At 71.6% G+C, this 56710-nt stretch carries 53 protein-coding genes and 1 riboswitch (1 of these 54 cut by a window edge); of the genes, 34 read left to right on the forward strand and 19 right to left on the reverse strand.

Features of this window, described 5'->3' with window-relative positions:
- From ACWDEX_RS14710 to ACWDEX_RS14720, 3 genes are all read left to right on the forward strand, one after another.
- Positions 1-993: S8 family peptidase (locus tag ACWDEX_RS14710; RefSeq protein WP_450463681.1), on the forward strand; the 993-nt coding region annotated here is incomplete at its 5' end.
- An 81-nt stretch (positions 994-1074) separates the two neighbouring features.
- On the forward strand, positions 1075-2457 hold the full coding sequence (locus ACWDEX_RS14715; protein ID WP_450463682.1) for a CoA transferase: 1383 nt from the start codon (positions 1075-1077) through the stop codon (positions 2455-2457).
- A gap of 126 nt (positions 2458-2583) precedes the next feature.
- Positions 2584-3627, forward strand: a complete 1044-nt coding sequence (locus ACWDEX_RS14720; RefSeq protein WP_450463683.1) for a CopD family protein — start codon at positions 2584-2586, stop codon at positions 3625-3627.
- A 62-nt stretch (positions 3628-3689) separates the two neighbouring features.
- On the opposite strand, the gene ACWDEX_RS14725 is transcribed toward ACWDEX_RS14720, so the two are convergent.
- The 3 genes from ACWDEX_RS14725 to ACWDEX_RS14735 all read right to left on the reverse strand — a co-directional run bounded on the left by ACWDEX_RS14725 (position 3690) and on the right by ACWDEX_RS14735 (position 6113).
- Complete coding sequence (locus ACWDEX_RS14725) at positions 3690-4406, reverse strand: lysoplasmalogenase (protein WP_450463684.1); 717 nt, start codon at positions 4404-4406, stop codon at positions 3690-3692.
- Complete coding sequence (locus tag ACWDEX_RS14730) at positions 4403-5278, reverse strand: sterol desaturase family protein (RefSeq protein WP_450463685.1); 876 nt, start codon at positions 5276-5278, stop codon at positions 4403-4405. The genes ACWDEX_RS14725 and ACWDEX_RS14730 overlap by 4 nt, the downstream gene beginning before the upstream one ends.
- A 124-nt stretch (positions 5279-5402) precedes the next feature.
- A complete protein-coding gene (locus ACWDEX_RS14735; protein ID WP_450463686.1) occupies positions 5403-6113 on the reverse strand; it encodes a VIT1/CCC1 transporter family protein in 711 nt (236 codons plus the stop codon).
- A gap of 206 nt (positions 6114-6319) precedes the next feature.
- Here ACWDEX_RS14735 and ACWDEX_RS14740 point away from each other — a divergent pair, with 206 nt between their 5' ends.
- The 5 genes from ACWDEX_RS14740 to ACWDEX_RS14760 all read left to right on the forward strand — a co-directional run bounded on the left by ACWDEX_RS14740 (position 6320) and on the right by ACWDEX_RS14760 (position 11159).
- Positions 6320-7297 carry a DEDDh family exonuclease gene (locus tag ACWDEX_RS14740; protein WP_450463687.1) on the forward strand — a complete coding sequence of 326 codons (978 nt, stop codon included), beginning with the start codon at positions 6320-6322 and terminating at the stop codon, positions 7295-7297.
- Positions 7298-7377: 80 nt separating this feature from the next.
- A complete protein-coding gene (locus tag ACWDEX_RS14745; RefSeq protein ID WP_450463688.1) occupies positions 7378-7611 on the forward strand; it encodes a hypothetical protein in 234 nt (77 codons plus the stop codon).
- Between the two features lie 91 nt (positions 7612-7702).
- Positions 7703-8506 (forward strand): SURF1 family cytochrome oxidase biogenesis protein, encoded by an 804-nt coding sequence (locus ACWDEX_RS14750; RefSeq protein WP_450463689.1) that lies wholly within the window; start codon positions 7703-7705, stop codon positions 8504-8506.
- 98 nt (positions 8507-8604) lie between these two features.
- Entirely contained in the window at positions 8605-10398 is a 1794-nt protein-coding gene (locus tag ACWDEX_RS14755) for a glycoside hydrolase family 15 protein (protein WP_450463690.1), read from the forward strand.
- A 5-nt stretch (positions 10399-10403) separates the two neighbouring features.
- Positions 10404-11159, forward strand: coding sequence for an SDR family oxidoreductase (locus ACWDEX_RS14760; protein ID WP_450463691.1), 756 nt, complete (start codon positions 10404-10406; stop codon positions 11157-11159).
- A 39-nt stretch (positions 11160-11198) separates the two neighbouring features.
- Here the strand turns inward: ACWDEX_RS14760 and ACWDEX_RS14765 are convergent, their stop codons facing one another.
- From ACWDEX_RS14765 to abc-f, 3 genes are all read right to left on the reverse strand, one after another.
- Positions 11199-11990 (reverse strand): enoyl-CoA hydratase/isomerase family protein, encoded by a 792-nt coding sequence (locus tag ACWDEX_RS14765; protein ID WP_450463692.1) that lies wholly within the window; start codon positions 11988-11990, stop codon positions 11199-11201.
- Positions 11991-12160: 170 nt separating this feature from the next.
- A complete protein-coding gene (locus ACWDEX_RS14770; RefSeq protein ID WP_450463693.1) occupies positions 12161-12382 on the reverse strand; it encodes a helix-turn-helix domain-containing protein in 222 nt (73 codons plus the stop codon).
- A gap of 366 nt (positions 12383-12748) precedes the next feature.
- Positions 12749-14347 (reverse strand): ribosomal protection-like ABC-F family protein, encoded by a 1599-nt coding sequence (gene abc-f, locus ACWDEX_RS14775; RefSeq protein WP_450463694.1) that lies wholly within the window; start codon positions 14345-14347, stop codon positions 12749-12751.
- Between the two features lie 267 nt (positions 14348-14614).
- Between abc-f and ACWDEX_RS14780 the strand changes: the two genes are divergently transcribed.
- Entirely contained in the window at positions 14615-15031 is a 417-nt protein-coding gene (locus ACWDEX_RS14780; RefSeq protein WP_450463696.1) for a VOC family protein, read from the forward strand.
- Positions 15032-15038: 7 nt separating this feature from the next.
- Here ACWDEX_RS14780 and ACWDEX_RS14785 read toward each other — a convergent pair whose 3' ends face one another.
- The 3 genes from ACWDEX_RS14785 to ACWDEX_RS14795 form a co-directional block, all read right to left on the reverse strand.
- Positions 15039-16499: a hypothetical protein gene (locus ACWDEX_RS14785; protein WP_450463697.1), complete on the reverse strand. Its 1461-nt coding sequence runs from the start codon at positions 16497-16499 to the stop codon at positions 15039-15041.
- Between the two features lie 218 nt (positions 16500-16717).
- Positions 16718-17845, reverse strand: coding sequence for an alpha/beta hydrolase (locus ACWDEX_RS14790; protein ID WP_450463698.1), 1128 nt, complete (start codon positions 17843-17845; stop codon positions 16718-16720).
- A 76-nt stretch (positions 17846-17921) separates the two neighbouring features.
- The gene (locus tag ACWDEX_RS14795; protein WP_450463699.1) at positions 17922-18641 is read right to left on the reverse strand and encodes a class II aldolase/adducin family protein; all 720 of its coding nucleotides are present in this window, start codon (positions 18639-18641) and stop codon (positions 17922-17924) included.
- A 314-nt stretch (positions 18642-18955) separates the two neighbouring features.
- Here ACWDEX_RS14795 and ACWDEX_RS14800 point away from each other — a divergent pair, with 314 nt between their 5' ends.
- The 4 genes from ACWDEX_RS14800 (at position 18956) to ACWDEX_RS14815 (ending at position 22151) form a co-directional block, all read left to right on the forward strand.
- Positions 18956-20212 carry an anion permease gene (locus tag ACWDEX_RS14800; protein WP_450463701.1) on the forward strand — a complete coding sequence of 419 codons (1257 nt, stop codon included), beginning with the start codon at positions 18956-18958 and terminating at the stop codon, positions 20210-20212.
- A gap of 12 nt (positions 20213-20224) precedes the next feature.
- Positions 20225-20440 (forward strand): hypothetical protein, encoded by a 216-nt coding sequence (locus tag ACWDEX_RS14805; protein WP_450463702.1) that lies wholly within the window; start codon positions 20225-20227, stop codon positions 20438-20440.
- Positions 20441-20743: 303 nt separating this feature from the next.
- On the forward strand, positions 20744-21601 hold the full coding sequence (locus ACWDEX_RS14810; protein ID WP_450463704.1) for a helix-turn-helix domain-containing protein: 858 nt from the start codon (positions 20744-20746) through the stop codon (positions 21599-21601).
- Between the two features lie 37 nt (positions 21602-21638).
- Entirely contained in the window at positions 21639-22151 is a 513-nt protein-coding gene (locus ACWDEX_RS14815; RefSeq protein ID WP_450463705.1) for a hypothetical protein, read from the forward strand.
- A 268-nt stretch (positions 22152-22419) separates the two neighbouring features.
- On the opposite strand, the gene ACWDEX_RS14820 is transcribed toward ACWDEX_RS14815, so the two are convergent.
- A complete protein-coding gene (locus ACWDEX_RS14820) occupies positions 22420-22629 on the reverse strand; it encodes a DUF397 domain-containing protein (protein ID WP_450463706.1) in 210 nt (69 codons plus the stop codon).
- 297 nt (positions 22630-22926) lie between these two features.
- A riboswitch (cobalamin riboswitch) is annotated at positions 22927-23071 on the forward strand.
- A gap of 98 nt (positions 23072-23169) precedes the next feature.
- Here ACWDEX_RS14820 and ACWDEX_RS14825 point away from each other — a divergent pair.
- The 13 genes from ACWDEX_RS14825 to cobC all read left to right on the forward strand — a co-directional run bounded on the left by ACWDEX_RS14825 (position 23170) and on the right by cobC (position 40429).
- Positions 23170-24126 carry a cobalamin biosynthesis protein gene (locus ACWDEX_RS14825; RefSeq protein WP_450463707.1) on the forward strand — a complete coding sequence of 319 codons (957 nt, stop codon included), beginning with the start codon at positions 23170-23172 and terminating at the stop codon, positions 24124-24126.
- Positions 24123-25655: a cobyric acid synthase gene (locus tag ACWDEX_RS14830; protein ID WP_450463708.1), complete on the forward strand. Its 1533-nt coding sequence runs from the start codon at positions 24123-24125 to the stop codon at positions 25653-25655. Before ACWDEX_RS14825 ends, ACWDEX_RS14830 begins: the two co-directional genes overlap by 4 nt.
- On the forward strand, positions 25652-29299 hold the full coding sequence (gene cobN, locus ACWDEX_RS14835; RefSeq protein WP_450463709.1) for a cobaltochelatase subunit CobN: 3648 nt from the start codon (positions 25652-25654) through the stop codon (positions 29297-29299). Before ACWDEX_RS14830 ends, cobN begins: the two co-directional genes overlap by 4 nt.
- The gene (locus ACWDEX_RS14840; RefSeq protein ID WP_450463710.1) at positions 29296-31287 is read left to right on the forward strand and encodes a putative cobaltochelatase; all 1992 of its coding nucleotides are present in this window, start codon (positions 29296-29298) and stop codon (positions 31285-31287) included. The genes cobN and ACWDEX_RS14840 overlap by 4 nt, the downstream gene beginning before the upstream one ends.
- Positions 31287-31886, forward strand: coding sequence for a cob(I)yrinic acid a,c-diamide adenosyltransferase (cobO, locus tag ACWDEX_RS14845; protein WP_450463711.1), 600 nt, complete (start codon positions 31287-31289; stop codon positions 31884-31886). Before ACWDEX_RS14840 ends, cobO begins: the two co-directional genes overlap by 1 nt.
- A complete protein-coding gene (locus tag ACWDEX_RS14850) occupies positions 31880-33229 on the forward strand; it encodes a cobyrinate a,c-diamide synthase (RefSeq protein ID WP_450463712.1) in 1350 nt (449 codons plus the stop codon). The genes cobO and ACWDEX_RS14850 overlap by 7 nt, the downstream gene beginning before the upstream one ends.
- Positions 33226-33975: a precorrin-2 C(20)-methyltransferase gene (cobI, locus tag ACWDEX_RS14855; protein ID WP_450463713.1), complete on the forward strand. Its 750-nt coding sequence runs from the start codon at positions 33226-33228 to the stop codon at positions 33973-33975. The genes ACWDEX_RS14850 and cobI overlap by 4 nt, the downstream gene beginning before the upstream one ends.
- A 103-nt stretch (positions 33976-34078) precedes the next feature.
- Positions 34079-34897, forward strand: coding sequence for a precorrin-4 C(11)-methyltransferase (gene cobM / locus ACWDEX_RS14860; protein WP_450463714.1), 819 nt, complete (start codon positions 34079-34081; stop codon positions 34895-34897).
- On the forward strand, positions 34894-36135 hold the full coding sequence (gene cbiE / locus ACWDEX_RS14865; RefSeq protein WP_450463715.1) for a precorrin-6y C5,15-methyltransferase (decarboxylating) subunit CbiE: 1242 nt from the start codon (positions 34894-34896) through the stop codon (positions 36133-36135). The genes cobM and cbiE overlap by 4 nt, the downstream gene beginning before the upstream one ends.
- Complete coding sequence (gene cobJ, locus ACWDEX_RS14870) at positions 36132-37802, forward strand: precorrin-3B C(17)-methyltransferase (RefSeq protein ID WP_450463716.1); 1671 nt, start codon at positions 36132-36134, stop codon at positions 37800-37802. Before cbiE ends, cobJ begins: the two co-directional genes overlap by 4 nt.
- The gene (locus ACWDEX_RS14875; protein ID WP_450463717.1) at positions 37799-38383 is read left to right on the forward strand and encodes a precorrin-8X methylmutase; all 585 of its coding nucleotides are present in this window, start codon (positions 37799-37801) and stop codon (positions 38381-38383) included. The genes cobJ and ACWDEX_RS14875 overlap by 4 nt, the downstream gene beginning before the upstream one ends.
- Positions 38380-39306, forward strand: a complete 927-nt coding sequence (locus ACWDEX_RS14880) for a sirohydrochlorin chelatase (protein WP_450463718.1) — start codon at positions 38380-38382, stop codon at positions 39304-39306. The genes ACWDEX_RS14875 and ACWDEX_RS14880 overlap by 4 nt, the downstream gene beginning before the upstream one ends.
- A complete protein-coding gene (cobC, locus tag ACWDEX_RS14885) occupies positions 39296-40429 on the forward strand; it encodes an Rv2231c family pyridoxal phosphate-dependent protein CobC (RefSeq protein ID WP_450463719.1) in 1134 nt (377 codons plus the stop codon). The genes ACWDEX_RS14880 and cobC overlap by 11 nt, the downstream gene beginning before the upstream one ends.
- Positions 40430-40500: 71 nt before the next feature.
- Here the strand turns inward: cobC and ACWDEX_RS14890 are convergent, their stop codons facing one another.
- Genes ACWDEX_RS14890 through ACWDEX_RS14905 form a run of 4 tightly spaced genes read right to left on the reverse strand, consistent with a single transcriptional unit; the run spans position 40501 to position 44342 of the window.
- Positions 40501-41271, reverse strand: coding sequence for a DJ-1/PfpI family protein (locus tag ACWDEX_RS14890; RefSeq protein ID WP_450463720.1), 771 nt, complete (start codon positions 41269-41271; stop codon positions 40501-40503).
- A complete protein-coding gene (locus ACWDEX_RS14895) occupies positions 41249-42271 on the reverse strand; it encodes a GlxA family transcriptional regulator (RefSeq protein ID WP_450463721.1) in 1023 nt (340 codons plus the stop codon). Before ACWDEX_RS14895 ends, ACWDEX_RS14890 begins: the two co-directional genes overlap by 23 nt.
- A 23-nt stretch (positions 42272-42294) precedes the next feature.
- A complete protein-coding gene (locus ACWDEX_RS14900; protein WP_450463723.1) occupies positions 42295-44151 on the reverse strand; it encodes a DUF4132 domain-containing protein in 1857 nt (618 codons plus the stop codon).
- Positions 44151-44342 carry a hypothetical protein gene (locus tag ACWDEX_RS14905; protein ID WP_450463724.1) on the reverse strand — a complete coding sequence of 64 codons (192 nt, stop codon included), beginning with the start codon at positions 44340-44342 and terminating at the stop codon, positions 44151-44153. The genes ACWDEX_RS14900 and ACWDEX_RS14905 overlap by 1 nt, the downstream gene beginning before the upstream one ends.
- A gap of 148 nt (positions 44343-44490) precedes the next feature.
- Here ACWDEX_RS14905 and ACWDEX_RS14910 point away from each other — a divergent pair, with 148 nt between their 5' ends.
- A complete protein-coding gene (locus ACWDEX_RS14910) occupies positions 44491-44949 on the forward strand; it encodes an SRPBCC family protein (protein WP_450463725.1) in 459 nt (152 codons plus the stop codon).
- Positions 44950-45156: 207 nt separating this feature from the next.
- On the opposite strand, the gene ACWDEX_RS14915 is transcribed toward ACWDEX_RS14910, so the two are convergent.
- Both ACWDEX_RS14915 and ACWDEX_RS14920 read right to left on the reverse strand, forming a co-directional pair.
- A complete protein-coding gene (locus ACWDEX_RS14915; RefSeq protein WP_450463726.1) occupies positions 45157-45840 on the reverse strand; it encodes an ABC transporter ATP-binding protein in 684 nt (227 codons plus the stop codon).
- Complete coding sequence (locus tag ACWDEX_RS14920) at positions 45837-46925, reverse strand: ABC transporter permease (protein WP_450463727.1); 1089 nt, start codon at positions 46923-46925, stop codon at positions 45837-45839. The genes ACWDEX_RS14915 and ACWDEX_RS14920 overlap by 4 nt, the downstream gene beginning before the upstream one ends.
- A 171-nt stretch (positions 46926-47096) precedes the next feature.
- On the opposite strand from ACWDEX_RS14920, the gene ACWDEX_RS14925 reads away from it, so the two are divergent.
- Both ACWDEX_RS14925 and ACWDEX_RS14930 read left to right on the forward strand, forming a co-directional pair.
- Positions 47097-48317, forward strand: a complete 1221-nt coding sequence (locus ACWDEX_RS14925) for a sensor histidine kinase (protein WP_450463728.1) — start codon at positions 47097-47099, stop codon at positions 48315-48317.
- The gene (locus tag ACWDEX_RS14930) at positions 48314-48949 is read left to right on the forward strand and encodes a response regulator (protein ID WP_450463729.1); all 636 of its coding nucleotides are present in this window, start codon (positions 48314-48316) and stop codon (positions 48947-48949) included. The genes ACWDEX_RS14925 and ACWDEX_RS14930 overlap by 4 nt, the downstream gene beginning before the upstream one ends.
- 110 nt (positions 48950-49059) lie before the next feature.
- Here the strand turns inward: ACWDEX_RS14930 and ACWDEX_RS14935 are convergent, their stop codons facing one another.
- Together ACWDEX_RS14935 and ACWDEX_RS14940 are read right to left on the reverse strand one after the other, a co-directional pair.
- Positions 49060-50019, reverse strand: a complete 960-nt coding sequence (locus tag ACWDEX_RS14935; protein WP_450463731.1) for an SCO1860 family LAETG-anchored protein — start codon at positions 50017-50019, stop codon at positions 49060-49062.
- Between the two features lie 224 nt (positions 50020-50243).
- Positions 50244-51335, reverse strand: a complete 1092-nt coding sequence (locus ACWDEX_RS14940; protein WP_450463733.1) for an amidohydrolase family protein — start codon at positions 51333-51335, stop codon at positions 50244-50246.
- Between the two features lie 194 nt (positions 51336-51529).
- Here ACWDEX_RS14940 and ACWDEX_RS14945 point away from each other — a divergent pair, with 194 nt between their 5' ends.
- The 5 genes from ACWDEX_RS14945 to thpD all read left to right on the forward strand — a co-directional run bounded on the left by ACWDEX_RS14945 (position 51530) and on the right by thpD (position 56273).
- On the forward strand, positions 51530-52630 hold the full coding sequence (locus ACWDEX_RS14945) for a pyridoxal-phosphate-dependent aminotransferase family protein (protein ID WP_450463858.1): 1101 nt from the start codon (positions 51530-51532) through the stop codon (positions 52628-52630).
- A gap of 401 nt (positions 52631-53031) precedes the next feature.
- Complete coding sequence (gene ectA / locus ACWDEX_RS14950; RefSeq protein WP_450463735.1) at positions 53032-53571, forward strand: diaminobutyrate acetyltransferase; 540 nt, start codon at positions 53032-53034, stop codon at positions 53569-53571.
- An 82-nt stretch (positions 53572-53653) separates the two neighbouring features.
- Positions 53654-54925 carry a diaminobutyrate--2-oxoglutarate transaminase gene (gene ectB, locus ACWDEX_RS14955; RefSeq protein WP_450463736.1) on the forward strand — a complete coding sequence of 424 codons (1272 nt, stop codon included), beginning with the start codon at positions 53654-53656 and terminating at the stop codon, positions 54923-54925.
- A 51-nt stretch (positions 54926-54976) separates the two neighbouring features.
- Positions 54977-55375, forward strand: a complete 399-nt coding sequence (locus ACWDEX_RS14960) for an ectoine synthase (RefSeq protein ID WP_450463737.1) — start codon at positions 54977-54979, stop codon at positions 55373-55375.
- A 7-nt stretch (positions 55376-55382) separates the two neighbouring features.
- Positions 55383-56273 carry an ectoine hydroxylase gene (gene thpD / locus ACWDEX_RS14965; protein ID WP_450463739.1) on the forward strand — a complete coding sequence of 297 codons (891 nt, stop codon included), beginning with the start codon at positions 55383-55385 and terminating at the stop codon, positions 56271-56273.
- Positions 56274-56342: 69 nt separating this feature from the next.
- Here thpD and ACWDEX_RS14970 read toward each other — a convergent pair whose 3' ends face one another.
- Positions 56343-56710 carry the end of an aminotransferase class V-fold PLP-dependent enzyme gene (locus tag ACWDEX_RS14970; RefSeq protein ID WP_450463740.1) on the reverse strand. It continues 718 nt past the right edge of the window, so the window shows 368 of its 1086 coding nt (coding positions 719-1086); its start codon lies beyond the right edge, outside the window — the gene reads right to left on this strand; its stop codon occupies positions 56343-56345.

Here is a 56710-nt window from a genome sequence, read left to right on the forward strand (position 1 = left end):
ATCGACACCGGCGTCGACGACACCCACCCCGACCTCGCCCCGAACTTCAACCGCAACGCGTCCGTCAACTGCGTGTCCGGCAAGCCGAACACCGCAGACGGGGCCTGGCGGCCGAGCGCGTCGGAGAGCCCGCACGGTACGCATGTCGCGGGTGAGATCGCGGCCGCCAAGAACGGCGTCGGCATGACCGGCGTCGCACCCGGCGTGCAGGTCGCCGGTATCAAGGTGTCCAACCCGGACGGCTACTTCTACACCGAGGCCGTGGTCTGCGGCTTCGTCTGGGCGGCCGAGCACAACGTGGACATCACCAACAACAGCTATTACACCGACCCGTGGAACTTCAACTGCCTCGACGACGCCGACCAGAAGGCGCTCGTCGAGGCCGTCGGCCGGGCCACCAAGTACGCGGAGCGCAAGGGCACGGTCAACGTCGCGGCCGCGGGCAACGAGAACTACGACCTGGACGCGCGCTCGATCACCGACCCCGTCTCCCCGAACGACGGCGCGGCAGGTGACCGGGTGATCGACCCGCACAAGTGCTTCGACATACCGACCCAGCTGCCCGGTGTGGTGACCGTGGCCGCGACCGGTGCCAAGGGCATCAAGTCGTCGTTCTCCAACTACGGCCTGAACGTCATCGACGTCGCCGCGCCCGGTGGCGACTCCACCGCCTACCAGCGCCCTGAGGCGCCGGCCACCAGCGGTCTGATCCTCGGCACGCTGCCCGGCGGCAAGTGGGGCTACATGGCGGGCACGTCGATGGCCTCCCCGCACGTCTCGGGGGTGGCCGCCCTCATCAAGTCGACGCACCCGCACGCCACCCCCGGCCAGCTCAAGGCCCTGCTGTCCGCCCAGGCCGACGCCACGCCGTGCACGGACCCGTACGACATCAACTCCGACGGCAAGATCGACGCCGTGTGCTTGGGGTCCAAGAACCACAACGGGTTCTACGGAGCGGGAATCGTCAACGCGTTGAACGCCGTGACGAAGTAAGCACCTTCCGCGCGCAAGGGGCCGGGCCATCGCCCGGCCCCTTCCGTCATGTTGATCCATTACACCCCGCAGAGTGAACTCATGAGCGATACGAGCACCGTATGGGCGGCACTGGGCGGGGACCCCGCACTGATGTCACGGATTTCGACCGTCGTACGGCAGGGTGCGCTGCCCGCGCGTCTGCCCGTGCGGGAAGTGGCGCGGGCCTGTGTCGGCGCGTGTGCGCTGGCCGCCGCCGAGTGGGGCGCCCGGCGGGCCGGGCTGCCGGTCGTGCCCGAGGTCCGGGTCGACGACGGGGCCGTGGCCACCGCCTTCCACAGCGAGCGGCAACTGCTGGTCGACGGCCGTGAACCGGTCAACTTCGCGCCGCTGTCCCGCTTCTGGCCCACGGCGGACGGCTGGGTGCGCACGCACGCCAACTATCCGCATCACCGAACGCGCCTGCTGAACGCACTGGGACTGCCGGCGGAGGCGGACGTGGCCGCCGTGGCCGCCGCGCTCGCCGAGCGGTCGGCCGCCGAAGTGGAGGAGGACGTGTACGCGGCCGGAGGGCTCGCGGTCGCCTTGCGCACGCCCGAGCAGTGGGCGGCGCACGAGCAGGGGCGCATGATCGCCGCACATCCCCTGGTGGGCCGCGAGCGGCTGGGCACGGCACCTGTACGACCGCTGCGGCCGCTCACCGGGAGTCCCCTGCTGCCCGCTGCGGGCCTGCGCGTCCTGGACCTCACCCGGGTCATCGCGGGCCCGGTGGCCACCCGCACGCTGGCCCTGCTGGGCGCGGACGTCCTGCGCGTCGACAGCCCTCACCTTCCCGAACATCCCGACGCGCACGCCGACATGGACATCGGGAAACGGTCCACCGTCCTCGATCTGGCGGCGTCCACGGACCGCAGGACGTTCGAGGAGTTGCTGGCGGAGGCGGACGTGGTCGTCACGGGCTACCGGCCCGGCGCGCTCGACCGGTTCGCACTCGCCCCCGAGCAGCTTGCGGAGCGACGGCCCGGGCTGGTGGTGGCGCAGTTGTCGGCGTGGGGCGCGTACGGGCCCTGGGGCGGGCGGCGCGGCTTCGACAGCCTGGTACAGGTCGCCACCGGTATCGCCGTGACCGAGGGGTCGGTGGGGCGGCCGGGCGCGTTGCCCGCGCAGGCCCTCGACCACGGGACCGGGTATCTGCTGGCCGCCGCGGTCCTGCGCTCCCTCACCGACCAGACCGAGGAGGGCGGGAGCCGGGTCGTACGGCTGGCGCTCGCACGGACGGCGGCCTGGCTGCTGGACGGGGCCGCCCGGGACGACGCCGAGCACGCACCGGCGGCGTACGACGGCCCGGACGCCTGGCTGACCGAGGCCGGCAGTGTGCTGGGACGGCTCAGGTACGCCCTGCCCCCGGTCCGCTTCGCCGACGGCCCGGACGACTGGGCACGACCGCCGGGGGCATGGGGCGCGGATCCGGCGCGCTGGGAGTGAGCGCGGGTGCCCGGTGTCCGGATCCGGGCGGGATACGACCGAAAGCTTTCGTAGGGCCGGAATGCGGTTGCCCCGGTTGATTTACCGAGGTTGCCCGGATCCGTGACGACTCGCGAGTATCCGTGGATGAGTTCCTTACGATCGACAGCGGATCCCGGCGACCGTGACACGGAAGCGTCTTCCGGGTCCGTCGCCGACCCCGCGCCCCGGACCTCCGCGCGTCGAGCCGTCCTGGTGCTCGCACTCGTCACGACCGCCGCCCTGATACCGCTGCTCGTCCCCTCGGCCGCGCTGCACGGCACGGGCGAGGCGGCCGCACCCGGAGTGGGCGGCATAGGTCTGCTGCGCACCGTGCTGTTCGTGGCGTTGGGCATACCCGCGGGCGAACTCTTCGTCGCCCGGCTGGCCCGCCGGGTGCCGGGCGCACCTCTGACGGTCGCGCCGCGCAGTTGGGCGCCCTACGCGGCCTGCGCGGGTCTCCTCGCCGCGCTGGGGCTCGCGTCGGTCGTGGCCACCGGCAATCTGGTCCCGCACGCACTCGGTCAGATCGATGTCGGCGGGCTGTACCGGACTCGGGACGGCGCGCTCGCGCTCGTGGAGGTCAACGCCTTCCTCGTGGCCGGGCTGTGCGCCCCCTCGCGCCGAAAGTCGCTGATGGTGTGGCCGCTGGCCGCGGTGGCCGCCGCCGAGGCACTGCGGGCCCATCCCACGACAGAGCACAGTCCGCTGGTGGGCTCCTGCCTGACGCTCATTCACCTCACCTGCGCATCCCTGTGGGTGGGCGGCCTGCTGCACGTCCTGCGGACACTGTGGCACTGGCGCGACGCCCCAGGTGCGGGCGCAGCCTTGTTGGGCCGCTACGCGCGCGTGGCGGCCGCCCTGCTCGCCGCGCTCACCGCGACGGGCGTGTGGAGTTCGCTGCGCCGTATGCCACGCGAGACGATCCTCGACCAACTGACGCAGACCGCGTACGGCCGCGCGCTGCTCGCCAAGGTGCTGCTCGTGGCCGTCGTCGCCGTGCTGGCCCTGGTCGCGCGCCTGCGGCTGCGGCACGCCGCCGACCCGCTCGGCGCCTGCACTCCCGCGCGCGCGGAAGTGGTGGCGCTGAGCCTGGTCGTCGCGGTGTCAGGGCTGCTGACTGCACTGCCGCTACCGATCCGCTGGCCGTGATCAGCCGCCGATAACCCGCTCCTGCGTACGCTCCCCGGAAAGCGGTGACCCTCGTGCCGGCCTCAGCCGGTGGCCGAGGGCACTTCACGGTACGTCGTCACCGCAGGTGCCTGGTGCCGTTCGAGGACGCCCCAGGCCAGCAGGAACTGCGCGACCACGTAGGTGAACATGACCCACACGTCCGGCCCCGGGAGTGGCGGCCAGTCGGCGATCCCGGCCGCGATGAGCGTGTCGGACAGCAGGAACAGCGCGCCGCCGACGCCCGCGAGGGGCCCGAGCCGGGTGGAGCCGTACGCCATCGCGGTGAGCAGCAGGCTGTAGCCCGCGACGGGGATGCGCAGACCGGCCGGGAGGCCGGGCCACAGCAGGACGACGAGGGCGACGAGGGCGACACCGTAGGCACCGGCGGTCCATGCTCCCCGCGCGCGGGAAGTGCCGTGCCTCCGGAAGAGGAGGAGATAGCAGACGTGTCCCGCCGCGAAGGAGCCCATCCCGGCGAGGAAGGCGACATCGGCGTCGAGCAGCAGCAGGACGTCGCCGCCCCATCCGAAGAGCAGGGCCGTGACCAGGAGGCGCGGCGCGCCCCGCACCCACACGTGGAGCGCGAGCAGCAGCATCAGAAGGGGCTTGGCGAGGGTATGGCCGAGGCTCTGTCCTGCGGCGAGGCAGACGAGGTCGGCGGCGACGGCGCACCAGAAGAGAAGGAGGAGCACACGCGCGAGGTGCTCGGGCTGCCGCGGCTCGCGTGCTTCGGCGAGCCGCTCTCCGCGGGGCCTCATGCGACGGGCTCGTCGACGACGGCGGACGGGGCCGTGGTCCGGCTCGCGGGCTGCCAGCCGGGGCCACGGAAGACGCGTCCGGCGCGCTCGCCCCAGGCGGTCGCGGCCTTCACGTCCCGGGCGATGGCGACGTACTCGTGCGTGGCGACCTTCACCGGGTTGTACGTCTCGATGTTCTTGGTCAGCCCGTACACGGGCCGTTCGGTCTCGGGGACGAAGGACCCGAACAAGCGGTCCCAGACGATGAGGATCCCGCCGAAGTTGCGGTCCAGGTAGCCGCCCTGGGACGCGTGGTGCACCCGGTGGTGCGAGGGGGTGTTGAAGACGAACTCGAACCAGCGGGGCATCCGGTCGATGCGCTCGGTGTGGATCCAGAACTGGTAGACGAGGCTCACGGAGTTGCAGAACGCCACCGCGGCCGGGTGCACGCCGACGGCGACCATGGGGAGGTAGAAGGGCCAGGTGGTGAGCGACGTCCAGGGCTGGCGCAACGCGGTGGAGAGGTTGAACTTCCGGCTGGAGTGGTGGACGACGTGGCAGGCCCACAGGATCCGGATGACGTGGTGACCGCGGTGGGACCAGTAGTAGAAGAAGTCCTGCGCGAGCAGCATGAGCAGCACGGTCCACCACAGCACGGGCACGCGCAGCGGTGTGAGTGCGTAGACAGCCGAGTAGATCGCGACGATCGGGAACTTCCACAGGAAGTCGAAGAAGAGGCTGCCGAGCCCCATACCGATACTGGTCGCCGCGTCCTTCGCCGCGTACCCGGCGTCGTCCTCGTCCGGATGGAGCCGGACGCTGACGATCTCGATGATCGTGAGCAGCACGAAGGCTGGTATCGACCAGACCACGACGTTGGGGAGGTTCGGCATGGTTGAACCGTAAAGCCCCTGGTCGGCTGGGACCAGAGTCTGTTACCCACAAGTATTACCGGCGGTATCCGCTTGTCTGTTGGTGACCTCCTCCAATCGACGGGTCCTGGTGCGGCGGTAGGCACTAGACCCCGGTCGCACTCAGCAGCGCCCCGGCCGCATAGGTGACGCCCATGGCCAACGCCCCGCCCATCACATTCCGCACGAGCGCCCGTCCAGGCCTGGCGGCGCCCAGCCGCGCGCCGGCCCATCCGGTGACGACGAGCGCGGCCAGGACGGACCCGACCGTCACCGGGAGCCGCAGCCCCCGGGGCGGCAGCACGATCGCCAGCAGCGGCAGCAGCGCGCCCACCATGAACGCAAGGAAGCTCGCCCACGCCGCGTGCCACGGGTTCGTCAACTCGTCGGGGTTGATGCCGAGTTCCACGCTCGCGTGGGCGCGCAACGCGTCCCGTTCCGTCAGTTGCAGCGCCGCCTCCCGGGCCACCTTCCGTGACAGGCCACGCCGCTCGAGCAGTTCCGTCAGTTCCTGCAGTTCCTCTTGCGGCTGCTCCCTCAGCTCCCGCTTCTCCAGGGCCAGCGCCGCCCGCTCCGAGTCCCGCTGGGTCGACACCGACACGTATTCACCCACCGCCATCGACATGGACCCGGCCAGCAGCCCGGCGAGACCCGCGGTCAGCAGAGCCGCGCGGTCACTGGTCGCGCCGGCGACGCCGACCACGAGGCCCGCGGTGGAGACGATGCCGTCGTTCGCGCCGAGGACCGCCGCCCGCAGCCAGTTCAGCCGCGAGCCGAGCGCACCGCCGTGGGCCTCCTCATGCATGGGTTCCGTCACACCGGGAGGATGGCACCCCGGCCGCCCCAGGCGCCGCACCGACTCGGCCGGCCCACCCGCCCGTCACCGGACGCCGCCGGTCCCGCATGTCGGGAGCATCGGCGCGCCGAAGTGCCGCCCCCATCGTCCTGACGGCCCGTCAGCGCACATCTCGGACGCACGCCCCCGGGCGGAGGTGTCAGTGGCGGCCCGTATCCTCAGTGACCATGCTCGAAGACCGTACGACCGCAGCGTCCCCGGCCCCCTGGCCGGCCGCGTACCCGGAGGGGTACGCGGTCGTCGACGTGGAGACCACCGGCCTGAGCCGGGACGACCGGATAATTTCGGCCGCCGTCTACCGGCTGGACGGGCGTGGCGAGGTCGAGGACCACTGGTACACACTGGTCAACCCGCAACGCGATCCGGGCCCGGTGTGGATCCACGGACTGACGAGCTCGATGCTCCACGATGCGCCGCTCTTCCAGGACGTCGCCGAGGAGTTCGCCACCCGGCTCGACGGCCGGGTGCTCGTCGCGCACAACGCGGTCTTCGACTGGTCGATGATCGCCCGGGAGTACGCGCGCGCGGAACGTGAGGCGCCGGTCCGTCAGCGGCTGTGCACGATCGCACTCTCCAAGGAACTGGGCCTGCCGCTGCCCAACCACAAGCTGGAGACGCTGGCCGCGCACTTCGGCGTGGTCCAGCAGCGGGCGCACCACGCGCTGGACGACGCGCGCGTGCTGGCCGAGGCGTTCCGGCCGAGCCTGCATGCCGCCGCCCGGGACGGCGTACGGCTGCCACTGCTGGAGTGCCGCCCGCTGACCGAGTTGGCCGCCTCCCCGACGATCGGACGGCAGTCACCCGGCGGCTACCGTCCGGCCAGTTGGCGCCCCTCGCGCAAGCGCCCCGCCTGCCCCTACCCCAACCCGGGACGCTACGAAGAGGGCAAACGCCTCAAAAAGGGCATGAGGGTGGCGTTCTCCGGGGACACGTCGACCGAGCGTGAACTGCTCGAGGACCGGGCCGTGGAGGCGGGACTGCATGTCGCGACGAGCCTGTCCCGGCTCACCAGCCTCCTGGTCACCAACGACCCGGACTCGGGCACGTCGAAGACGGTCAAGGCACGGCAGTACGGCACACCGGTGATCGACGAGGCGGCCTTCGGGCAGTTGCTCAGGGACGTGGAGCCGGAGTCGGGAGAGTGACCCGTGCGGACGGGTGATTGCCGTGCGACTCGCCCGGCACCCGCTCGACCGCACCACGGCGACGACTCACCCTGTGGCGCATGGCACGTTGCGAGGTCTGCGGAAACGACTACGGCATGACGTTCGAGGTGCACGCGCAGGGCGCCGTGCACGTCTTCGACTGTTTCGCCTGCGCGATCCACCGGATGGCACCCATCTGCGAGCACTGTCGCGTCCAGATCATCGGCCAGGGCGTCGAGGCGGGGGGCCACTGGTACTGCGGCGCCCACTGCGCTCGCGCCGATGGGAAGGCAGGCATCGTGGACAAGGTGTGAGCCGATGGCGCGTGACCGCGGGACCGGGTCGTCGCTACCGCTACGGGGACCCTCCCGTAGCGGGCTGACGCGTGCGAGGTACGGTCAGTGGGTGTACCGCTTCCTGTTGTCCCGGCAGTGGGTGATCCTCACCCTCGTGATGCTGGCGCTCATCCCGACGATGATCGAGCTGGGCTTCTGGCAGCTGCACCGCCACGAGCACAAGGTAGCGCTCAACAAGGTGATCGGCGACTCGCTGGCCGCGAAGCCGGTGCCCGCCGAGACGCTCACCTCACCCGGTGCCACCGTCAAGCACGTCGACCTGTACCGGCGGGTGACCGCCAAGGGCCACTTCGACACGGCCCACGAGGTCGTGGTGCGCCGCCGGACGAACACGAACGGCGACATCGGCTACCACGTCCTGACCCCGCTGGTGCTCGAAGACGGCAAGGTGCTCCTGGTCAACCGGGGCTGGATCCCGGCGGACCTCGCGCAGACCGAGTTCCCGAAGATCCCGGCGCCCGAGAGCGGTGAGATCACGGTCACCGGGCGGCTCATGCCGGACCAGACGACCGCCGAGAGCGGCATCAAGAACGTCAAGGGGCTGCCGGACCGCCAGATCATGCTGATCAGCAGCGGGCAGCAGGCCAAGTACCTGGGCAAGCAGGTCCTCGCCGGCTATGTCGAACTGGTCTCCCCCGCCCCCAAGGGCAACACCCCGGAGCTGATCGCGGCCCCCAACCACAGTGACATCGGCCCCCACATGGCGTACGCGATCCAGTGGTGGCTGTTCGCCGCGGGAGTCCCGGTCGGCTGGGTGGTCCTGGCCCGCCGCGAGGCACGCGACCGTGCGCGGGCCGCGGCCGAGGAGAGCACCCCGGAAACGGAAGCGGAGACGCAACCGGCTCCGGCGTAGCCGTCCCGACCCGCCGAGCGAGACACGGCCCCGGGGACACGTCACCCACCCGGCCGTACTCCAGATTGCCCTCTCGCCGCACCGGGAACCCGGAACCCGTGCAGCGTTCCACCCGGACCATCGAGGACTATGCCCTCATCGGCGACCAGCAGACCGCCGCCCTGGTCAGCCGAACCGGCTCGGTCGACTGGCTCTGCCTCCCCCGCTTCGACTCGGCGGCCTGCTTCGCCGCCCTGCTCGGCACCGAGAACCACGGCCACTGGCACATCGCCCCCCGGCACGGCGGCCCCTGCACCCGCCGCTCCTACCGTGCCGACACCCTCGTCCTCGACTCCGAGTGGGACACCCCGGACGGCTCTGTCCGCCTCACCGACCTCATGCCCCAGCGCGACCGCGCCCCCGACCTCGTACGCATCATCGAAGGCCTCGACGGCAAGGTCACCGTGCGCAGCACGCTCCGGCTGCGCTTCGACTACGGCTCGATCGTGCCGTGGATGCGCCGGACCAACAGCCATCGCGTGGCCGTCGCGGGACCCGACTCGGTGTGGCTGCGCAGCCAACCCCCGGTGCACACCTGGGGCAAGGACTTCGCCACCCACTCCGAGTTCACGGTCGAGAAAGGAGAGAGGGTCGCCTTCGTCCTCACCTGGCACCCCTCGCACAAGCCGCGTCCTCGCCTCATCGACCCTTTCGACGCCCTGGAGTCCAGCGTCGCGGACTGGCGTGCCTGGGCGGCGCAGTGCCGTTACCGCGGGCCGCACCGGGAGGCGGTGGTCCGCTCCCTGATCACCCTCAAGGCCCTCACCTACGCGCCGACCGGCGGCATCGTCGCCGCCCCCACGACGTCGCTGCCGGAGACACCGGGCGGCGTCCGCAACTGGGACTACCGCTACAGCTGGCTGCGCGACTCCACGCTCACCCTGCAGGCACTGCTGTCCGCCGGCTACCACGAGGAGGCCGAGGCATGGCGCGACTGGCTGCTGCGCGCTGTCGCGGGTGACCCGGCGGACCTGCAGATCATGTACGGCCTGTCGGGCGAACGACGGCTGCCCGAGTACGAGGTGCACTGGCTGCCCGGCTTCCAGGGCTCGGTACCGGTCCGGATCGGCAACGACGCGGTGAAGCAGCTCCAACTGGACGTGTACGGCGAGGTCATCGACTCGCTGACGGTGGCGCGGGGCGCGGGCCTGCCGATCAGACCGCACATGTGGCGGGTGCAGTGCGCGCTGATGGAGTTCCTGCGGACGGTCTGGGGTCAGCCGGACGAGGGGCTGTGGGAGATGCGCGGCGGACGCCGCCACTTCGTGTACTCGAAGGTGATGGCGTGGGTGGCCGCCGACCGCGCCACCCGCACCCTGGAGGACCGCCCCGAGCTCGAAGGCGATCTCGAGGGCTGGCGGGCGATGCGCGACAAGGTGCACCGGGAGGTGTGCGAGCGGGGCTACGACCCCGAGCGGAACACGTTCACGCAGTACTACGGCTCGCGCGCGCTCGACGCCTCGCTGCTGCTGATCCCCCGCGTCGGATTCCTGCCGCCCGACGACCCCCGAGTCATCGGCACCGTCGACGCGGTGCGCGCGGAGCTCGCCCCTGACGGTTTCATGCGCCGGTACAACACGGAGAGCACCGACGCCGACCCGCTGCCCGGCAAGGAGGGCACCTTCGTGGTCTGTTCGTTCTGGCTCGCGGACGCCCTGCACCTCATCGGCCGCAGCGACGAGGCCCGCGAGCTGTTCGAACGTCTGGTGGGGCTCTGCAATGACGTCGGGCTGCTCGCCGAGGAGTACGACCCGGCCACCGGCCACCTGCTCGGCAACTTCCCGCAGGCCTTCAGCCATCTCGGCCTGGTGGGGACCGCCCTCGCTTTGTTCGAGGGCGGGAGGGCAGGATAGGGGCCATGGATCTTGGGTTGAAGGACCGTGTGTATGTCGTCACCGGCGCCACCCGCGGGCTGGGTAACGCGGCCGCACGAGAACTCGTGGCCGATGGAGCGAAGGTGGTCGTCACGGGCCGCGACGAGAAGCGGGCCGCCGAGGCAGCGGCCGAGCTGGGCACCAACGCGGTCGGGGTGGCGGTCGACAACGCCGACCCCGAGGCGCCGTCCCGGCTGATCGCCGCCGCGCGCGAAAGCTTCGGCGGCTTCGACGGCATCCTCGTCAGCGTCGGCGGCCCGCCGCCCGGCCTTGTCGCCGACACCACGGACGAGCAGTGGACGACCGCGTTCGAGTCGGTGTTCCTGGGTGCGGTGCGGCTGGCCCGCGCGGCCGCCGCGGAGCTGACGGAAGGCGGCGTCATCGGGTTCGTCCTGTCGGCTTCCGTGCATGAGCCGATCCCGGGCCTGACCATCTCCAACGGGCTGCGCCCCGGACTCGCGGGCTTCGCCAAGTCCCTCGCGGACGAGTTGGGCCCGCGCGGCATCCGCGTGGTCGGTCTGCTTCCGAGCCGCATCGACACGGACCGGGTGCGCGAGCTGGACGGGCTCTCCGCCGACCCCAAGGCGACGCGCTTGGCCCACGAGTCCCACATTCCGCTGCGCCGCTACGGCACCCCGGAGGAGTTCGGCCGCACCGCCGCGTTCCTGCTCTCGCCCGCCGCGTCGTATCTGACGGGCGTCATGCTGCCGGTGGACGGCGGCGCCCGGCACGGCTTCTAGGGCAGCCCTGGAACCGCCGTGCCGTAGCCGCCGTCCGTGTCAGTCGCCGACCCCGGCCAGGTCGCGCAGGCGCCTTGCCTGCGCGGCCCGTTCCGAGGCGCGCTGCTCTTCGTACGACCGCTCCTGCGCTCCACGCAGCAGTGCCTTGGTCTCGATCACGGCGTCGCGGGGCGCCGAGAGCAGTGCGGACGCCAGGTCCCGTACGGTCTCGTCGAGTTGCTCGCGCGGTACGGCGATGTTCGCGAGCCCCGTGCTGACGGCCTCGTCGGACTGGACGAAGCGGCCCGTGGCGCAGATCTCGAGCGCGCGGGCGTATCCGACGACGCTCACCAGCGGATGCGTGCCGGTGAGGTCCGGTACGAGGCCCAGACTGGTCTCGCGCATGGCGAACTGCACGTCGTTGGCGACGACGCGCAGATCGCAGGCGAGCGCGAGCTGGAAACCCGCACCGATCGCGTGCCCCTGCACGGCGGCGATGGACACGATGTCGTTGCGCCGCCACCAGGTGAACGCCTCCTGGTACTCGGCGATGGTCGCGTCCAGTTCGGCGTCGCTGCTGCGCGCGATGTCGATGAACGTCGGCTCGCCTGCGATTCCCTCCGCCGTGAACATCTGCCGGTCGAGTCCGGCCGAGAACGACTTGCCCTCGGCGCGCAGCACGACCGCACGGACGGAACCGGGCAGCGCACGTCCGGCCTCCGCCAGCGCCCGCCACATGGCAGGGCTCTGGATGTTGCGCTTGGCCGGATTGGTCAGCGTCACCGTGGCGATCGCCTCGTCAACGGTGAGCCGTACGCCGTCCTTGTCGAGTACCGGGTCGAACGAAGCCATGGGACGCCTCCGATGGGTGCGGTCAGGAGAGGATGCCGTACGACGACATCCACAAGTGACTGCACAGTAACCACCCGGCCGGATGGGGGCGCCCCCAGGTCCCTTTAGGCACTGGGGGACCGACCGACCGGGCGGCTACCACCGAAGCCGATCCGATGGGCCGCTCGGCGTCAGGGCTGCGCGGCCTTCTTGCCTCGCGTCGCCCCGCCACGTCCTCGCAGCGTGACACCCGACTCGCTGAGCATCCGGTGAACGAAGCCATACGAGCGGCCGGTTTCCTCGGCCAGCGCCCGGATGCTCGCACCGGAGTCGTACTTCTTCTTCAGGTCTGCCGCGAGCTTGTCGCGCGCGGCGCCGGTCACCCGGCTGCCCTTCTTCAGAGTCTCGGCCACCCGTGCCTCCTCATGGGAAGTGCGCTCTGGTCCCCTCATGATCACCCCTCGGGGGCCTGATGGCCACCCATTCGGCAAGGTCCGTGGGACATGGTTGTGACGACAGGAGCGCGTCTCCATGAGCGGAATCCGAGATTCCGTCCGATGTCGCCCGTACGTCCGAACGGGTTCATCCGGGAAGCAGCAGGTCAGCGGCGCGCGCCGGCCGAGCCCCGGAACAGAGGGCATCAGCCGGCATTTCCGTGTACGACACACCCGGTACGAGGAGATCTCACACAGATGACGGATCCCGGGTCGGCCGAATGATCCATACGCAGTGGATCAACCGTTCGGTCAAGCGGCCCTGACCGACCCGGTCCGGTGTGCTCAGGCGAGGGCCACGAGGTCCGCGTAGTCGGCGCCCCACAGGTCCTCGACGCCGTCCGGCAGCAGGATGATCCGCTCCGGCTGGAGCGCCTCCACCGCGCCCTCGTCGTGGGTGACGAGGACGACCGCGCCCTTGTAGGTGCGCAGCGCGCCGAGGATCTCCTCGCGGCTGGCCGGGTCGAGGTTGTTGGTCGGTTCGTCCAGGAGCAGCACGTTCGCGGACGAGACCACGAGAGTGGCGAGGGCGAGGCGGGTCTTCTCGCCGCCGGAGAGGACACCGGCCGGCTTGTCGACGTCGTCGCCGGAGAACAGGAACGAGCCGAGCACCTTGCGGACCTCGACCAGGTCCATGTCCGGGGCCGCGGAGCGCATGTTCTCCAGGACCGTGCGCTCCGGGTCGAGGGTCTCGTGCTCCTGCGCGTAGTAGCCGAGCTTCAGGCCGTGGCCCGGGACGACCGCACCCGTGTCCGGCTGCTCGACGCCTCCGAGCAGCCGCAGCAGGGTGGTCTTTCCGGCGCCGTTGAGGCCGAGGATGACGACCCTGGACCCCTTGTCGATGGCCAGGTCGACATCGGTGAAGATCTCCAGGGAGCCGTACGACTTCGACAGGCCCTCGGCCATCAGCGGGGTCTTGCCGCAGGGCGAGGGCTCGGGGAAGCGGAGCTTTGCGACCTTGTCCGACTGACGGACCTCGTCCAGACCGGAGAGCAGCTTCTCGGCGCGGCGGGCCATGTTCTGCGCGGCGACCGTCTTGGTGGCCTTGGCACGCATCTTGTCGGCCTGCGCGTTGAGCGCGGCGGCCTTCTTCTCGGCGTTGGCGCGCTCGCGCTTGCGCCGCTTCTCGTCGGCCTCGCGCTGCTGCTGGTAGAGCTTCCAGCCCATGTTGTAGACGTCGATCATGGACCGGTTGGCGTCAAGGTAGAACACCTTGTTGACGACCGTCTCGACCAGGTCGACGTCGTGCGAGATGACGATGAAGCCGCCGCGGTAGGTCTTCAGGTAGTCGCGCAGCCAGACGATCGAGTCGGCGTCGAGGTGGTTGGTCGGCTCGTCGAGCAGCAGGGTGTCGGCGTCGGAGAACAGGATGCGGGCCAGCTCGATACGCCGGCGCTGGCCGCCGGAGAGCGTGTGGAGCGGCTGGCCGAGCACACGGTCGGGCAGGTTGAGGGCGGCGGCGATGGTCGCGGCCTCGGCCTCGGCGGCGTACCCGCCCTTGGTGAGGAACTCGGTCTCCTGGCGCTCGTACTGCCTGAGGGCCTTCTCGCGGGTGGCGCCCTGGCCGGAGGCGATGCGCTGTTCGTTCTCGCGCATCTTGCGGATCAGGACGTCGAGGCCACGCGCGGACAGGACGCGGTCGCGGGCGAGCACGTCCAGGTCGCCGGTGCGCGGGTCCTGCGGGAGGTAGCCGACCTCGCCGGAGCGGGTGACGGTGCCCGCGGCGGGCATGCCCTCGCCGGCGAGGACCTTGGTGAGCGTGGTCTTCCCTGCACCGTTACGGCCGACCAGCCCGATGCGGTCGCCCTTGGCGACGCGGAAGGTGGCGTTCTCGATGAGGATGCGGGCACCGGCGCGCAGCTCGATGCCGGAGGCGGAGATCACGGACAGACTCCAGAGGCTGGGCCCCCTGCTCGAGCGACGTCGCGAGCTTTGGGGGAAGTGGCGGGAATGGGCGGCTGAGGACGTTCCCGCCGTCTAATGCGCGTGGAGAATGGCCATGGGGCCAGTCTAACGGGGCTGTGCAAGCGCTTTCCCTCTGTGCGGACGTTCGGCATGTGATGCTCGCCCCGCCGTCCGTCACCGGTCCCCGGTGCGAGACTGAGCCGCAGGCCGTGTTCGTCGGCCGGGGCACGGGAGGGACTGATCGGTATGGCGGGCATGGACGGCAGGCGTCCGAGCATCTTCCCGACGCTGCTGTACGCCGACGCGAGGGCGGCGATCAAGCAGCTCACGGAGGCCTTCGGCTTCATGGAGCTGTCGGTGTACGAGGACGAGGACGGCTCGGTGCTCCATGCCGAGCTGACACAGGGCAACGGAGCGGTGATGCTCGGCTCGAAGGGCCACGGCGGCCCCTTCGACGAGGCGATGAGGGGCGCGGGCCCGTGCGGGGTGTACGTCGCGGTGGACGACGTCGACGCACACCACCGACGGGCCGTGGAGCACGGCGCGGAGGTCCTGATGCCTCCGACGGACCAGGAGTACGGCTCGCGGGAGTACGTGGCCCGGGACGCCGAGGGCAACATCTGGAGTTTCGGTACCTACGCCCCTGAGGTACCAGGCCGCTGACGAGGCGTCAGACACCTCCGGTGTGGACCTGGAACGCGGCGCGGCGCACGGCCTTGGCGAGCGCCGGGTCCGGGTGAGCGGCCGCGAGCGCGACCAGTACCTGCACAGTGCGCGGGTGCCCGACCGCGCGCACCTCGTCGAGGAGGGCGGGCACGGTGGGCTGCACCGCGGACTCCAGGTGCCGCACGAGGAGCGGGGCCTCGCCGTGGTCGGCGATGGCCGCGGCGGTGTCGACCCACAGCCAGGTGGCCTCCTGGCGTGTGAGCACCTCGTGGGCGTCCTCCGGGTCGGCGCCGTCGTGCTCGGCGAGCCAGAGCTGGGCGTAGGGGCGCAGCGGTGTCTCGTCGGCGACGGCGCGCACATCGGGCTCGGCGGGAGCGCCGACCACGCGGAGCGCCTCGAAGGCAAGGCCGCGCAGGAGGGCGTCCTCACCGCGGGCGGCGTCCAGGAGTTCGGTGACGGCGCTGCCGACGGGGCGTGCGGCGAGCCACGCGCGGTACTCGGCACGGGCCGCGTTGGGCCGGAGCCGGGCACAGCCCCGCAGCATGGCCTCGGCGTTCTGCTCGATGTTCCCCGCGGGGCTCTGCGCGGCGACACAGATCTGCTCGAGCTTGACCCAGACCGCCCAGCTGCCGAGCGGAGTGAGGGTGGCCTGCCCCTGGGAGCAGGTGAGGGCACCGATACGGGCGAGCGCGTCGAGGGCCCAGTCGAGGAGGAGGGCGAGCGGGGCGTCCTCGACGGGGCCCCGGTCCGGCGCGTCGGCGGGTTCGGCGGCGGGAGGCCCGGCGCGAAAGACCTCGTCTCCCGCAGGTTGCCGGACGACACCCGGGACGTAGCGGACCTCGCACCGCTCGGTGCGCAGTTCGGTCACCCGCTGTCCGAGGAGGTCGAGAAGCTGCTCGACGGGGACGGGCCCCGCGGACAGCATCAGGAACGAGAGCACCTGCGGCATGGCCGAGACGACGTCGGCGACGGCGGACTGCTCGCGGCCCTCGGGCTCGGGGTAGGCCAGCGACCAGGCGTCGAAGAGGGCGACCCAGCCGCGCAGCACGGCGGAGTCGTCGCGATTCCAGGCACGCAGCCGCCAGCCGGGGCGGGCGCTGTCACCGTGCACCTCGACGAGGCCGGCCAGGCGGGCGATGTCCCAGTCGGCGCGGACCTTGGCGACGCTCAGGCCGAGGTCGGCGGCGGCCCGCTCGGCGGTGGCGTCGGAGAGGGTGCCCTTGCCGTCCGCGGAGGCGCCGTCGCGCCCCGGGCGGAGCGCGACGTCGGCCCAGTGGGCGACACCGGCCGCGTCAGCCAGGCGGGTCCGGGCCATTCTGGCGAGTTCCGCGGGAGGGGGTGTGCCCTCGGGCGGCCGGGGGGCGGGGCGGGGCGAGCGGCGCTGGGTCACCGCTCGGGGGGCGGCGGCCAGGGGCCGCGGGCTGACGAGTCGGAGCCTGGAGTCGCGCGGGTTACGGGACGTCACGGGTGCAGTCTTCCCGTTGACGGTCCGAAAACCCAAACGGAAGGTCACGCCGGGCGACGGGGCTGGCCAACGCACGGGGTCGGAGGGGGGTCCGAGGGGGCAAAGGGCTGTCGGGAGGAGTAAGCGGAAGGGGCGCGCAGCCGGGGTTTTCGGGGTGCGGGCCGGCCGGGCGGCCCACTTCGCAGGGGCAGTCCCGGCCCGCCCGCACCAGCCGACCGTCACATCAGCGGGGTCAGGAAGCGGCGCATGGCCTCTTCGTAGGCCTCGGGATCCGGGTTCCACATGGCACCGTGCGGAGCGTTCAGCACGGTGTTCAGGGTGACCAGGTCCGCGCGACGCGCGGCGAGGCGACGCGAAGGCTCCCACGGGGCGATGGCGTCGTCGGGCCCGTGGAATATCAGGACCGGTACCTGGAGGCGGTCGAGGTCCGCGGTCGTCTGGGCGCGGTCGCCGTGCAGACCGGTGCGGCCCTGGGCGGCGCGGACCGCCAGGGGCAGCAGGGCGCCGGGGGTGCGCCGGGCCGAGGCGAGGGCGCGCAGCGTGGCCTCCCAGCTGAGCACGGGAGAGTCCAGGACGAGTCCGGAGATCCGCCGGCGAAGCGCGGAGTGCGCGGCGGTACGCACCGCCATGGTGGCGCCGGTGGACCAGCCGTGCAGGACGACGCGCTCGGCGCCGTGGTGCACGGCGTGCCGGACGGCGGCCTCCACGTCGCGCCACTCGGTCTCGCCGAGGTGGTTCAGGCCGTCCGGGGAGCGGGGCGCGCCGAGGTCGCCGCGGTAGGCGAGGTCGAGGACCGGGAAGCGGTAGCGGTGGAAGAACTCCATGACGTTCATGGGATGTTCCCGGGTGGTGCCGAGTCCGTGCACGGTGATCACCCAGGTGTCGCGGGCGCCGGGCACGAACCAGGCGGGAAGAGCGCCGAGCTCGCCGGGCACGTCGACGTCGATGTGCTCGAGGCCGAGGGCGGTGCGCGGATCGCCGACATACAGGTTGGGGGTGAGCCAGGCTTTGTCGCCGGGTTCGAGGGTGCCGTGGGTGACGCCTTCCAGGCGGCGTACGACGGTGTCGGCGGAGTGGCCGGCGGCGCCCAGCACCGGGCCGACGACCGCGTGGGAGCCGTCGCCGGAGAGACCGTAGGTCCCGGGGCGCAGGGAGGCGAGGTCACGGGTGAGCGTGACCCGGCCGGCAGCCAGGGAGTGCACGGTGAGGCGGGGTTCGGAGGGGAGCGGGCGGCCCGGCGGCGCCTTGAGCGCGGCGTTGCTGGCGTAGCGGCCCACGGCGATGCCGGCCGCGCCGACGGCGATGGCTGCGGTGACGGCTGCGGCCGCCGCTTTCACAGTGCCCACCTCTCCAGTCTCCCGGCGGACCCCGCCTCCGGCCACCGGGAAATCGGCCTGGGGGCAGACGTTGCCTGCTGCGGCACTAGGGTTGTCCGTATCCCCGCAGCCGCTCCCCCGCCTGCGCCACCTGCTCGGGTGTGAGCAGCGTCGGCGACAGGCCCGGTACCGACGACGCCGTCAGCCACACGCGGCACATCCACTCAAGCTGGGCCGTACGGTCGTACGCCTCGGCCGGCGAGGTCCCGTAGGCGATCGTGCCGTGGTTCTGGAGGAGGCATGCGGTGCGATCCGTCAGCGCACGGACCGTGTTCTCGGCCAGTTCCGGCGTGCCGTAGGTCGCGTACGGGGCGACGCGGACCGGCCCACCGAGCGCACCGGCCATGTAGTGGATCAGCGGCAGTTCCCGTACCAGCGTGGAGACGGCCGTCGCGTGCACGGCGTGCGTGTGGACGACGGCGCGTGCCCCGGTGGTGCGGTAGACCGCCAGATGCATCGGCAGTTCGCTCGTCGGGCGCAGCGAGCCGAGCACCTGTCTGCCGTCGAGGTCGACTCCGACCACGTCGCCCGGCGTCAGCCGCTCGTAGGGCACGCCCGTGGGCGTGACCAGCACGGTGTCGCCGACACGCGCGGAGACGTTGCCGGACGTGCCGACGACCAGCCCCTCGGACACGGTACGGCGGGCCGTCTCGACGACCTCGTTCCATGCCGATGCCAGTACGTCCGCCGGAACCGGTCCGCCCCGCCCTCGTGCGCCCTGTGCGTCCGCCCGTACGTCCCGCGCCCCGGGTCGCTGCTCAGCCATGCGGTGATCCTGCCAGGCGGGAACCCGGCCCGCCGGTGAGCATGCGTGGGGTGACAAAAGTCTCGTCAGCGGATCCCCGGCCCGGCCGAAGAGGTGTGCGGCGCATTACCGAGCGGAGCGGCCCAGAAGACCCTCGAAGACCTCCGGACGCCTAAATTCCGCCTTCGTTCGGGCGTACGGGCGCCGCCACCCCCTCACAAGCGGAGCGACGGCATTCCTTTGGCTACACCCCGAAGCCTGCCTCAGTTCACCTTCCGTTCACCCAGGTTGCCTACGGTCCACTCGCCACTGACCTCCCACAGAAGCCTGGGTAAATGGAACACATCACGCTCCTCCTCGGAATCGTGATCGTCACCGCTCTCGTGTTCGACTTCACGAACGGTTTCCACGACACAGCCAACGCGATGGCGACGACCATCTCGACCGGCGCCCTGAGGCCGAAGACGGCGGTGGCGATGTCTGCCACGCTGAACCTCGTGGGTGCCTTCCTCTCCGTGGAGGTCGCCAAGACGATCTCCGGCGGCATCATCAACGAGAAGGGCATCCGCGTCGAAGTGATCTTCGCGGCCCTGGTGGGCGCCATCCTGTGGAACCTGCTGACCTGGCTCCTCGGGCTTCCCTCCAGTTCCTCCCATGCCCTCTTCGGCGGTCTGATCGGTGCCGCGGTCGCGTCGGCCGGCTGGTCCGCGGTGAACGGTTCGACCGTCGTCACCAAGGTCCTGATCCCCGCGGTCGCCGCGCCGATCGTGGCCGGGCTCGCCTCGATGCTGGCCACGCGCCTGTCGTACCGCATCGCCAGCCACACCGACGAGAAGGCCGCCTCCAAGGGCTACCGCGCCGGACAGATCGCCTCCGCCGGCCTGGTCTCCCTGGCGCACGGTACGAACGACGCCCAGAAGACGATGGGCATCATCACGCTGGCACTCGTCACCGGTGGCGCCCTCGCCCCCGGTTCGAACCCTCCCACCTGGGTCATCGTCTCGGCCGGTCTGGCCATCGCGCTCGGCACCTACCTGGGCGGCTGGCGCATCATCCACACCCTGGGCAAGGGCCTGACGGACCTGGCGCCGCAGCAGGGCTTCGCCGCCCAGACCAGCGCCGCGACCGCGATCCTCGCCTCCTCGCACATCGGCTTCTCCCTCTCCACCACCCAGGTCTGCTCCGGTGCCGTCATGGGCGCGGGTCTGGGCCGCAAGGGCGGCGTGGTCCGCTGGTCCACCGCGACCCGGATGTTCGCCGCCTGGGGTCTGACGCTCCCGGCCGCCGGCCTGGTCGGCGCGGGCGCCGAACTCCTCACCAGGCAGGGCACCTGGGGCACGATCGCCACCGGCGTACTGCTGGTCGCCGGCGCCGCCGTCATCTGGGCCCTGTCCCGCCGCCAGCCGGTCACGAGCGACAACATCCACGAGGTCGAGCCGGAATCCCCGGGCGTCGTCACTGCGGCGGTCGCCGCGGTGACCCCGCCGCCGGCGGGCCCGGTCGCGACGAACGCCACCGCCGACCTGAAGACCACGATCCCGGCCCCCGAGGCCGACCCCTCCGCGGAACCGAACCGCGCCGCGACGGTTTAAGGAATCACCACCATGAAGATCGACTGGGCAGCACTCGGCTCCGTCTTCGGCATCAGCCTCGTGGTCACCGTGGCCCTGGTGGGCCTGTTCACGCTGGGCGTCGTGGGCCTCACGAAAAAGGAGTCGGCCGAGGGCGGCACGGCCACCCTGGCGGCCACCGGTGCCTATGCCTGCTTCGCGGCGTGCGCGGCCGCGGTGGCGTACGGGATCTATCTGATCGTCGCCTGACTCTGCCGGGCGGCTCAGCAGCCTCCTCGCACACGCGCGCAGCCCCCGTGGTGGAAATTCACCACGGGGGCTCGTTTATATGTGGCTTATTTAGTGCAAATACGGCCACATAGGCGCATTTATTGGATTTGCCCGTTGCGACACGGTTTTCCGTTCACCATCGCACGCGCCCCCGTCGAAGAGACAGGTGTCAGACTGCAGTTGTCTGGCTGCTCTCGCCTAACTCACCTACTCTGGTGGGTGAATTGCTAGTCGACGTTGGCCGCCCGACCAGTCCGATGACGACGAGTGGCAAGGAGCGACATGGCCAGGGACATCGATCCGAGCCTGAACCGACGCAGGCTCCGTATCGAGTTGCGCAAGTCGCGCGAGGAAGCGGGTCTCACCCAGCGGGAGGCCGCCGACGCGCTGGAATGGTCCCTGTCCAAGCTCATCCGGCTGGAGGCCGGGACGGTCAGCCTCAGCGTCACCGACCTACGCGCGCTGCTCCAGCTGTACCGCGTCACGGAACCCGGCAGGGTGGCCGAGTTGGAGGAGGCCGCCCGTGGTTCCAAGGGGCTGTCCTGGTGGGCACCGTACAGCGACATGGTGCGCCCGCATTTCGCGCAGTACCTCGGCTACGAGAGCGCCGCGACCTCGATCCGCACCTACCACCCGAACCTGATCCCCGCACTGTTCCAGACGGAGGACTACGCGACGTCCCTGCTGGCGCCGCGATCGGCCCCGCAGACGGCCCGTAGGTCGGCGGAGCTGCGCACCACCCGGCAGGAGCGGGTCTACGACGGCGAGCAGGGGCCGGACGTGCAGATCGTGCTCGACGAGGCGGCGGTCCGCCGGGTCATCGGCGGCCCCGGTGTGATGCGTCATCAACTGGAGCACCTCAGGACGATGTCCCGGCACCCCAGAGTCACCATGCGGCTGCTGCCGTTCGCGGCGGGCGCCCACTACAGCGTGGCCAGTTCCTTCATCCTGCTCGGCTTCAAGGACGACGACGACCTGCTCTACCTCGAAGGTCCCACCGGCAGTGTGTCGAACCGTGACGACCTCGAACTGACGGCGCGCTACCAGGAGTGCTTCGAGGACATCAGCGCCAAGGCGTACGACGGCGACCGGATGATCGAACTGATCGACGCGGTCAAGGAGAGTCTGGCCAACACCTGACCCGGGAGACGGACCGGGCAAACGACGGGGAGGGCCCATGGCGGTCTTCGGGTTCCTTGAGTGGTGCAGGCGGCTGCACACGGTGCGTTCCGTCACGGCGGGGGAACCACCCGCCGTCCCCCCGCAGGCCGACGTGGCCGAAGAGGACCGCCCCGCCGGCCTCGACGACGTCATGCTCAAGGCCTACGCGATGCAGCGGCGGGAGTGGGCCGAGGCCCTCATCGACGTCGAGAACGCCCGGGTCAGCGGCGAGATCCGGCTGCTGTCGGTTCGCCTGTTGCTGGGCACGGCGTGCGGCAGCGTCCTGTTGTTCAGCATCGCCGTGTCCACCCGGGTGGCGCCCAGCCTCGAGGTGGGCGCCCTGACTCCGCTGACCACCACGGTGCTGGGAGCTCTCGGCGCCGCCGTCGTCACCGCCCTCGCGGCCGGCCTCGGCAGAGCGGTGCGCGGCCGCTCGGCAGCGGCGCGCACTCCCGAGGTCAACGGCCCCGCGAGTCCCTTGGACGAACCGCCGCAGCAGCCCGGCCCAGAACGCGGAGGCGCTCCGTGACGGGGGTGAGACCCCACCACAGGCCGGCGCAGGTGGCGGCCACGAGCGTCACCACCAGCCAGACCAGGGCCCGCGCCGAGGGTCCGGGAACGAGCAGTGCCGCCAGCGCGCCCATGCCGACCGCAAGCACCCCCGTCGTCAGGGAGAAGAGTGCGAGCGGAGCCGCCGCCACCAGCGAGACGCGCGGACGGTATGGACCTCCCGCGCGCGCCGGGACTTCCTTGGCCCTGTCCCCCATGTGGGTCCCTCCCGTCCTCTGGACGGCTCTTCAGAAACCGTCCGCTGCCGGGTTCTCAAGTGCAGCCAGCAAACCACACCACGCGGTACGGCGAAAGACGAGCACCGGGCCTTCGCGCCGTTTCGAGTCACGCACCAGCACACGCGGGCCCGCGTCGGCGACTTCGACGCAGTCGTTGTTCTCGTCTCCCGAGTAGCTGCTCCTGACCCACACCCGTCCCGACGGCTCCCTGCCGATCACACCGACCTCCCTCTGCTCAAGAGTCGGCGCACCGACACGGCGTCCTGCCCGCGACGCCCCGCGATCCGTGTCCCTCCGCTGCCGCAGGCAACGTGGACACCGGGTTCGTCTCCCCGCCACGAATTCAGCCCGTTGCCGCTCGTCGGCGCCCCACCCCGTTCGTGCTGTCGTCCCCTCAAGTCTTCCCAGCTTCCGCTCCGGGAAAGAGTGCAGAAACCATCGATTCGGCGTATTGATCGGGTTTTCCTCGGTGTGGGGCTCGGCACACCGTCGCGTCGCAGGTCAAGGGTGAGTTGACGGTTGTTCGGGGGTCGTGGTGGACTGCCGGGGCCAATACGGCAGCAGGAGAGGAAGCCGGTGTGAATCCGGCGCGGTCCCGCCACTGTCACCGGGGAAGAACGTCCCGGGAGCCAGGAACTCTCGCCGCCGATCTCGTCGAACCAGGGCGTGGACACCCTGAGTGAGGACATATCGCCATGCGCGGCTTCCTTTTGAGGTTCAGTACCCGACTCCTGCCCGGACCTGCGGCCGACTGAGCCCATGGGTGCCGATCGCGTCTTCGCGTACGGCGCCGCTGCCGGCCTCCTCGGTGACCTCCTGTTCGGCGATCCACGCCGCGGGCATCCGGTCGCCGTGTTCGGGCTGGCCACGGGCGCCGTGGAGCGGGCGTTGTGGCGCGACCACCGGGGGTGGGGCGTGCTGCACACCGCTGTGTGTGCCGGTGGCGCTGTCGCCCTCGGGGCCGTCGCCGCTCGCTGCGTACGTCCGTCCCCTGCCGCGTCCCTCGCCCTGACCGCCGCCGCCACCTGGGCCGTCGTCGGGGGCACGTCGCTCGCGCGGGAGGCGCGGGCCGTCGGGCGCGCCCTCGATGCGGGGGACGTCGAGGCCGCCCGCGCGCGGCTGCCACATCTGTGCGGGCGGGATCCGCAGGCACTCGACGCCGACGGGATCGCGCGGGCGGTCGTCGAGTCCGTCGCCGAGAACACTTCCGACGCCGTGGTGGGCGCCTTGGTGTGGGGGGCGGTCGCCGGGGTCCCCGGACTGCTCGGTTTCCGGGCCGTCAACACCCTCGACGCCATGGTCGGACACAAGTCGCCCCGGTACCGGCGCTACGGGTGGGCCTCGGCACGGCTCGACGATGTCGCCGGGTGGCCGGGGGCGCGGCTGACCGCGGTCCTGGCGGCGGTGGCAGGCCCTGATCCGCGAGGGGCCGTCCGCGCCTGGCGTGCCGATGCCGGGAGGCATCCGAGTCCCAACGCCGGTCCGGTGGAGGCCTCCTTCGCCGGGGCCCTGGGGGTACGGCTGGGCGGGACGCTCTCCTATGGGGGGCGTGTGGAACACCGGCCGGTACTCAACGGTCGGGGGCGGGCCGTCCAGGTCCACGACGTCGAACGCGTCGTACGTCTCTCCCGGCGCGTGAGCGGGCTCGCGCTCGGTGTCACGGTCGCCGGGCGGTTCCTCGCCCGAAGGGTTCTCACGAAGGGACGCTCCTCATGAGCGGCGGGCTGCTTGTCGCGGGTACCACTTCCGACGCGGGCAAGAGCGTCGTCACCGCCGGGATCTGCCGCTGGCTGGTGCGGCAAGGGGTCCATGTCGCGCCGTTTAAGGCGCAGAACATGTCCCTCAACTCCTTCGTCACGCGCGAGGGCGCGGAGATCGGGCGGGCGCAGGCCATGCAGGCCCAGGCGTGTCGCATCGAGCCGACCGCACTGATGAACCCCGTCCTGCTCAAGCCCGGCAGCGACCGCAGCAGTCAGGTCGTGCTCATGGGCAGGCCGGTGGGCGAGTTGAGCGCTCGTGGCTACCACGGCGGTCGGCAGGAGGCGCTCCTGGACACCGTGCTGGAGTGCCTGGCCGCGTTGCGGAGCACGTATGACGCGGTGATCTGCGAGGGAGCCGGCAGTCCCGCCGAGATCAATCTGCGCCGGACCGACATCGTCAACATGGGGATCGCCCGTAACGCCCGGCTTCCCGTCCTCGTCGTCGGCGACATCGACCGCGGCGGTGTCTTCGCCTCCTTCTTCGGCACGGTCGCCCTGCTGTCGCGTGAGGACCAGGAGTTGGTCGCCGGGTTCCTGGTCAACAAGTTCCGTGGGGACGTCACCCTGCTGGAGCCCGGTCTCGACATGCTGCACGGGCTCACCGGACGGCGCGCGTACGGTGTGCTTCCCTTCCGACGCGGCCTCGGGATCGACGAGGAGGACGGGCTGAGGCTGTCCTTGCGGGGAGCGGTCCGGGAGTCGGAGGTGACCGCGCCCGTCGGCGAGGACGTGCTGCGTGTCGCCGTCTGCGCCATCCCTCTCATGTCCAACTTCACCGATGTGGACGCCCTTGCCGCCGAGCCGGGCGTTGTCGTGCGGTTCGTGGACCGGCCCGAGGAGCTGGCCGACGCCGACCTCGTGATCATCCCCGGGACCCGGGGGACCGTCGGTGCCCTTCAGTGGCTGCGCGAGCGCGGCCTCGCCGAGGCCGTCGTCCGAAGGGCCGTCGACGGCAGGCCCGTACTCGGTATCTGTGGCGGCTTCCAGATCCTCGGTGAGCGCATCGAGGACGAGGTCGAAAGCCGCCGGGGAGTGGTGGACGGGCTCGGGATCCTGCCCGTGCGGGTGCGGTTCGCCCGCGAGAAGACCCTCGCCCGGCCCGTCGGCGAGGCGCTCGGCGAACACGTCGAGGGGTACGAGATCCACCACGGGGTCGCCGACGTCGTCGGCGGTGAAACGTTCATGTCCGATGGCAATGGACACAGCCTGGACGGCTGCCGGGTCGGCTCGGTCTGGGGCACGCACTGGCACGGCTCGCTGGAGTCGGACGGCTTCCGGCGGGCGTTCCTGCGCGAGGTGGCGGCCGCCGCGGGCCGCCGCTTCGTACCGGCCGCGGGCACGTCGTTCGCCGCGCTGCGCGAGGAACAGCTCGACCGGCTCGGCGATCTGATCGAACAGCACGCGGACACGGACGCGCTGTGGCGGCTCATCGAGTCGGGCGCGCCGCTTGGACTGCCTTTCCTTCCACCGGGAGCGCCCGTATGAGCACAGTGTTGTTGTTGTCGACCGCCGACACGGATCTGCTGGCGGCACGGGCCTCCGGCGCGGACTACCGCATCGGCAATCCCACCAGGGTCGACGTCGCGCAGGAGCTACCGGGCCTGCTCGCCGGCGCGGACCTCGCCGTCGTACGGCTGCTGGGCGGCAAGCGCGCCTGGGAGGACGGGCTCGCCGCGCTGAAGGCGTCCGGCGTCCCGACCGTGCTGCTGGGCGGCGAGGCCGTGCCGGACGCGGAGCTGATGGCCGAGTCGTCCGTGCCGGCCGGTGTGGTGGCCGAGGCCCTGAGGTACCTCGTCGAGGGCGGTCCCGCCAACCTCACCGAGCTCGCCCGGTTCCTGTCCGACACCGTGCTGCTGACCGGCGAGGGCTTCGAGGAGCCGCGGAAGATGCCGGAGTACGGCGTCCACGGCGACCGTGCGCTCGTCGACGGTCGGCCGACCGTGGGCGTGCTCTTCTACCGGGCGCACGAGCTGAGTGGCAACTCGGCCTTCGTGGACACCCTCTGCGAGGCGATCGAGGCGAAGGGCGCCAACGCCCTTCCCGTCTACTGCGGTTCGCTGCGCGGCGCGGACGCCGGACTGTACGAGCTGCTCGGCAGGGCCGACGCGCTGGTCGCCACCGTGCTCGCGGCCGGCGGTACGCACGCCTCGCAGGCCTCGGCGGGCGGTGACGAGGCCTGGGACATCGGCGCGCTCGCCGATCTGAACGTCCCCGTGCTGCAGGGGCTGTGCCTGACCTCGTCCCGGGCCGCCTGGCAGGAGTCGGACGCCGCCCTGTCCCCCATGGACGCGGCCATGCAGGTCGCGATCCCGGAGTTCGACGGCCGCCTCGTCACCGTGCCGTTCTCCTTCAAGGAGCAGGGCCCGGACGAGGTCCCGGTGTACGTCGCGGACCCCGAGCGGGCCGCCCGCGTGGCCGGGATCGCCCTGCGCCACGCCCAGCTGAAGCACAAGCCGAACGCCGAGAAGAGGATCGCGCTGGTCTTCACCGCGTACCCGACCAAGCACTCCCGCGTCGGCAACGCGGTAGGCCTGGACACGCCCGCGTCGGCGGTACGGGTGCTGGACGCGCTGCGCGATGCGGGGTACTCCCTCACCGACTACCCCGACAACGGCGACGAGCTGATCCACCGGCTCATCGAGGCCGGCGGCCACGACGTGGAGTGGCTGACGGAGGATCAGTTGGCGGCGGCGCCCGCGCGGGTGCCGCTGGCCGACTACCGGGCCTGGTTCGCGAAGCTGGACCCCGAGCTGCGGGACGCGATGACCGAGGCCTGGGGCGAGCCGCCGGGCGGCCTGTACGTCGACGGCGACGACATCGTGCTGGCGTCCCTCCAGTTCGGCAACGTGGTCGTGATGATCCAGCCGCCGCGCGGCTTCGGCGAGAACCCGATCGCGATCTACCACGACCCGGACATGCCGCCGTCGCACCACTACATGGCGGCCTACCGCTGGCTGGAGAACTCCTTCGGCGCGGACGCCGTCGTCCACATGGGCAAGCACGGCACGATGGAGTGGCTGCCGGGCAAGGGGCTGGGGCTCAGCAGCGGGTGCGCGCCGGACGCGGTCCTCGGTGACCTGCCCCTGGTCTACCCGTTCATCGTCAACGACCCCGGCGAGGGCACGCAGGCCAAGCGGCGCGGCCACGCCACGGTCGTCGACCACCTCGTCCCGCCGATGGCACGCGCCGACACCTACGGCGACCTGGCCAAGCTGGAGCAACTGCTGGACGAGTACGCGCTCGTCTCCGACCTGGACCCGGCCAAGGCGCCGGCCGTGCGGGCGCAGATCTGGACGCTGGTCAAGGCCGCCGAACTCCACCACGACCTGCACGTGGACGACCAGCCCGACGACGACGAGTTCGACGAGTTCGTCATGCACATCGACGGCTATCTGTGCGAGATCAAGGACGTGCAGATCAGGGACGGGCTCCACATCCTCGGCGGCGGGCCGGTCGGCGAGCCGCGCGTGAACCTGGTGCTGGCGGTGCTGCGCGCCTCGCAGGTGTGGGGCGGGCGGGCGAACGCCCTGCCGGGGCTGCGGTCCTGCCTCGCGGCCCACTTCGGGCTGGACGAGAAGGAGTTGCTGGCCGAGCCCGGTACCCCGGTGAAGGTTCCGGTGGAGCTGACGGACCTGGTGGAGGGCCCGGCCCGTACGGCCTCCGACGCGATCGACCTGCTGGAGCAGCTGTGCCGGCGGATCGCGGAGGGCATGGAGGAGCGGGCCTGGGAGCGCACGGCCGTACCGGCGGTCCTGGGCGACGCACTCGGCACCGAACTGCCGGACGCCGTAGCGGTGATGGAGTTCGCCTGCGACGAGGTCGTGCCGCGGCTCGCGCGGACGACGGACGAGATCGGCCACATCCTGCGGGCGCTGGACGGCGGCTACGTCCCGGCGGGCCCGTCGGGTTCGCCGACCCGTGGCCTGGTCAACGTGCTGCCGACCGGCCGCAACTTCTACTCCGTCGATCCCAAGGCGATTCCGTCCCGGCTGAGCTGGGAGGTCGGGCAGTCGCTGGCCGACTCGCTGATCGCCCGGTATCTGCAGGACACCGGCGAGTACCCGAAGTCCGTGGGCCTCACGGTGTGGGGCACGTCCGCGATGCGCACCCAGGGCGATGACATCGCCGAGATCCTGGCGCTGCTGGGCTGCCGCCCGGTGTGGGACGACGCCTCGCGCCGGGTGACGGGCTTCGAGGTGATCGGGCCGGCGGAGCTGGGGCGCCCGCGCATCGACGTCACCGTCCGCATCTCCGGCTTCTTCCGGGACGCGTTCCCGCACGTGGTGGGGCTGATCGACGACGCGGTACGCGCGGTGGCCGAGCTGGACGAGCCGGCCGAGCAGAACTTCGTCAGGGCGCACGCCGACGAGGACACCGCCGGGCACGGCGACCGGCGGCGCGCGACCGCCCGTATCTTCGGCTCGAAGCCCGGCGCGTACGGTGCCGGCCTGCTGCCGCTGATCGACGCCCGCAACTGGCGCTCGGACGCCGACCTCGCCGAGGTGTACGCGGTGTGGGGCGGCTACGCCTACGGGCGCGGGCTGGACGGGCGGGCCGCGCGTGGCGACATGGAGACCGCCTTCCGGCGGATCGCGGTGGCGGCGAAGAACGTCGACACCCGCGAGCACGATCTGGTCGACGCCGACGACTACTTCCAGTACCACGGCGGCATGGTCGCCATGGTGCGGCACCTGACCGGCGCCAACCCCGAGGCGTACGTGGGCGACAGCGCCGTTCCCGACCAGGTGAGGACGCGCACGCTGGGCGAGGAGACGCACCGTGTCTTCCGCGCCCGAGTGGTCAACCCGCGCTGGATGGCGGCCATGCGCCGGCACGGCTACAAGGGCGCCTTCGAGATGGCGGCGACCGTGGACTACCTGTTCGGCTACGACGCCACGGCGGGCGTGGTCGACGACTGGATGTACGAGAAGCTCAGCGCGGAGTACGTCTTCGACCCGGAGAACCGGGACTTCATGAAGAAGTCCAACCCGTGGGCGTTGCGCGGCATCACCGAACGGCTCCTGGAGGCCGCCGAGCGCGGTCTGTGGGCCGAGCCGGACGCGGAGACGCTGGAGCGGCTGCGCGCCACGTACCTTGAGCTGGAAGGCGACTTGGAGGGCGACCAGTGACCATCCCCTTCCCCTTTACCGCCGTGGTCGGCCAGGACGACCTGCGGCTCGCCCTGCTGCTGAACGCCGTGTCCCCGGCGGTCGGCGGGGTGCTGGTGCGCGGCGAGAAGGGCACCGCCAAGTCGACGGCGGTGCGTGCCCTCTCGGCACTCATGCCGGAACTGAACGCCGTCTCCGGCTGCCGTTTCTCCTGCGATCCGGACTCCCCCGACCCGGGCTGCCCGGACGGGCCGCACGAGCCCGGGGCGTTCGAGACCCGGCCCGCGCGCATGGTCGAGCTGCCGGTCGGCGCCTCCGAGGACCGGCTGGTCGGCGCCCTGGACATCGAGCGGGCGCTCGCCGAGGGCGTGAAGGCGTTCGAGCCGGGCCTGCTGGCCGACGCGCACCGCGGCATCCTCTACGTCGACGAGGTCAACCTCCTCCACGACCATCTGGTCGACCTGCTGCTGGACGCGGCGGCCATGGGCGCCTCGTACGTCGAGCGCGAGGGCGTGTCGGTGCGGCACGCGGCCCGTTTCCTGCTCGTCGGCACCATGAATCCGGAGGAAGGCGAGCTGCGGCCGCAGCTCCTCGACCGGTTCGGGCTGACCGTGGAGGTCGCGGCGTCCCGGGAGCCGGACCAGCGGGTCGAGGTCGTGCGGCGCAGGCTGGCGTACGACGACGATCCGGCCGCCTTCGCCGCCCGCTGGGCCGGGGAGGAGACCGCCGTACGGCAGCGGATCGTGGCGGCGCGGGAACTGCTGCCCGAGGTGCGGCTGGGCGACGGGGCGCTGCGGCAGATCGCGGCCACCTGCGCGGCCTTCGAGGTGGACGGCATGCGCGCCGACATCGTGATGGCCCGGACGGCGACTGCGCTGGCCGCGTGGGACGGGCGGACGGACGTCCTGGCCGAGGACGTGCGACAGGCCGCGCTGCTCGCGCTGCCGCACCGCAGGCGCCGCAACCCCTTCGACGCGCCGGGGCTGGACGAGGACAAGCTGGACGACACGCTGGAGCAGTTCTCGGGCGAGGACGACGGCGAGGACGATCCCGACCCGGACGGGCCCGGAGGCGGGGGCGGCCGGCCGGCGCCCGACGACGGCCCGGGGGCGGGCGGGGACACCGCCGCGCGGCCCGAGGCCGGTGAGGGCGGGGAGCCCCAGCCGTCCGGCGCGCAGGAGCAGTCGGCGGTACGGGCCGGCGAGCCCTTCCGGGCCAGGGTGCTGAGCGTGCCCGGGATCGGTGAGGGCGCCGCCGGGCGGCGGTCGCGGGCGCGGACCGAGCACGGGCGGACCACCGGCGCCCGGCGGCCCCAGGGCGCGCTGACCAAGCTGCATCTGGCGGCCACCGTGCAGGCGGCGGCTCCGCACCAGCGGGCGCGCGGCCGGTCCGGACCGGGACTGGTGATCCGCCGGGACGATCTGCGGCAGGCGACCCGGGAGGGGCGCGAGGGGAACCTCGTGCTGTTCGTGGTGGACGCCTCCGGCTCGATGGCGGCCCGGCAGCGGATGAGCGCCGTGAAGGGCGCCGTGCTGTCGCTGCTGCTCGACGCCTACCAGCGACGGGACAAGGTGGGCCTGGTGACCTTCCGGGGGTCCGCGGCCGACGTGGCGCTGCCGCCGACGTCCTCCGTCGACGCGGCCGCGGCCCGGCTGGAGTCGCTGCCGACCGGGGGCCGTACGCCGCTGGCCGCCGGACTGCTCAGGGCGCACGAGGTGCTGCGGGTGGAGCGGCTGCGGGACCCGGCGCGGCGGGCGCTGGTCGTGGTGGTGACCGACGGACGGGCGACGGGCGGTCCGGAGCCGGTGGCGCTGGCCGGGCGGGCGGCCCGGCTGTTCGCGGCCGAGGGGACCGCGTCGGTGGTCGTGGACTGCGAGTCGGGGCCGGTGCGGCTGGGGCTCGCCGGGCAGCTCGCGGGTGAGTTGGGCGGTACGGCGGTGACGCTCGACGAGTTGCGGGCGGACTCGATCGCCGGACTGGTGAAGGACGTACAGAGGAGGGCCGCGTAATGCCGCAGGGACAGCCGAGTGTCGTACCGGACGACGGCCTGACGACCCGTCAGCGACGCAACCGTCCGCTGGTGATCGTGCACACCGGTGTCGGCAAGGGCAAGTCGACGGCGGCCTTCGGGCTCGCGCTGCGCGCCTGGAACCAGGGGTGGCCGATCGGGGTGTTCCAGTTCGTCAAGTCGGCGAAGTGGAAGGTCGGCGAGGAGAACGCGCTGCGTGTGCTGGGGGCGTCCGGGCAGGGCGGGAGTGTCGACTGGCACAAGATGGGCGAGGGCTGGTCGTGGGTGCAGCGCGATGAGCAGCTCGACAACGAGGAGAAGGCCCGCGAGGGCTGGGAGCAGGTCAAGCGGGACCTGGCCGCCGAGACGTACCGGCTCTACGTGCTGGACGAGTTCGCGTACCCGATGCACTGGGGCTGGGTGGACACCGACGAGGTCGTGGATGTCCTGCGCAACCGGCCGGGTACCCAGCATGTCGTGATCACCGGGCGGAACGCGCCGGAGAAGCTCGTCGGATTCGCCGATCTCGTCACCGACATGTCCAAGGTCAAGCACCCGATGGACGTCGGCCAGAAGGGCCAGAGGGGCATCGAGTGGTGACTTCCGTGCCCCGGTTGGTCATCGCCGCGCCCTCGTCGGGCAGCGGCAAGACCACCGTTGCCACGGGGTTGATGGCCGCGTTCGCCCAGCGGGGGATGGCCGTCTCCCCGCACAAGGTCGGACCGGACTACATCGACCCCGGCTATCACGCGCTCGCGACCGGGCGCACAGGGCGCAACCTCGACGCCTTTCTGTGCGGGCCGGAGTTGATCGCGCCGCTGTTCCTGCACGGGGCGCGCGGGTGCGATCTCGCCGTCGTCGAGGGTGTGATGGGGATGTTCGACGGAGCCGCCGGGGAAGGCGAACTGGCCTCCACCGCCCACGTGGCGAAGCTGCTGCGGGCGCCGGTGGTGCTCGTGGTCGACGCGTCGTCGCAGTCGCGGTCGGTGGCGGCACTGGTCCACGGCTTCGCGTCCTGGGATCCCGGGGTGCGGGTCGGGGGCGTGATCCTGAACAAGGTGGCGTCCCAGCGGCACGAAGCGCTGCTGCGCGAGGCTCTGGAGTCGGTCGGGGTGCCGGTGCTGGGCAGCCTGAGGAGGGCTTCCCAGGTCGGTACGCCGTCGCGTCATCTCGGCCTCGTGCCGGTCGCCGAGCGGCGGGCGGAGGCGGTGGAGGCCGTCGCCGCGATGGCCGCTCAGGTGCGCGAGGGCTGCGACCTGGAGGCGTTGCTGGCGCTGGCGAAGAGTACGGGACCGCTGTCGGCCGAACCCTGGGAACCGCCCGCCGTCACCGCGGGGCCGCGGGAGGTGGTCGCCGTCGCCGGTGGCACGGCGTTCACCTTCTCCTACGCCGAGCACACCGAACTGCTCACCGCCGCCGGAGCCGACGTCGTCCCCTTCGACCCCGTGCGCGATGAGCGACTCCCCGAGGGCACACGCGGGTTGGTCATCGGCGGCGGCTTCCCCGAGGTGTACGCCGCCGAGTTGTCCGCCAACGAACCCCTGCGCGAAGCCGTCGCAGAACTCGCGCGGGGCGGCGCTCCCGTCGCCGCCGAGTGCGCCGGGCTGCTCTATCTCTGTCGCGAGCTGGACGGGCAGCCGATGTGCGGGGTGCTCGACGCGCGCGCCCGCATGAGCGAACGGCTCACCCTCGGCTACCGGGACGCGGTGGCCGTCGGCGACAGCGTCCTCGCCCCGGCCGGAACGCGGATGCGTGGACACGAGTTCCACCGGACCGTCGTCGAACCCGGCGCGGGGTCGGCTGCCGCCTGGGGGGTGCGCTCCCCCGACCGGCGCGTCGAAGGGTTCGTACAGCTGGGTGTGCACGCCAGTTATCTGCACACGCACTGGGCCGCCGCGCCCGGTGTGGCCCGTCGGTTCGTGGAGAGGTGCCGGACGTCATGAGCAGCAGGCTGATCGGAGTCGGGGTGGGGCCCGGCGACCCCGAGTTGGTGACCGTCAAGGGGGTCAACGTTCTGCGTGCCGCCGATGTCGTCGTCGTACCCGTCATGGCCGCGTCCGACGGAAGCGACGGTGGTGAGCGTGGGCGCGCGGAGGCGACCGTGCTGCACCACGTGCCCGGGGAGAGGGTCGTCCGCGTCGTGTTCGCGCTCAACGAGCGCGGCGACCGTGCGCGGCGCGAGGCCGCCTGGGACGCGGCCGGGGAGCGCGTGGCCGACCTGCTGCGGCGGCACGCCACCGTCGCGTTCGCCACCCTCGGCGATCCCCACGTGTACTCGACGTTCACCTATCTCGCGCAGACCGTCCGTGAGCTCGTGCCGGGGACCGTCGTGGAGACCGTGCCGGGCATCACCGCCATGCAGGATCTCGCCGCCCGGTCGGGGGCGGTCCTGACCGAGGGCACCGAGCCGCTCACGCTGGTGCCCGTCACCGCCGGGACCGCCGTGCTCAGGGCCGCGCTCGACGGGCCCGGCACCGTGGTCGCGTACAAGTTCGGGCGGCAGGCGCACGAGGTCGCCGAGGCACTGCGGGAGAGCGGGCGGATCGACGACGCGGTGTGGGGTTCGGCGCTCGGACTGCCCGAGGAGTCGATCCGCCCGGCGGCCGAATCCGACGACGGTCCCCTCCCCTACCTGTCCACCCTCATCGCGCCCGCCCGCCGCGACGGTATGCGCGGCGGCAAGTTGTGACCGGCCGGGGATCGCAGCAGTAGCCCCCCACACACGCAGGACCGCCGACCGTGCACGCACCGGCGTTTCGTACCACCCACGCCTTCGTAGGAGGACCCTTCCCATGGCCGATGCCCCCACCGGCAAGGTGACCTTCGTCGGTGCCGGCCCCGGCGCCGCCGACCTGCTGACCTTCCGTGCCGCACGCGCCATCGCCGAGGCCGATGTCGTGATCTGGGCGGCCAGCCTGGTGCAGGCGGAGGTCCTGGAGCACGCGCGCGAGGGCGCCGAGATCCTCGACTCGGCGACCATGTCCCTGGAGGACGTCGTCGCCGTCTACCGGCGTGCTCACACAGAAGGCCTGCGCGTCGCCCGTATCCACTCCGGTGACCCGGCCCTGTGGGGCGGCACGCAGGAGCAGCTCGACCGGTGCGCCGAGATCGGCATCGGGACGGAGGTCGTGCCGGGGGTCTCCTCCTTCTCCGCCGTCGCCGCGCTGGCCGGGCGCGAGCTGACGATCCCCGAGGTCGCGCAGTCCGTGATCCTCACCCGGCTCGGCGGCGGCAAGACGCCCATGCCGCCCGGGGAGGAGGTACGTCAGTTCGCCCGGCACGGCACCACCATGGCGATCTTCCTCTCGGCGGCCCGCAGCGGACAGCTCGTGCGGGAGCTGCTGGAGGGCGGCTATCCGACGGCCACCCCGGTCGTCGTCGCCCATCAGGCGACCTGGCCGGAGGAACTGGTCGTGCGGTGCACGATCGGCACGCTTGAGGAGACCGTCAAGGAGCACCGCCTCTGGAAGCACACCCTCTTCCTGGTCGGCCCGGCGCTCGACGCGCACGGCACCCGCTCGCACCTCTACCACCCCGGCCACTTCCACGGGTACCGCAAGGCGGACCCCGAAGCCCGCAAGGCCCTGCGCGCACGAGGTGCGAGCACATGATCACAGTCGTCGGTACGGGCACGGGTACGCCGCTTCCCGCCGACGCCCTGGCCGGGGCGGACCTCGTGGTGGGCGGGCGGCGGCACCTGGACGCCGTACCGCTGCCCGAGGGCGCTCAGCGGATCGTCCTCGGCCCGCCGGCGCCCGCCCTCGACGCGATCGAGCGGTGCCTCGGCGACGGGCGGCGGGTCGTCGTGCTCGCCTCCGGGGATCCCGGGTTCTTCGGGATCGTCCGGCTGCTGACCGAGCGGTTCGGGGCGCGACGGCTGGACATACGGCCGGGCGTGTCGTCCGTCGCCACCGCCTTCGCGCGACTCGGGCTGCCGTGGGACGACGCGGTGGTGGTGAGCGCGCACGGGCGCGATCCACGGACGGCGTTGAACGTGTGCCGAGCGCATCCGAAGGTCGCCGTGCTGACCGGGCCCGGGGCCGGCCCCGCCGAGCTGGGGGCGGCCCTCGCCCAGGACGCCGGTGAGCGCGTCCTCGTCGTGGCGAGCGCGCTCGGCGATCCGGAGCGTGAGCGCGTGGAGCGGGTGACACCCGCCGAGGCGGCGGGCCGGGACTGGGGTGCGGCGGTGAGCGTGGTGCTGTGCCTCGACCCCTCGCGGGAGTCGGGGCCCGTGCGCACGGTCGCCGGGCCGCTGCCGGGTCCGTCCGGGTGGGCCCTGGAGGAGAGTGCCTTCGCCCACCGCGACTCGATGATCACCAAGTTCGAGGTGCGCGCCCTGGCGCTGGCCCGGCTGGGGCCACGGCTCGGCGATCTGGTCTGGGACGTCGGCGCCGGCTCCGGTTCGGTCGCCGTCGAGTGCGCCCGGCTCGGCGCCGCCGTCGTCGCGGTGGAGAAGACGCACGACGCAGTGGAGCGGATTCGGGCCAACGCTGCGGCGCACGGCGTGGACATCCGGGTCGTGCAGGGCGCCGCGCCGGGCGCGCTGAACCGTCTCGCCGACCCCGACGCGGTGTTCGTCGGCGGCGGCGGACAGGAGCTGCCGGACATCGTGACGGTCTGTGCGCGGCGCGCCCGGCGCGCGGTGGTGGTCGCCATGGCCGCCCTGGACCGTGTGCCGGCGGTGCGCGCGGCGCTCGTCGCGGCCGGGTTCTCCTGCGACGGCGTGCTGCTGCAGTCGTCTCGGCTCGCGCCGCTGCCGGGCGATGTGACCCGGCTCGCGGCGACCAACCCTGTTTTCCTGCTGTGGGGCACACGGCCTGCGGCTCGTCATGAAGGAGTTGTGCAGTGATCGGCCTGATGTCCGCCACCACGGCGGGGGCGGCTGCGCGGGACCGGCTGGCCGCGGCGTGGCCTGACCGCACACGGGTGTACGACGGCCCCGTCTCAGAGGCCGTGCGTGCCGCCTTCGCGGAGTGCGAACAGCTCGTGTGCTTCCTGGCGACGGGGGCGGCCGTACGGCTGGTCGCCCCGTTGCTCGGGGACAAGACGTCCGACCCGGGCGTGGTGTGCGTCGATGAGGGCGGACGGTTCGCGGTGTCCCTGGTGGGCGGGCACGCGGGCGGCGCGAACGAACTCGCCCGCGCCGTGGGCGAGGTGCTCGGGGCGCGGCCGGTGGTGACCACCGCGACGGACGCCGTGGGCCTGCCCGGCCTGGACACCCTCGGGTTCCCGGTGGAGGGCGATGTCGCCGGGGTCTCACGGGCGCTGCTGGACGGGGAACCGGTCGCCCTTCGGGCGGAGGTGCGCTGGCCGCTGCCGCCACTGCCCGTGACCGCCGAGGGCACCTACACGATCCGGGTCACCGACCGTGCCGTGCGGCCCACCGAGCGGGAGGCCGTCCTGCGACCCCCGACCCTGGTCGTGGGCGTCGGCGCGTCCAGGGGCGCCCCGGTCGAGGAAGTGCTCGGGCTGGTCGAGGGCTCGCTGCGGGAGGCCGGGCTCTCGGTCCGCTCGCTCGCCGAGCTCGCCACCGTGGAGGCCAAGGCCGACGAGCCCGGCATCGTCGAGGCGGCGAAGCGGCTCGGCGTGCCCCTGGTGACGTACCAGGCCGGGGAGTTGGCGAGGGTCGACGTACCGAATCCGTCCGACGCGCCGCTCGCCGCCGTCGGTACGCCGTCCGTCGCGGAGGCGGCCGCGCTCGTCCGCGGCGGTGAACTCCTCGTGCCCAAGCGGAAGTCGGCCATGGCCACCTGTGCCGTCGTACGCCGTCCGGGGCGCGGACGGCTCGCGGTCGTCGGGCTCGGGCCGGGCGCGCGGGACCTGCTGACCCCACGTGCGAAGGCCGAACTGCGGCGCGCGTCCGTGCTGGTCGGGCTCGACCAGTACGTCGACCAGATCCGCGATCTGCTGCGGCCCGGCACCCGGGTCCTTCAGTCGGGGCTCGGTGCGGAGGAGGAGCGGGCGCGGACGGCGGTCGCCGAGGCCCGGAAGGGGCACGCGGTCGCGCTGATCGGCAGTGGGGACGCTGGCGTGTACGCGATGGCGTCACCCGCGCTCGCCGAGGCGGCCGACGACATCGACGTGGTCGGGGTGCCCGGTGTCACGGCCGCGCTGGCGGCGGGCGCGCTCCTCGGCGCACCCCTGGGCCACGACCATGTGTCGATCAGTCTCTCCGACCTGCACACTCCCTGGGAGGTCATCGAGCGGCGGGTGCGGGCCGCGGCCGAGGCGGATCTCGTGGTGACCTTCTACAACCCGCGCAGCCGGGGCCGGGACTGGCAGTTGCCGAAGGCGCTCGCGGTCCTCGCCGGGCACCGAGCACCGACGACGCCGGTCGGTGTCGTACGGAACGCGTCGCGGCCGGACGAGTCCAGCCGTCTGACGACCCTGGCGGCGCTCGATCCGGCGACGGTCGACATGATGACGGTCGTGACCGTGGGCAACACCGCGACCCGCGAGGTCGCAGGACGCATGGTGACCCCGCGTGGCTACCGCTGGCAGGAGGCCGGCCGATGAACCGTGTGGTCCATCCCATCGAGCAGGAGTCCTTCCGGCGGCTGCGCGCCCGCCTGGACACCTCGCACCTCCCGCCGCTGACCCGGGCGGTGGTGGAGCGGGTCGTCCACTCCGCCGCCGACCTCGAGTACGCGACCGATCTCGTGATGGACGAGGCCGAGCTGGAGCGGGCGCATGCCGCGCTGCACGACGGGGCGCCGGTCGTCGTGGACGTCGAGATGGTGGCCGCCGGAATCACCCGCCGCGACACCGTCTGCCGCCTGAAGGACGCCGGATCCGGCCCGGGGCTGACGCGTTCGGCACACGCGGTCCGACTGGCGTACGACGATGTCGGCCCCGGGGCGCTGTGGGTGATCGGCTGCGCGCCGACCGCCCTGGAGGAGCTGCTGAAGCTCGACGCCTCCCCCGCGCTCGTGATCGGTCTGCCCGTCGGTTTCGTCGGCGCGGTGGAGTCCAAGGCCGCGCTGCGCGAGAGCGGGCTTCCGGCCGTGAGCAACGTGTCCGAGAAGGGCGGTTCGGCGGTCGCCGCCGCCGCGCTCAACGCCCTGCTGTACCAGCCCACTTCCAAGGAGAACTCGTGACCACCCCGCCCCCCGCCCTGCTCATCGCCGGTCATGGCACCCGGGACGATGCCGGAGCCGAGGCGTTCCGCGCCTTCGTACGGGAGTTGGGACACCGCCATCCCGAACTGCCCGTCGCGGGCGGCTTCATCGAGCTGTCGCCGCCGCCGCTGGGCGAGGCGGTGACCGAGCTGGTGCGGCGCGGGGTACGCCGGTTCGCCGCCGTACCGCTGATGCTGGTGTCCGCCGGGCACGCCAAGGGGGACATCCCGGCAGCGCTGGCCCGGGAGAAGGAGCGGCACCCCGGTATCTCGTACGCCTACGGGCGCCCGCTGGGCCCGCATCCGGCACTGCTGTCGGTCCTGGAGCGGCGCCTGGACGAGGCGATCGATCCGTCCTGGGAGCGCTCCGAGGTGACGGTGCTGCTGGTGGGCCGTGGCTCCACCGACCCCGATGCGAACGCGGAGGTGCACAAAGCGGCGCGATTGCTGTGGGAGGGGCGCGGGTACACGGGCGTGGAGACGGCGTTCGTGTCGCTGGCGGCACCGGATGTGCCGAGCGGCCTGGACCGGTGCACGAAGCTGGGAGCTCGTCGGATCGTCGTACTGCCGTACTTCCTGTTCACGGGCATTCTGCCGGACCGGGTGCGGCGGCAGACCGAGGACTGGGCGGCGGCACACCCGGACGTCGAGGTGCGCTCGGCGGACGTCATCGGTCCGGAGCCGGAGCTGCTGGATCTGGTGATGGAGCGCTATGAGGAAGCGGTGAGGGGCGATCTGCGGATGAACTGCGACTCGTGCGTGTACCGGATCGCGCTGCCGGGGTTCGAGGAGAAGGTGGGCCTGCCGCAGCAGCCGCACTTCCATCCGGACGACGACGGCCACGACCACCACGGTCACGGGCATCACCACCACGGCGGACACGCGCACTCCCATGTGCACTGAGACGGGGGGAGCCGGCCACGACCTGCGGCACCACGGGGACGCCGAGGTCCGTGACGACGGGGCGGCGTTGACGGACCTCGCGGTGAACGTGCGTACGGGCACGCCTCCGGTGTGGCTGCGTGAGGTGATCGCCGGGTCCCTCGGCGGGCTCGCCGCGTATCCGGACGGGCGGGCCGCGCGGGCGGCGGTGGCGGCGCGGCACGGGCTGCCACCCGAGCGGGTGCTGCTGACGGCGGGGGCGGCGGAGGCGTTCGTGCTCCTCGCCCGCGCGCTGAAGGTGCGCCGGCCGGTCGTGGTGCACCCGCAGTTCACGGAGCCGGAGGCGGCGCTGCGGGATGCGGGGCACCGGGTCGACCGGGTGCTGCTGCGGCCGTCCGACGGCTTCCGTCTGGATCCGGCGCTGGTCCCGGACGACGCGGACCTGGTGGTGATCGGGAACCCGACGAACCCGACGTCGGTACTGCACCCGGCGTCCCTGATCGCGGAACTGGCCCGTCCGGGACGGACGTTGGTGGTCGACGAGGCGTTCATGGACGCGGTGCCGGAGGAACGGGAGGCACTGGCGGACCGGACGGACGTGCCCGGTCTCGTGGTTCTCCGCAGCCTGACCAAGACCTGGGGGCTGGCGGGCCTGCGCATCGGCTACGTCCTGGCCGCCCCCGGGACGATCGCCGAGCTGGAGCGGGCGCAGCCCCTGTGGCCGGTGTCCACGCCCGCACTCGCGGCGGCGGAGGCATGCATGTCGCCCCGGGCGCTGGCGGAGGCGGCGCACGCCGCCCACCGGATGGTGGCGGACCGGGCGTATCTGGTGGCGGGGCTACGGGAGTTCGGGACGGACGGGCTGTCTGTGGCCGAGCCCGCGGAGGGCCCGTTCGTCCTCGTCCGGATGCCACGGGCGGCCGCGGTCCGCCGCCGCCTGCGGGACCTCGGCTTTGCGGTGCGGCGCGGGGACACGTTCCCGGGCCTGGACGATGAGTGGCTGCGGCTGGCGGTACGCGACAGGGCGACGGTGAACCGGTTTCTGCAGGCGCTGGACCGGGCGGTGACACTGTCAGAAGGACTCGACGGTCAGTCGCCGTCCGGAGCGGATCACGTGATCCGCTCCGGACGGCTGAAGACATGAAATCCACGAAACCACAGATCACAACGGCAATCTGAGATCTCTACCGAATCCGGGGCGATTCAGAGTCCCGTTTACGACTGGACCTGCGACGCCGCGAGCAACTGAAGGGCATGTTCCTTCAGTCGGGCGTCGGCGTCTGCGGCGTTGCCGGAGTCGAAGGGAGGCTGGGGGTCGTATTCGACGGCGAGTTGGATCGCCTTCGCGGTGTCTTCTCCCGCGATCAGGGACGCAAGGTAAAGAGCCATGTCCAGTCCCGCTGACACACCGGCCGCCGTGATGATCTTTCCGGAGCGTACGTAGCGCTGCGGCAGGTAGGTCACGCCGAACGTGGATTGCAGGTAGTCGGCGGAGGCCCAGTAGGTCGTCGCCTGCCTTCCCTTCAGAAGCCCCGCTGCGGCGAGGACGATGCTCCCGGTGCACACGGATGTCGTCCACCGGCTGTGCCGATGGATCTCGCGGATCCAGCTCAAGAGCGTCTCGTTGTTCATCGCCGAGATGGTGCCGTGGTTGCCCCCACCCGGGATGAGCAGGACATCGAGACGATCGACCTCGGCGATGGACCGTTCGGCCACCACGGCCACGTCTCCCGTGTCCGTGCGGACCGCCCCGCGTTTCTCGGCGATCATGGTCACGGTCGCCTCCGGCAGCCGTGACAGGACTTCGGCCGGGCCGGTGGGGTCCAGCAGGCTGTAGCCGTCATACAGCAGGATGCCGATGTTCGGTCCCGCACCGGACATCGGGGCGGCCTGCGCCGCTCTGGTCTGGGCCGCCGCTGTCGCTGCGAGCGCAGCAGTGGCCAGAGTCCCGCGAAGCAGGTTTCTACGTGTCGTCGGATGTGTCATGACCGGGAGTCTTGTGTCTTGGCGTTGAGCGCGCGGTAGGCATGTCCGGCATCCTGCGAATCTTGTCCCCCGTGACCCCGTAGCGGTCCAAGAACGCCTGCCGCAGCGTCTCCGCCGACCTGAACCCGCAGCGACGGGCGATCGCTGCCAAGGGCAGCCCGCTGGACCGAGCCAGGTGCGCCGCCGCTTCGGTGCGCGCCACGCGCACGGCCCGGCCCGGAGTCGTGCCGAGATGCACGGTGAAGAGGCGGGTCAGATGCCGAGAACTGATGCCTGCCCGAGCCGCCAGGGCTGCAGGGCTGAGGTCCTCGGCCAGGTGGCCGGCGATATAGCCCGTCAGGTCTCGCACCAGCCGGTCTTCGGGCGGCGGAGCCGCGAGGAACATGGATATCTGTGCCTGGTCGGCCGGCCGGTGCAGATGAGTAACCAGTTCCCGGGCGACGGCACGGGCCATCGTCGGCCCGTGGTCGTCCTCAATCAGTGACAGCGTCAGGTCAAGTGCGCTGGTAACCCCCGCGGAGGTGTAAACATTTCCGTCGCGTATGCACAGAGGGCTCACGTCCACGGCTACGGCGGGGTGACGCTCGGTGAGTCGTTTCCCCCACCCCCAGTGGGTCGTCACCCGCCTGTGGTCCAGCAAGCCGGCTGCGGCCAGTACATAGGCGCCCGTGCACACGGAGGCCACGCGTCGGCTACGTCCGGCCAGCCTGCGCACCTGCACCAGCAGGCGCTCGTCTGCCGCCGCGTCTTCGCACCCGATGCCGCCCACGACAATCAGCGTGTCAAGACGTCCCGTAACCGCCTCCAGCCCTTGCTCTGCTCTGACCACGATCCCCGACGAGCTTTGAGCCGCCTGACACCCGAGGGTTCCCAGTTCGATGACATAGGGGGGCGTCGCACCGTACCGGTTGGCGATGTCCAAAGCGCCACTGGGACAAGCAATGTCGAGGATCTGTGCACCGTCGTAGGCAACAATGAGAACGCGCCGCGGGTTGTCCATGCCTCCTGATACCACCGCATCCCTCAACACCGCCTCTCCCTTCGGCTGTCGGAGGCACACCAGCCGTAGCGGTCACTGTCGGCGACCAGGAGCCGGTCTACGCGGCAAGCATCGGTACACGCGCGCTCGGGTGCTTCGTGCGCTCGGCCTCGTCGCCGTCCCCGTCGTCCCAGGGGCCGAGCCGGTTGCTCTTCCAGCCCCGGGCCCGGAACAAGGCGAACATCTTGAGGTAGTGGACGAGGTGCGCGGCGAAACGGTTGGAGTAGACGCGGGTCTGCTCCTCGGCCGGGGTGAGCAGGTAGATCTCGCGGAACGCCTGCTTGAAGGGCTGCCGTATGCACCGCTCGGTGAGGCAGGTCCCGCCAGGTCCGCACGGCGCGGGGGTCGGAGCGGAGCGGGTGCCAGAGCCGTACGGAGGCGTCGTCGGGTGCGTCGGGAAGGTGCTCGTCCGTCTCGGGCAGCACGGCCCGCCACTCACCGGGCGCGACCTCGACCTCCCAGATCAGCCGGCGTACGAGGGTACGGGCGAGGGGGTGCCCGGCCAGTTCGGTGCGCCACCAGCCGTACGGGTGGACCGCGTCGGCGGTGAAGCCGCCCTCCAAGGCGCGCAGCAAGGTGGCGAGTTGGGCGTTCACCCGCTTCACCAGGTCGCGCAGTTCCTTGACCAGGGCGGCGTGGTCGCGGCGGACCGGCGCCGGGACGCTGCGCAGCGGGCGACCGTCCTTCTCCCAGGTCAGCGTGACGGTCTCGGTGACCGTGACGACGGCCTGGTAGTCGCCGGCCGTCCGGCGCAGAACGCCACCCGCGGCGGAGCCACTGATGGGTGCGGTGTCGAACTCCAGCCTCGGCAGCCGTAGTGCCACGTCGGTGCGGTCGGCCAAAGCCACGTCCACCTTCTTGAGCATCTTGTCGAGCTGCTTGGGCACCCCGGCGTGCCGGACGGTCCGGCACACGGTGCGTATCGCGGTCACCAGCTCGGGTGTCGGGAAGTCCTGCGCGGCGCGGACCACCTCGTACAGCAGTGCCTGCGACGGAAGCGTCTTCGCCGCTGTCGGGGCGAGGGCGATGCCGGGCAGCAGCCGCTCGAACAAGTCCGGCAGCCAGGGCTCGTCGCGCAGCAGCGCCACCCGCAGGGCCTGTCCGAGCGAAATGACCTCCCGGTCCGTGAACGCCTTGTCCGCCAGGTAGGGGATCTCGCCCGCCCGGATCTCGTCGGTGCGGTCGGCCGCCGCTTCCAGCGCGCGGCGGGCGAACGCCACGTAGGCCGGGTTGTCGGCCGCCTTGCGCCACGCGGGCGCGAGCGGCGTGTCGAAGAACCTGTGGTCCCGGTTGATCTGGGACAGCACTGTCTGGTCGGCCCGGGTGAGGCCGGCGATGACTGCCATCTCCACCGCTACGATGGGGCCCACATCATGGGAGAGGCGCTCCACGGCCGCGCGCAGTGTCGTCTCGCCGGCAAGCCCCGCGACCGCGAGCAGCGCGTACGGCTGCCGCACGGTCTCCTTCTCCAGCCAGAACCCGACCAGCGCACGGGCCGGTTCGGACACGTCGGGCAGGGGCCCCGTGCAGTGCTCCAGCACGCCCAGGCCCAGGGTGAGGTCCGCCCAGCCATGCTCCTCGCACCTTTCGACGAGGGCCTCGAACATGCTGCGGCACGCGTCGGGGGTATAAAGCGGCTGCCGTTCCCTGGCCGCGTCCTCGACCGCGAAGCGTGCTGTCCTCATCGCCTGCGAGTCCGAGGCGTAGGCCCGGTAGACCGCCACGAGCAGACTGCCGAGCTCCTCGTCGGAGACCTGCGACAGATCGGGGTGCCAGTCCTCGTCCTCACGTGTGAATTCCGGGTCGGTCAGCGCGCGGGTCAGCCGGGCTGCGAGGTCCATCAGGCACCTCGCTTGATCTGCGTGAGAATGGCCTCGTATCGCAGGTAGTCGTGCCCCATGGACCGCCGGCACTCGATCCGCTGACGTTCCAGAAGGTCGACGAACCGGCGGACGCGATCGAGCACTGTGGAACGCACGTCGTCGAGCGAGTCGTTCCTACGGGATTCAGCCACCAAGGCGTCGTAAAGCATGGCGGGATGATGGCAGGGGGGACTGACAACGCGATCAAGTCGCAGGACGCCCAGGTCTGTTCACGTGGTATCCGGTCCGACTACCGGCGGCTGGGCGGCGGCGATGGGAGGATCGCCGTGCCAACGTGCCGTATCGAGGAGGGTCCAGGTGCCGTCCACCGAACTGAAGCACACATTCCAGATCGCCGCGCCGCCCGAGGACGTCTTCGCGCACCTGGCCGAACCGTCGCATTACGTCGGCCTGTCGCCGCTCCTGGTCGCCGTCCGCGACATGCGCCGCAGCGGCGGGACCGTACGCTACACGGCCGTGGAGCGCTTCCGGTTCCTCGGCGTCCTGCGGCACGACAACCTCATCGACGTCACACTCGTCGCCGTCCCGGACGGCCTTCCGCAGTCAGCCGAGATCTCCGGCGAGGTCCGCAGCCCCGGCCGAGTCCGCATGAGCTACCGCTTCGCCATCGACCGCCATGAGGCCGGCAGCATCATCACCGACACACTGCACCTGCGGACGCCCCCGGGCCTGCTCCGCTTCGCCGCCTCCCAGGCGGGTGCGGTCCAGCAGGCTCGGGCCCGTGTTCTGACGGCCCGCCTGGAACGGCCGGCTTGACGTCGCCCAGAGCCGAAGTTCAGCGAACGGGGTGGTCCCCCTCAAGCGCCATGGTTTCTGGCGTGGTTGAACGCCGTACGCACGATCCGGGTCACGACCGGCACTCCGTACGGATCCGCTCCCGGCTCGTACACCGGGACGGGTACGCATGGCCTACTCGGCCCTGACGGGCGTCGATGCCGCCGACCTCGTACTCGTGGGCGTCCCTCAGTCGGCTGGTGTCAGGACGCTGAGGCGTCCGTCGTGGACTTCGGCGATCTGGTCGACGGCGGTGAGGTGGGTGCGGTCGTGGGTGACCAGGACGGTGGCGGTGGCCTGCTGGTGCGTGAGGCGGGTGATCAGGTCGATGACGGCGGCGCCGCGTTCGTGGTCGAGGGCGCTGGTGGGTTCGTCGACCAGGAGGACGGTGGGGTCGTTCATCAGGGCGCGGGCGACGTTGACGCGCTGGCGTTGGCCGCCGGAGAGCTGGTGGGGGCGACGGTGCGCATGGTCGGCGAGGCCGACGGTGTCGAGCAGTTCCATGGCCCGGTTGCGGGCCTTGGCGGCGGAGCGGCCGTCGATCTCGGCCATGACCTGGAGTTGTTCGGCGGTGGTGAGAGAAGACAGCAGGTTGGGCTGCTGGAAGACGATGCCGATCTTGTGGCGGCGCAGGTCGGTGAGTTCGCCGCGGGTCATGCCGGTGGTGGTGGTTCCGTCGATGGTGACGGTGCCGGCGTCGGCGGTGATCAGGGTGGCGGCGACGGCCAGCAGGCTGGACTTGCCGGAGCCGGACGGTCCGACCACGGCGGTCAGGCTGCCCTTGGGCACCTCCAGGGTGACCTGGTCCAAAGCGGTCAGGCGGGAGTCGCCGTCGGGGTAGGTGAGGGTGATGTCGGTCAATTTCAGGCTCATCGGGCGCTCCCCAGCGCGGTCAGCGGGTCGACAGAGGTGATGCGGCGGATGGACAGGGCGGCCCCGAGCGCGCCGAGCAGGATCATCACCGCGGCCGGGATCAGGACGGTGGCGGGCGTCAGGGCGAAGGGCACCGCCGAGCCGGCGATGAGGGCACCGATACCGACGGCGATGCCGGTACCGATCAGGGCGCCGCCGGTAAGCAGGACGACGGCTTGGCCGAGGGCGTCCTTCAGGAGGTGGGCGGTGGAGGCGCCGAGGGCCTTGAGGACGGCGATGTCGCTGCTGCGCTGGATGGTCCAGACGGTGAAGAAGGCACCGATGACCAGGGCGGAGATGGCGAACAGAAAGCCGCGCATCAGTTGCAGGGAGCCGTTTTCGGAGGTGTAGGAGCCGATCGCGGACAGCGAGTCGTCCTTGGAGACCGTCCTGGTGCCTGCGGCCCGGTCGACGGCCGTGACGTCGGCGTCGGCGGTGGTGTTCAGGGCGATCACGGTCGCGGTCGGGCCGGCGCTGTCTCCGGTGGGGGTTCCGGTCTTCCGCCAGACGTCGAGACTGGTCCAGACGACCGGGGTGTGGCTGAAGGAGGCGTCGCCCCGCACGGCGGCCACCGTCAGCTTCTGCCCAGCCAGGGTGAGGGTGCCACCGACCCTCAGGCCGAGGTCGTCGGCGGCGGTGGTGGACAGCACCACCGCGTGCTCGTCGAGTTTGCCGCTGTCCGGGGCGAGGTGGGAACCGGGCTGGACACCGAAGGCGGAGACCCCGACGCTGTTGGCACCGGCGGTGGCCCTGGTGGTGGTGATACCCAGCGGTTCGGCGCTGGTGACGCCGCGGCTCTCGGCCCACTGCCGCCACTGCTTCTCGGTGACGGTGGAGTTGGCGTACGACAGGTCCTGTCCGTCGCCGGGTGCGTTGAAGGCGATCTTGGCGGCGGGCAGGCCGGTGATGGCGGAGACGTTCTGCCGGCTCAGCCCGGCGGTCAGCCCGGACAGCAGCCCGACCAACAGGGAGATCAGCACGATGACGGTCCCCATCAGGGCGAAGCGCCCCTTGGCGAACTTGAGATCTCTCCAGGCGACGAACACGGCCTTGGCCTGTCCTTTCCGAGGGGGAAGCGGTATGCCTCCACCTTCGCCGTCGGCCAGCCGCGCACGCATCTGGCGTGGGGCGGCACTTCACGGATCGGAAGGCTGCATGCGGGTTCTAACTTTCGATGGAAGCCGTTTGGAGGTCTGCTTCCTTAGTCTGGAAGGACTGTGAACACCGCTGCCCCCGCCCTGACCCCGACCACCCGAGCCCTGGCCTGGTGCCTGCACCTGCTGGTCATCGGCCTGCTCGGCCTGGCCGGCGGCCGGGCCGTGACCGACGGCCGGCCGCACGCCGGGGTGATCGTCGCCGTGGCGGCGGCATGCGCTCTGGTGTACGCGGCCGGGCCGCTCCTGCCCTCCATCCGTCACTCCCGGCGGGCCGCCGCCTGGTGGCTGGCCGCCATGGGTGCCATCTGGGTGGGGCTGCTGGTGCTGTCCGCCGACGGGGTGTGGGTGGCCTTCCCGCTGTACTTCCTCCAGCTCCACCTGCTGCCGCGCCGCGCCGGGCCGCCCGCCGTGGCCGCCACCGCTCTCGCGGCGATCACCGCCTTCGCCGCTCACCAAGGCTCCTTCAGTCCGGCCATGGCGATCGGCCCCGCGCTCGGTGCCGCCGTCGCGATAGCGGTGGTGTGGGGATATCAGGCCCTGTACCAGGAGAGCGAACAGCGCAGGCGCCTGATCGAGGAGCTCACCGCCACCCGCGCCGACCTGGCCCAGGCCGAGCACACCGCCGGCGTGCTGGCAGAGCGCGAGCGTCTGGCCCGCGAGATCCACGACACTCTCGCCCAGGGTCTCTCAAGCATCCAGCTGCTGCTGCGCGCTGCCGAACGCGCCCTGCCGGGCCGGCCCGATGCCGCCACCCGCCACGTGGAGGCGGCCCGCCAGGCCGCCGTGGACAACCTCGCCGAGGCCCGCCGCTTCGTCGCCGCCCTCGCTCCCCCCGCGCTGGAGGGCACCACCCTGGCCGGCGCGCTGGAACGCCTGTGCGCGACCACCAGCGCCCGCCACCGGATCGCGGCACGCTCCCGGCTCACCGGCGACCCGGTGCCGCTGCCGACCGCGCACGAGGTCGCACTGCTGCGCATCGCCCAGTCCGCCCTCGCGAACACCGTCCGCCACTCCCACGCCGGCACCGCCGAGGTAAGCCTCGGCTACCTCGGCGACCATGTCGCCCTCACCGTGGTCGACGACGGCACCGGCTTCGATCCCGACCGGCTGCCCGCGCCCGACCCCGAGAGCGGCGGCTTCGGCCTGGCGGCCATGCGCGCCCGTATGCACGCGCTCGGCGGCACCCTGGCCGTCGAATCCTCCCTCGGCCAGGGCACCACCCTGGCCGCCCGGCTGCCCCTCACCCCGCCCGCCGAGACCAAACCCGAGGCCCGCTCGTGACCGACACACCCATCCGCCTCCTTCTGGCCGACGACCATCCCGTGGTGCGAGCGGGGCTGCGTGCCGTGCTGGAGACCGAACCCGGCCTCGTCGTGGTGGCCGAGGCCGCCACCGCCGAGGACGCCATCGCCCGCGCCACCGAGGGCGACATCGACGTCGTGCTCATGGACTTGCAGTTCGGCAAGGGCATGAACGGCGCCGAGGCCACCGCCGCGATCACCTCCCGACCGGGCGCACCCCGCGTTCTGATCGTCACCACGTACGACTCCGACGCCGACACCCTGCCGGCCATCGAGGCCGGCGCCACCGGCTACCTCCTCAAGGACGCCCCTCCCGAGGACCTGGCGGCCGCCGTGCGCACCGCCGCCGCCGGCCGCACCGCCCTGGCTCCCGCGGTCGCCGAGAGGCTCATGAACCGGCTGCGTGCGCCCCGCACCGCCCTGACCCGGCGCGAGACCGAAGTGCTCGTACTGGTCGCCCAGGGCATGTCCAACCAGTCCATCGGTGACCGCCTCCATCTCACCGAGGGAACCGTCAAATCACACCTGGCCCGCATCTACACCAAGCTCGGCGTCGACTCACGCACCGCCGCCGTCGCCACCGCCACCGACCTCGGCCTGATCCGCCGCTGAACGGACCAGGATCCACCCGTCGCTCGTCTCGCGAGGGACCCGGCGCACGAGGCGGCCGGGGTGGGCGCCGCGACCGCCGTACCCACCCCGGCCGGACTCATCGACAGTCGTCACCCTCGACGGCGACGCGCCAGCCCCACCGCTCCCCCGCCGGCGACCAGCAGCGCCAACGCCCCGCCCACGACATACGGCGTGGCCGAGCTTCCTCCGGTCTCCGCCAGGTTCACCTCCTTCGCAGGCTCACCCTGGGGCTTCACGTCCCCGGCAGGCGCTTCCTGCGGCTTCACGTCCTTCGCGGAGGACTTCTCGGGGGCGGAGGACACCACTGGTGACGACGACGGGACCGGTGCCGACGACGCGACCGGTGCGCCCGTCGGGCTCTCGCACGTCGCGCCCGCCAGCGTCACCTTCCCCTCCACCTCCGCCACGTTCAGCTTCAACGGGTTCACGGACACCGTCAGTTCGAGCGCGGAGGCCGCCGCCGTGCGTGTGGTGGTGCGCGTCGGCGCCACGTCGAGGCGTACCTCACCGACGCCTGGCACCTTCACCTCCGTGGTGCCTCCGGCGGACAGCGTCACCTTCTTGCCGAGCACGGTCACCGCGCCCAGCAGGTTCGCCGTGGCGACCGGCTTCTGTCCGGCCTCACAGACCGCCTTCGAGGTAACGCCGTCGATCTCGATGAGGGACAGCAGCGGCAGACCGGGCACGTGGACGCGGGCGTGCGCGAGGCGGGTCGAAGCCTCCGCGCGCGTCGCGGACACCGTGGCCTTCGTGGTGGCGACATCGGCTCGCAGCACGTTGAACGGCCGCCCGCCGTCGACGCCGTCGAGGCGGGCCGACAGCGCGGTCTGCTCGGCGCTCTGCGGCGCCTGTACCTCGTTGAGGGAGACCGAGAGGGGAACGTTCACACTCTTGTTGAGCAGGGACACGTCGAGCCCGGTGCGCAGCACGACGGCGCCGGCACGACCATGGTCAGTGGTCGCGTGCGCGGAGCCCGCGCCGGCCAGCGCCGCGGGACCGGCGGCCAGGCAAGTGGCCGTCGCGACGGTGGCGAGACGGCGTGCGGGCATACGGAAGTTGGTGTTCAAGGTGGTGGGACCCCCAGTGAGGACAAGCTTGGGACCCGGAAAGAATCACCGTCCGCGGAACACGGCGTCAGCAATACCGCACGACTTCACTCCAACGTGGCCCCGTCGCCCACGTGTTCGGAATTCGCGGCACACCTGTTCCCCGTCGCCACCACCGCATCACCCACACCGGGGGCGTGACGGAGGCACGCGGTCGTCGTCGGCGCCTAACCGACGACCTGCCCGTTCAGCACCACCCGACGCGGCGCAGCCAGCACCCGTACGTCCGCGCGCGGGTCCGTCTCGTACACCACGAGGTCCGCCGGTGCCCCCTCGTCCAGCCCGGGGCGTCCGAGCCATGCCCGTGCGCCCCACGCGGTCGCCGAGAGAGCAGCCACCGGCGGGATCCCGGCGGTCACCAGCTCCGCCACCTCCGCCGCCACCAGCCCGTGGGGCAGCGAGCCGCCCGCGTCGGTGCCCACGAACACCGGGATCCCCGCGTCGTACGCGGCCCGCACCGTGTCGTACCGCCGCTCGTACAGCCGTCGCATATGCGCCGACCAGCGCGGGAACTTGCTCTCACCGCCGTCCGCGAGCTTCGGGAAGGTCGCGATGTTCACGAGGGTCGGGACGATCGCCACGCCCCGCTCGGCGAACAGCGGGATCGTCTCCTCCGTCAGACCGGTGGCATGTTCGATGCAGTCGATGCCCGCCTCGACCAGATCCGCGAGCGAGTCCTCCGCGAAGCAGTGGGCGGTGACGCGCGCGCCCAGGCGGTGCGCCTCCGCGATCGCTGCCTGGACGGCCTCGCGCGGCCAGCACGCGGACAGGTCGCCGGCCTCCCGGTCGATCCAGTCGCCGACCAGCTTGACCCAGCCGTCGCCGCGCCGCGCCTCCTGCGCGACATAGGCGACGAGGTCCTCGGGTTCGACCTCCCAGGCGTAGTTGCGGATGTAGCGCCGGGTGCGAGCAATGTGCCGGCCGGCCCGGATGATCTTGGGGAGGTCGTCACGGTCGTCGATCCACCGTGTGTCTGACGGCGAGCCCGCGTCACGGAGCAGCAAGGTGCCGGCGTCACGGTCGTTCAACGCCTGCTTCTCGGAGACGTCGTCGGAAACCGGGCCGTGGGCGTCGAGGCCGACGTGACAGTGCGCGTCGACCAGGCCGGGCAGCGCCCAGCCCTCGACGGTACGGACGTCGCGGGCGCCGGCGGGACGGTCGTAGGCGATCCGGCCGCCGACCACCCACACCTCGTCGCGGACGTCCTCGGGTCCGACGAGCACCCGCCCCTTCACATGCAGCACCGCGTGATCGCTCATGTACCGCACCTTAGTTCGGCCCCGGCCGGTCCCGTCCACCCGTCGGAGGTCTTCTTCTCGGGAAGTGCCGGAGGGCTCGCGCCACGGCCGGCCGCGCCGTCCTCCTCGGTCGCTGCCAAACCACCGGTGAAGGGGCGGGAGGGGCGCCGGATACCCTCGACTCCGTCGATCCCGTGAGTGAAGAGAGCACCGCCGTGACCCACCCCTACCTGGACCTCGCCCCGCTGAGCGCCGCCCGCTTCGCCTCCATCGAGGACCGTGTGGCGCGACTGCTCTCCACCGCGCAGGACGTCGTGATCATGCAAGGCGAGGCGCTGCTGCCGCTGGAAGGCGCGATCCGCGGGTGCGCCGGGCCCGGTACGACGGCGCTGAACGTGATCACGGGTCCGTACGGGCAGACCTTCGGCGACTGGCTGCGGGACTGCGGGGCGACGGTCCACGACCTGGCCGTGCCGTTCCACACGGCGGTCACCGCCGACCAGATCCGCCAGGCGCTGGCCGAGCACCCGGAGACCGACTTCGTGTCGCTGGTGCACGCGGAGGCGGCGACCGGGAACACGAACCCGGTGGCGGAGATCGGCGCGGTCGTACGGGAGCACGGTGCGCTGTTCTACCTGGATGCCGTCGCCTCGATCGGCGCCGAGCCGGTGCTGCCGGACGCCTGGAGCGTGGACCTGTGCGTGATCGGGGCGCAGAAGGCGATGGGCGGCCCGGCGGGCGTCTCGGCGGTGTCGGTGAGTGAGCGGGCGTGGGCCCGCATGGCCGCGAACCCCCGGGCGCCGCGCCACTCGTACCTGTCGCTCCTCGACTGGAAGGAGCGCTGGATCGACGGCGGCCGGAAGGCGCTGCTGCACGCGCCGGCCCAGCTCGAGATGCTGGCGCTGGAGGCGTGCGTGGAGCGGATCGAGGCGGAGGGGCTGGAGACGGTGATGGCCCGGCACCGGTCCGCCGCGGCGGCGACGCGGGCCGGTGCGGTCGCTCTGGGCGGGGGCCTGGAGCCGTATGTGCACAAGGCCGCGGAGGCCGCGCCGGTCGCCACGACGCTGCGGTCGCCGTCCGGTGTGGTCGCGGCGGAGCTGGTGGCGAGGGCCCTGGAGGTGGACCCGGCGCTGCCGCTGGCCGCCGGCGGGGGTGCGCTGGCGAAGGAGATGATCCGCGTCAACCACTACGGGGCCGGCGCGGCGGTGGAGGTCGTGCAGGCGAGCCTGGCCGCACTGGGCACCGCGCTCGCCGCGTCCGGGGCCCCGGTGGACGTGGAGGCGGCCAAGCAGGCGGCTGCGGCGGCCTGGCAGTAGACCGGTAGTGCGCGGGGGCGGGGCCGGAGGGGCCTCGCCCCCGTAATCGTCGACGGAGTGACCGGTACCTGAAATCGGCATTGCTCCGCGAAACCCCTTCTCGCAATTATCGAATTCTCCCCAATACAGCTTCCCGCATTCTTCTGCCCGCTTTTCCGCGACCTAAACACAGAGATTTTTCGAGCACCGGCCGACGCAATCCTGGCTGCTCCCACAAGAATTTACCCGGGTGTGACCGACCCCACATCGCACTCTATTTGCCCGCTATTTCACGGACAAATTACCACCAATAGCCCCGGCTTCGCGTGGACATGCGCGCCCGCGTGATAACACACAAGGCCTCTTCCCGTAACCCCGCGCGGCGATGCGATCTCGCATTTTGCTAGGTAAATTCCATCTGCATGACCGCCGCCCAAGCAGACCTGCAAGCGGAATTCCTGGAATTGCCGGACGGGATACGGATCGACCGCCCCGAGGTGACGGACGGGGCCGCGCTCTGGCGCATCGCCAAAGACTCCGAGGCCCTCGACCTCAACTCCTCCTACAGCTATCTGCTGTGGTGCCGTGACTTCGCCGGTACCTCGGCGGTGGCACGTACCGGCGACGGGCGACCCGTCGGATTCGTCACCGCGTACCTGCGGCCCGACCGCCCCCGCACCCTTCTGGTGTGGCAGGTGGCGGTGGACGCCGCCCACCGCGGACGCGGGCTCGCCGCGCGACTGCTCGACGCGCTCACGGCGCGGGTGGCGGCCGAGCACGGGGTGACCGGGATCGAGACGACGATCACCCCCGGCAACACCGCGTCCGAACGGCTCTTCACCTCGTTCGCCACCCGGCACGGCGCGGGCGTCGAGCGCGACGTCCTGTTCGAGGCGCGCCAGTTCCCCGACGAACCGCACGACCCCGAGGTCCTCTACCGCATCAGTCCCCTCGCCGCCTGACCGCCCCCGACTCCCCTCCCCACACAATCCGTTGCTCCCCACGCACTCCGTCCCTCCCCCACATACCGAGGAGCGTTTCCGCGTGACCATCACCCAGCCAGACCTCAGCGTCTTCGAGACCGTGGAGTCGGAGGTGCGCAGCTACTGCCGCGGCTGGCCCACCGTCTTCGACCGCGCGCAGGGCAGCCGCATGTACGACGAGGACGGGCACGAGTACCTCGACTTCTTCGCCGGCGCCGGGTCTCTCAACTACGGCCACAACAACCCCGTGCTGAAACGGGCGTTGATCGACTATCTGGAGCGGGACGGTGTCACCCACGGGCTCGACATGTCCACCGTCGCCAAGCGCTCCTTCCTGAGGACCTTCCAGCATCTCGTCCTGGGGCCGCGCGACCTGCCGTACAAGGTCATGTTCCCGGGACCCACCGGCACCAACGCCGTCGAGTCCGCCCTCAAGCTCGCCCGCAAGGTGAAGGGACGCGAGGCCATCGTGTCCTTCACCAACGCCTTCCACGGGATGTCCCTGGGGTCCCTCGCCGTCACCGGCAACGCCTTCAAGCGCGCCGGCGCCGGGATCCCGCTCGTCCACGGGACCCCCATGCCCTTCGACCACTACCTCGACGGCAGGGTCCCGGACTTCCTGTGGTTCGAGCGGCTGCTCGAGGACCAGGGGTCCGGGCTCAACCGCCCCGCAGCCGTCATCGTCGAGACCGTCCAAGGCGAGGGCGGCATCAACGTCGCCCGGCCCGAGTGGCTGCGCTCCCTCGCCGACCTGTGCGCGCGCCGCGACATGCTGCTGATCGTCGACGACATCCAGATGGGCTGTGGGCGTACCGGTGCCTTCTTCTCCTTCGAGGAGGCCGGGATCGTGCCCGACATCGTCACCGTGTCCAAGTCCATCAGTGGCTACGGACTGCCCATGTCACTGTGCCTGTTCAAACCGGAACTGGATGTCTGGGAGCCCGGCGAGCACAACGGCACCTTCCGTGGCAACAACCCCGCGTTCGTCACGGCCACCGCCGCCCTGGAGTCCTACTGGAGCGACGGGTCCGCCATGGAGAAGCAGACCCGGGCGCGCGGCGAGCAGCTCGAGCAGGAGCTGATCTCGATCAGCGAGGAGAACCTCGCCGACGTCAGGGAGTACCGCGGGCGCGGACTGGTGTGGGGTCTGGAGTTCCACGACCGGCGGCGTGCCGGGCGCGTCGCGCGCCGCGCCTTCGAGCTCGGGCTGCTCGTCGAGACCTCGGGCCCCGAGGGCGAGGTCGTCAAGCTGCTCCCGGCCCTGACCATCACCCCCGACGAGCTGGACGAGGGCCTGGCTGTCCTCGCCCGCGCCGTCCGCGAGACCGCCTGAAACACCGATGAGAAAAGACGGGCAAGACCAAGAAGGAGGCGTCGTAGCACCGTGATCGTCCGTTCGTTCAAGGACATCGAAGGCACCGACCGGCATGTGAAGGCCGCGTCCGGCACCTGGGAGAGCAAGCGCATCGTCCTCGCCCGGGAGAAGGTCGGCTTCTCCCTCCACGAGACGATCCTGTACGCGGGCACGGAGACGACGATGTGGTACGCGAACCACATCGAGGCCGTCGTGTGCGTCGAGGGTGAGGCCGAACTCACCGACCAAGAGACCGGGAAGACGTACTCGATCACGCCGGGGACCATGTACCTCCTCGACGGGCACGAGCGGCACACGCTGCGGGTCAAGGAGGACTTCCGCTGCATCTGCGTCTTCAACCCGCCCGTGACCGGACGGGAGGACCACGACGAGAGGGGCGTCTACCCCCTGCTCACCGAGGAGGTGTGACAACGCCGTGACCACTCTCACCCCCGACCTGTATCCCAGCCGCGGCGCCACCGAGGTGTCCGTCCCGCGCCAGGACCCGGTCGTCTGGGGCGCGCCCGACACACCCGGGCCGTTCTCCGTCGCCGATCTCCAGGCATACGAGCGCGACGGCTTCTTCGCCCTCGACACGCTGCTCACCGAGGACGAAGTAGCCGTCTACCGACAGGAATTGCAGCGGCTCGTCACCGATCCGGAGATCCGTGCCGACGAACGGTCGGTGCTGGAGCCGAGGTCGAAGGAGATCCGGTCCGTCTTCGAGGTGCACCGGATCAGCGAGGTGTTCGCGGGGCTCGTGCGCGACGAGCGCGTCGTCGGCCGGGCGCGGCAGATCCTCGGCTCGGACGTGTACGTCCACCAGTCGCGGATCAACGTCAAGCCCGGTTTCGGGGCGAGCGGCTTCTACTGGCACTCCGACTACGAGACCTGGCACGCCGAGGACGGCCTGCCGCACATGCGGACGGTGTCCGTCTCGATCGCGCTGACCGAGAACCACGACACCAACGGCAGCCTCATGATCATGCCGGGTTCGCACCGGACGTTCCTCGGGTGCGCGGGAGCCACACCCAAGGACAACTACAAGAAGTCGCTGCAGATGCAGGACGCGGGCACACCGTCCGACGAGGCGCTGACCGCGATGGCGAGCCGCCACGGCATCAAGCTGTTCACGGGCCGGGCCGGTTCGGCGACCTGGTTCGACTGCAACTGCATGCACGGCTCCGGGGACAACATCACCCCGTTCCCGCGCAGCAACGTCTTCATCGTGTTCAACAGCGTGGAGAACGCGGCGGTGGAGCCGTTCGCGGCGCCGGTGCGCAGGCCGGAGTTCATCGGGGCCAGGGACTTCACTCCGGTGCGCTGAGACCTGCCCCGACCCAGCGGGCCGCCCGTCCCCGACCGGACCGGCGGCCCGCTCGCTGCGCGCCCCGGCTCAGCCCGCCAGGACCTCCAGGAGTCGGTCGACGTCCGCGGGCGTGTTGTACAGGTGGAAGGCGACCCGCAGATTGCCCGCGCGGTCCGAGACCTCGACGCCGGCCCGGCTCAAGTCGCCCTGTCGGTGGCCGAGTCCGGGCACGGAGACGATCGGGGAGCCGGGGGCGGGCACCGGTGCGACGTCCAGTGCGCGCAGGCCGGCCCGGAAGCGGTCGGCGAGGGCGAGGTCGTGGGCACGGACCCGCTCCACACCCAGTTGCTCCAGCAGTTCCAGGGAGTGGCGGGCGCCCGCGTAGGAGAAGAGAGCGGGGCTCTCGTCGAACCGGCGTGCGGAATGGGCGAGTTCGGCGACCGGCCCGTAACAGC

Source organism: Streptomyces sp. NPDC001020 (assembly GCF_053599115.1).

Bases quoted from the DNA above. Each gene is read 5' to 3' on its own strand.
- ACWDEX_RS14715 (WP_450463682.1), top strand. From the start codon at position 1,075: ATGAGCGATACGAGCACCGTATGGGCGGCACTGGGCGGGGACCCCGCA.
- ACWDEX_RS14720 (WP_450463683.1), top strand. From the start codon at position 2,584: ATGAGTTCCTTACGATCGACAGCGGATCCCGGCGACCGTGACACGGAA.
- ACWDEX_RS14725 (WP_450463684.1), bottom strand. From the start codon at position 4,406: ATGAGGCCCCGCGGAGAGCGGCTCGCCGAAGCACGCGAGCCGCGGCAG.
- ACWDEX_RS14730 (WP_450463685.1), bottom strand. From the start codon at position 5,278: ATGCCGAACCTCCCCAACGTCGTGGTCTGGTCGATACCAGCCTTCGTG.
- ACWDEX_RS14740 (WP_450463687.1), top strand. From the start codon at position 6,320: ATGCTCGAAGACCGTACGACCGCAGCGTCCCCGGCCCCCTGGCCGGCC.
- ACWDEX_RS14745 (WP_450463688.1), top strand. From the start codon at position 7,378: ATGGCACGTTGCGAGGTCTGCGGAAACGACTACGGCATGACGTTCGAG.
- ACWDEX_RS14760 (WP_450463691.1), top strand. From the start codon at position 10,404: ATGGATCTTGGGTTGAAGGACCGTGTGTATGTCGTCACCGGCGCCACC.
- ACWDEX_RS14765 (WP_450463692.1), bottom strand. From the start codon at position 11,990: ATGGCTTCGTTCGACCCGGTACTCGACAAGGACGGCGTACGGCTCACC.
- ACWDEX_RS14780 (WP_450463696.1), top strand. From the start codon at position 14,615: ATGGCGGGCATGGACGGCAGGCGTCCGAGCATCTTCCCGACGCTGCTG.
- ACWDEX_RS14795 (WP_450463699.1), bottom strand. From the start codon at position 18,641: ATGGCTGAGCAGCGACCCGGGGCGCGGGACGTACGGGCGGACGCACAG.
- ACWDEX_RS14800 (WP_450463701.1), top strand. From the start codon at position 18,956: ATGGAACACATCACGCTCCTCCTCGGAATCGTGATCGTCACCGCTCTC.
- ACWDEX_RS14805 (WP_450463702.1), top strand. From the start codon at position 20,225: ATGAAGATCGACTGGGCAGCACTCGGCTCCGTCTTCGGCATCAGCCTC.
- ACWDEX_RS14810 (WP_450463704.1), top strand. From the start codon at position 20,744: ATGGCCAGGGACATCGATCCGAGCCTGAACCGACGCAGGCTCCGTATC.
- ACWDEX_RS14815 (WP_450463705.1), top strand. From the start codon at position 21,639: ATGGCGGTCTTCGGGTTCCTTGAGTGGTGCAGGCGGCTGCACACGGTG.
- ACWDEX_RS14825 (WP_450463707.1), top strand. From the start codon at position 23,170: ATGGGTGCCGATCGCGTCTTCGCGTACGGCGCCGCTGCCGGCCTCCTC.
- ACWDEX_RS14830 (WP_450463708.1), top strand. From the start codon at position 24,123: ATGAGCGGCGGGCTGCTTGTCGCGGGTACCACTTCCGACGCGGGCAAG.
- cobN (WP_450463709.1), top strand. From the start codon at position 25,652: ATGAGCACAGTGTTGTTGTTGTCGACCGCCGACACGGATCTGCTGGCG.
- cobO (WP_450463711.1), top strand. From the start codon at position 31,287: ATGCCGCAGGGACAGCCGAGTGTCGTACCGGACGACGGCCTGACGACC.
- cobI (WP_450463713.1), top strand. From the start codon at position 33,226: ATGAGCAGCAGGCTGATCGGAGTCGGGGTGGGGCCCGGCGACCCCGAG.
- cobM (WP_450463714.1), top strand. From the start codon at position 34,079: ATGGCCGATGCCCCCACCGGCAAGGTGACCTTCGTCGGTGCCGGCCCC.
- cbiE (WP_450463715.1), top strand. From the start codon at position 34,894: ATGATCACAGTCGTCGGTACGGGCACGGGTACGCCGCTTCCCGCCGAC.
- ACWDEX_RS14875 (WP_450463717.1), top strand. From the start codon at position 37,799: ATGAACCGTGTGGTCCATCCCATCGAGCAGGAGTCCTTCCGGCGGCTG.
- cobC (WP_450463719.1), top strand. From the start codon at position 39,296: ATGTGCACTGAGACGGGGGGAGCCGGCCACGACCTGCGGCACCACGGG.
- ACWDEX_RS14890 (WP_450463720.1), bottom strand. From the start codon at position 41,271: ATGACACATCCGACGACACGTAGAAACCTGCTTCGCGGGACTCTGGCC.
- ACWDEX_RS14895 (WP_450463721.1), bottom strand. From the start codon at position 42,271: ATGGACAACCCGCGGCGCGTTCTCATTGTTGCCTACGACGGTGCACAG.
- ACWDEX_RS14900 (WP_450463723.1), bottom strand. From the start codon at position 44,151: ATGGACCTCGCAGCCCGGCTGACCCGCGCGCTGACCGACCCGGAATTC.
- ACWDEX_RS14905 (WP_450463724.1), bottom strand. From the start codon at position 44,342: ATGCTTTACGACGCCTTGGTGGCTGAATCCCGTAGGAACGACTCGCTC.
- ACWDEX_RS14915 (WP_450463726.1), bottom strand. From the start codon at position 45,840: ATGAGCCTGAAATTGACCGACATCACCCTCACCTACCCCGACGGCGAC.
- ACWDEX_RS14935 (WP_450463731.1), bottom strand. From the start codon at position 50,019: ATGCCCGCACGCCGTCTCGCCACCGTCGCGACGGCCACTTGCCTGGCC.
- ACWDEX_RS14940 (WP_450463733.1), bottom strand. From the start codon at position 51,335: ATGAGCGATCACGCGGTGCTGCATGTGAAGGGGCGGGTGCTCGTCGGA.
- ectA (WP_450463735.1), top strand. From the start codon at position 53,032: ATGACCGCCGCCCAAGCAGACCTGCAAGCGGAATTCCTGGAATTGCCG.